The 53,124-nt window shown below is 65.7% G+C and carries 44 protein-coding genes and 1 pseudogene (1 of these 45 only partly in view); 20 read left to right on the top strand and 25 right to left on the bottom strand.

Going from position 1 to position 53,124, the window contains the following annotated elements; genetic code table 11:
• The 3 genes and pseudogenes from adh to QM672_RS12900 all read right to left on the bottom strand — a co-directional run.
• Positions 1 to 924, bottom strand: a pseudogene (gene adh / locus QM672_RS12910) (aldehyde dehydrogenase); the annotation flags it as partial.
• A 214-nt stretch (positions 925 to 1,138) separates the two neighbouring features.
• On the bottom strand, positions 1,139 to 2,113 hold the full coding sequence (locus tag QM672_RS12905; protein WP_415083020.1) for a GAF domain-containing protein: 975 nt from the start codon (positions 2,111 to 2,113) through the stop codon (positions 1,139 to 1,141).
• 300 nt (positions 2,114 to 2,413) lie between these two features.
• Positions 2,414 to 4,402: a hydantoinase/oxoprolinase N-terminal domain-containing protein gene (locus QM672_RS12900; protein WP_415083018.1), complete on the bottom strand. Its 1,989-nt coding sequence runs from the start codon at positions 4,400 to 4,402 to the stop codon at positions 2,414 to 2,416.
• 365 nt (positions 4,403 to 4,767) lie between these two features.
• Here QM672_RS12900 and QM672_RS12895 point away from each other — a divergent pair, with 365 nt between their 5' ends.
• Together QM672_RS12895 and QM672_RS12890 are read left to right on the top strand one after the other, a co-directional pair.
• A complete protein-coding gene (locus QM672_RS12895) occupies positions 4,768 to 5,040 on the top strand; it encodes a helix-turn-helix domain-containing protein (protein WP_149253249.1) in 273 nt (90 codons plus the stop codon).
• 156 nt (positions 5,041 to 5,196) lie between these two features.
• Entirely contained in the window at positions 5,197 to 5,481 is a 285-nt protein-coding gene (locus QM672_RS12890; RefSeq protein ID WP_394312678.1) for a hypothetical protein, read from the top strand.
• A 188-nt stretch (positions 5,482 to 5,669) separates the two neighbouring features.
• On the opposite strand, the gene QM672_RS12885 is transcribed toward QM672_RS12890, so the two are convergent.
• Genes QM672_RS12885 through QM672_RS12875 form a run of 3 tightly spaced genes read right to left on the bottom strand, consistent with a single transcriptional unit; the run spans position 5,670 to position 10,265 of the window.
• Positions 5,670 to 6,842, bottom strand: a complete 1,173-nt coding sequence (locus QM672_RS12885; protein WP_311939072.1) for an efflux RND transporter periplasmic adaptor subunit — start codon at positions 6,840 to 6,842, stop codon at positions 5,670 to 5,672.
• A 10-nt stretch (positions 6,843 to 6,852) separates the two neighbouring features.
• Positions 6,853 to 10,038, bottom strand: a complete 3,186-nt coding sequence (locus QM672_RS12880) for an efflux RND transporter permease subunit (RefSeq protein WP_415083015.1) — start codon at positions 10,036 to 10,038, stop codon at positions 6,853 to 6,855.
• Between the two features lie 14 nt (positions 10,039 to 10,052).
• Entirely contained in the window at positions 10,053 to 10,265 is a 213-nt protein-coding gene (locus QM672_RS12875; protein WP_311939070.1) for a hypothetical protein, read from the bottom strand.
• A 294-nt stretch (positions 10,266 to 10,559) separates the two neighbouring features.
• Between QM672_RS12875 and QM672_RS12870 the strand changes: the two genes are divergently transcribed.
• Together QM672_RS12870 and QM672_RS12865 are read left to right on the top strand one after the other, a co-directional pair.
• On the top strand, positions 10,560 to 11,171 hold the full coding sequence (locus QM672_RS12870) for a TetR/AcrR family transcriptional regulator (RefSeq protein ID WP_311939069.1): 612 nt from the start codon (positions 10,560 to 10,562) through the stop codon (positions 11,169 to 11,171).
• A gap of 156 nt (positions 11,172 to 11,327) precedes the next feature.
• Positions 11,328 to 12,182, top strand: coding sequence for an SDR family NAD(P)-dependent oxidoreductase (locus QM672_RS12865; protein WP_415083012.1), 855 nt, complete (start codon positions 11,328 to 11,330; stop codon positions 12,180 to 12,182).
• Positions 12,183 to 12,302: 120 nt separating this feature from the next.
• Here QM672_RS12865 and QM672_RS12860 read toward each other — a convergent pair whose 3' ends face one another.
• The 4 genes from QM672_RS12860 to QM672_RS12845 form a co-directional block, all read right to left on the bottom strand.
• On the bottom strand, positions 12,303 to 14,102 hold the full coding sequence (locus QM672_RS12860; RefSeq protein WP_415083010.1) for a cation:proton antiporter: 1,800 nt from the start codon (positions 14,100 to 14,102) through the stop codon (positions 12,303 to 12,305).
• Positions 14,103 to 14,231: 129 nt separating this feature from the next.
• Positions 14,232 to 14,987 carry a bifunctional demethylmenaquinone methyltransferase/2-methoxy-6-polyprenyl-1,4-benzoquinol methylase UbiE gene (ubiE, locus tag QM672_RS12855; RefSeq protein WP_415083008.1) on the bottom strand — a complete coding sequence of 252 codons (756 nt, stop codon included), beginning with the start codon at positions 14,985 to 14,987 and terminating at the stop codon, positions 14,232 to 14,234.
• A gap of 98 nt (positions 14,988 to 15,085) precedes the next feature.
• Positions 15,086 to 15,469: a type II toxin-antitoxin system VapC family toxin gene (locus QM672_RS12850; protein WP_415083006.1), complete on the bottom strand. Its 384-nt coding sequence runs from the start codon at positions 15,467 to 15,469 to the stop codon at positions 15,086 to 15,088.
• Entirely contained in the window at positions 15,466 to 15,723 is a 258-nt protein-coding gene (locus tag QM672_RS12845; RefSeq protein ID WP_311939178.1) for a type II toxin-antitoxin system prevent-host-death family antitoxin, read from the bottom strand. The genes QM672_RS12850 and QM672_RS12845 overlap by 4 nt, the downstream gene beginning before the upstream one ends.
• Before the next feature lie 150 nt (positions 15,724 to 15,873).
• Between QM672_RS12845 and mutM the strand changes: the two genes are divergently transcribed.
• On the top strand, positions 15,874 to 16,740 hold the full coding sequence (mutM, locus tag QM672_RS12840; RefSeq protein WP_394312686.1) for a bifunctional DNA-formamidopyrimidine glycosylase/DNA-(apurinic or apyrimidinic site) lyase: 867 nt from the start codon (positions 15,874 to 15,876) through the stop codon (positions 16,738 to 16,740).
• A gap of 132 nt (positions 16,741 to 16,872) precedes the next feature.
• Here the strand turns inward: mutM and QM672_RS12835 are convergent, their stop codons facing one another.
• The 5 genes from QM672_RS12835 to QM672_RS12815 all read right to left on the bottom strand — a co-directional run bounded on the left by QM672_RS12835 (position 16,873) and on the right by QM672_RS12815 (position 21,632).
• A complete protein-coding gene (locus QM672_RS12835) occupies positions 16,873 to 17,394 on the bottom strand; it encodes a 2'-5' RNA ligase family protein (RefSeq protein WP_415083004.1) in 522 nt (173 codons plus the stop codon).
• Position 17,395: 1 nt separating this feature from the next.
• Entirely contained in the window at positions 17,396 to 18,238 is an 843-nt protein-coding gene (locus tag QM672_RS12830; RefSeq protein WP_311939053.1) for an ABC transporter permease, read from the bottom strand.
• Entirely contained in the window at positions 18,235 to 19,080 is an 846-nt protein-coding gene (locus tag QM672_RS12825; RefSeq protein WP_415083001.1) for an ABC transporter permease, read from the bottom strand. Before QM672_RS12825 ends, QM672_RS12830 begins: the two co-directional genes overlap by 4 nt.
• A gap of 239 nt (positions 19,081 to 19,319) precedes the next feature.
• Positions 19,320 to 20,471, bottom strand: coding sequence for an extracellular solute-binding protein (locus tag QM672_RS12820; RefSeq protein WP_415082999.1), 1,152 nt, complete (start codon positions 20,469 to 20,471; stop codon positions 19,320 to 19,322).
• A gap of 27 nt (positions 20,472 to 20,498) precedes the next feature.
• Positions 20,499 to 21,632, bottom strand: coding sequence for an ABC transporter ATP-binding protein (locus tag QM672_RS12815; RefSeq protein ID WP_415082997.1), 1,134 nt, complete (start codon positions 21,630 to 21,632; stop codon positions 20,499 to 20,501).
• 429 nt (positions 21,633 to 22,061) lie between these two features.
• Here QM672_RS12815 and QM672_RS12810 point away from each other — a divergent pair, with 429 nt between their 5' ends.
• Complete coding sequence (locus tag QM672_RS12810) at positions 22,062 to 22,607, top strand: GNAT family N-acetyltransferase (protein ID WP_415082995.1); 546 nt, start codon at positions 22,062 to 22,064, stop codon at positions 22,605 to 22,607.
• A 17-nt stretch (positions 22,608 to 22,624) separates the two neighbouring features.
• On the opposite strand, the gene QM672_RS12805 is transcribed toward QM672_RS12810, so the two are convergent.
• From QM672_RS12805 to QM672_RS12795, 3 genes are all read right to left on the bottom strand, one after another.
• Positions 22,625 to 24,049 (bottom strand): sensor histidine kinase, encoded by a 1,425-nt coding sequence (locus QM672_RS12805; RefSeq protein ID WP_415082993.1) that lies wholly within the window; start codon positions 24,047 to 24,049, stop codon positions 22,625 to 22,627.
• Positions 24,046 to 24,711 (bottom strand): response regulator transcription factor, encoded by a 666-nt coding sequence (locus tag QM672_RS12800; protein WP_068292966.1) that lies wholly within the window; start codon positions 24,709 to 24,711, stop codon positions 24,046 to 24,048. Before QM672_RS12800 ends, QM672_RS12805 begins: the two co-directional genes overlap by 4 nt.
• A gap of 75 nt (positions 24,712 to 24,786) precedes the next feature.
• Positions 24,787 to 25,122, bottom strand: coding sequence for a hypothetical protein (locus QM672_RS12795; RefSeq protein ID WP_311939041.1), 336 nt, complete (start codon positions 25,120 to 25,122; stop codon positions 24,787 to 24,789).
• Between the two features lie 217 nt (positions 25,123 to 25,339).
• On the opposite strand from QM672_RS12795, the gene QM672_RS12790 reads away from it, so the two are divergent.
• From QM672_RS12790 to xylB, 7 genes are all read left to right on the top strand, one after another.
• Positions 25,340 to 29,401, top strand: coding sequence for a Pls/PosA family non-ribosomal peptide synthetase (locus QM672_RS12790; protein WP_415082991.1), 4,062 nt, complete (start codon positions 25,340 to 25,342; stop codon positions 29,399 to 29,401).
• Between the two features lie 482 nt (positions 29,402 to 29,883).
• Complete coding sequence (locus QM672_RS12785; protein WP_311939177.1) at positions 29,884 to 30,660, top strand: TSUP family transporter; 777 nt, start codon at positions 29,884 to 29,886, stop codon at positions 30,658 to 30,660.
• Between the two features lie 157 nt (positions 30,661 to 30,817).
• Positions 30,818 to 31,084, top strand: coding sequence for a 30S ribosomal protein S20 (gene rpsT, locus QM672_RS12780; protein ID WP_149253229.1), 267 nt, complete (start codon positions 30,818 to 30,820; stop codon positions 31,082 to 31,084).
• 935 nt (positions 31,085 to 32,019) lie between these two features.
• The gene (locus QM672_RS12775) at positions 32,020 to 32,466 is read left to right on the top strand and encodes a rhodanese-like domain-containing protein (protein ID WP_068292959.1); all 447 of its coding nucleotides are present in this window, start codon (positions 32,020 to 32,022) and stop codon (positions 32,464 to 32,466) included.
• Between the two features lie 90 nt (positions 32,467 to 32,556).
• Positions 32,557 to 34,062, top strand: coding sequence for a chromosomal replication initiator protein DnaA (gene dnaA / locus QM672_RS12770; protein WP_415082988.1), 1,506 nt, complete (start codon positions 32,557 to 32,559; stop codon positions 34,060 to 34,062).
• A 111-nt stretch (positions 34,063 to 34,173) separates the two neighbouring features.
• The gene (locus QM672_RS12765) at positions 34,174 to 34,872 is read left to right on the top strand and encodes a hypothetical protein (RefSeq protein ID WP_367623769.1); all 699 of its coding nucleotides are present in this window, start codon (positions 34,174 to 34,176) and stop codon (positions 34,870 to 34,872) included.
• A gap of 111 nt (positions 34,873 to 34,983) precedes the next feature.
• Positions 34,984 to 36,447, top strand: a complete 1,464-nt coding sequence (xylB, locus tag QM672_RS12760; protein ID WP_367623768.1) for a xylulokinase — start codon at positions 34,984 to 34,986, stop codon at positions 36,445 to 36,447.
• Between the two features lie 18 nt (positions 36,448 to 36,465).
• On the opposite strand, the gene QM672_RS12755 is transcribed toward xylB, so the two are convergent.
• Positions 36,466 to 37,977 carry a PLP-dependent aminotransferase family protein gene (locus tag QM672_RS12755; RefSeq protein ID WP_415082985.1) on the bottom strand — a complete coding sequence of 504 codons (1,512 nt, stop codon included), beginning with the start codon at positions 37,975 to 37,977 and terminating at the stop codon, positions 36,466 to 36,468.
• A 73-nt stretch (positions 37,978 to 38,050) separates the two neighbouring features.
• Between QM672_RS12755 and QM672_RS12750 the strand changes: the two genes are divergently transcribed.
• Positions 38,051 to 39,247, top strand: a complete 1,197-nt coding sequence (locus QM672_RS12750) for an MFS transporter (protein WP_367623766.1) — start codon at positions 38,051 to 38,053, stop codon at positions 39,245 to 39,247.
• A 149-nt stretch (positions 39,248 to 39,396) separates the two neighbouring features.
• Here QM672_RS12750 and QM672_RS12745 read toward each other — a convergent pair whose 3' ends face one another.
• Positions 39,397 to 40,422 (bottom strand): LacI family DNA-binding transcriptional regulator, encoded by a 1,026-nt coding sequence (locus QM672_RS12745; protein ID WP_415082983.1) that lies wholly within the window; start codon positions 40,420 to 40,422, stop codon positions 39,397 to 39,399.
• A 182-nt stretch (positions 40,423 to 40,604) separates the two neighbouring features.
• On the opposite strand from QM672_RS12745, the gene QM672_RS12740 reads away from it, so the two are divergent.
• The 4 genes from QM672_RS12740 to QM672_RS12725 all read left to right on the top strand — a co-directional run bounded on the left by QM672_RS12740 (position 40,605) and on the right by QM672_RS12725 (position 45,262).
• A complete protein-coding gene (locus QM672_RS12740; RefSeq protein WP_415082981.1) occupies positions 40,605 to 41,537 on the top strand; it encodes a carbohydrate ABC transporter permease in 933 nt (310 codons plus the stop codon).
• 5 nt (positions 41,538 to 41,542) lie between these two features.
• Entirely contained in the window at positions 41,543 to 42,418 is an 876-nt protein-coding gene (locus QM672_RS12735; protein ID WP_311939022.1) for a carbohydrate ABC transporter permease, read from the top strand.
• 27 nt (positions 42,419 to 42,445) lie between these two features.
• Positions 42,446 to 43,846, top strand: coding sequence for an ABC transporter substrate-binding protein (locus QM672_RS12730; RefSeq protein ID WP_415082979.1), 1,401 nt, complete (start codon positions 42,446 to 42,448; stop codon positions 43,844 to 43,846).
• A gap of 69 nt (positions 43,847 to 43,915) precedes the next feature.
• The gene (locus QM672_RS12725; RefSeq protein WP_415082977.1) at positions 43,916 to 45,262 is read left to right on the top strand and encodes an alpha-glucosidase/alpha-galactosidase; all 1,347 of its coding nucleotides are present in this window, start codon (positions 43,916 to 43,918) and stop codon (positions 45,260 to 45,262) included.
• Positions 45,263 to 45,394: 132 nt separating this feature from the next.
• On the opposite strand, the gene QM672_RS12720 is transcribed toward QM672_RS12725, so the two are convergent.
• Positions 45,395 to 46,966, bottom strand: a complete 1,572-nt coding sequence (locus tag QM672_RS12720) for a Na+/H+ antiporter (RefSeq protein WP_311939017.1) — start codon at positions 46,964 to 46,966, stop codon at positions 45,395 to 45,397.
• Between the two features lie 272 nt (positions 46,967 to 47,238).
• Between QM672_RS12720 and QM672_RS12715 the strand changes: the two genes are divergently transcribed.
• Positions 47,239 to 47,844, top strand: a complete 606-nt coding sequence (locus QM672_RS12715; RefSeq protein ID WP_415082975.1) for a hypothetical protein — start codon at positions 47,239 to 47,241, stop codon at positions 47,842 to 47,844.
• Here the strand turns inward: QM672_RS12715 and QM672_RS12710 are convergent.
• From QM672_RS12710 to QM672_RS12695, 4 genes are all read right to left on the bottom strand, one after another.
• Entirely contained in the window at positions 47,829 to 48,275 is a 447-nt protein-coding gene (locus QM672_RS12710; protein WP_311939013.1) for a DsrE family protein, read from the bottom strand. The genes QM672_RS12715 and QM672_RS12710 overlap by 16 nt on opposite strands.
• 112 nt (positions 48,276 to 48,387) lie before the next feature.
• Complete coding sequence (locus QM672_RS12705) at positions 48,388 to 49,017, bottom strand: hypothetical protein (RefSeq protein ID WP_415082973.1); 630 nt, start codon at positions 49,015 to 49,017, stop codon at positions 48,388 to 48,390.
• A 115-nt stretch (positions 49,018 to 49,132) separates the two neighbouring features.
• On the bottom strand, positions 49,133 to 50,797 hold the full coding sequence (locus QM672_RS12700; RefSeq protein WP_415082971.1) for a heme biosynthesis protein HemY: 1,665 nt from the start codon (positions 50,795 to 50,797) through the stop codon (positions 49,133 to 49,135).
• Between the two features lie 7 nt (positions 50,798 to 50,804).
• Positions 50,805 to 52,136 carry a COG4223 family protein gene (locus tag QM672_RS12695; protein ID WP_415082969.1) on the bottom strand — a complete coding sequence of 444 codons (1,332 nt, stop codon included), beginning with the start codon at positions 52,134 to 52,136 and terminating at the stop codon, positions 50,805 to 50,807.
• 328 nt (positions 52,137 to 52,464) lie between these two features.
• Here QM672_RS12695 and QM672_RS12690 point away from each other — a divergent pair, with 328 nt between their 5' ends.
• A protein-coding gene (locus QM672_RS12690; protein WP_415082967.1) for an amidohydrolase crosses the window boundary here: on the top strand, positions 52,465 to 53,124 show its beginning. The gene runs 783 nt beyond the window's last position; the window shows 660 of its 1,443 coding nt (coding positions 1-660); its start codon is at positions 52,465 to 52,467; its stop codon lies off the right edge, out of view.

Raw genomic sequence — 53,124 nt, 5'->3', positions numbered from 1 at the left:
CACGAGCGCGCGGCTCGGGCAGGTGCAGACCTCGCCCTGGTTGAGGGCGAACATCACGAAGCCCTCGATCGCCTTGTCGAGGAAATCGTCGTCTTCGGCAGCGACGTCCTTGAAGAAGATGTTGGGCGACTTGCCGCCCAGCTCCAGCGTCACCGGGATCAGGTTCTGGCTGGCATATTGCATGATGAGGCGGCCGGTGGTGGTCTCACCGGTAAAGGCGATCTTGGCGATCCGATTGGAAGAGGCCAAAGGTTTGCCGGCTTCCAATCCGAAACCATTGACGATGTTGAGTACGCCGGGCGGCAGGATGTCGCCGATCAGTTCGGCCAGGACCAGGATAGAGGCGGGGGTCTGCTCGGCGGGCTTGATCACCACGCAATTGCCGGCGGCGAGTGCGGGGGCGAGCTTCCATATCGCCATCAGCAGCGGGAAGTTCCAGGGGATGATCTGGCCGACGACGCCGAGCGGTTCATGGAAATGATAGGCGACGGTGTCATGGTCGATCTCGGAGATGCCGCCTTCCTGGGCACGCAGCACGCCGGCGAAATAACGGAAATGGTCGACGCCGAGCGGCAAATCGGCGGCGGTGCTCTCGCGGATCGGCTTGCCATTGTCCCAGGTCTCGGCCAGAGCGAGCGTTTCCAGATTGTCTTCGACCACCTGGGCGATGCGCAGCAGCAGCAGCGATCGTTCCGTCGCACTGGTGCGGCCCCAGGCGTCCTTGGCGGCATGGGCCGCGTCGAGGGCGGCTTCGACGTCAGCGGCATCGGAACGAGCGATCTCGCAGAGGACCCTGCCGTTTACGGGCGAGGTGTTCTCGAAATATTTGCCGCTGCGCGGCTCCTGCCATTGGCCGCCGATGAAATTGCCGTAGCGGGGCTTGAACAGCGTTCCGGGCGAGCGGACGATCTCGGGCTTGTTCATCAATTTCCTCCTTCAGCGCGCCAATTGAGGTTCTGGGACTGGCGTCGTCTGGCTGGGAGGATGGGCGTGACGGGATGGCTTGTCAGGATGGGGATGCACGATGGCGGGGACGATGTGTCTCATCGGTGAGACAGATTTGGGGAGCTGGTCTTCAGACCCGCCGGGGCCTTCCTGCAAACGCTGCTTTTCCAGGCTGGTCCGAAGACCAGCCCCCTCAGCTCTCCCGCCCGAGACCCAGTCGTGCGATCTTGCGATGCATGGTGGCGCGGCTGACGCCGAGCAGACGGGCCGCGGCCGAGACATTGCCCTTGGCGCGCGACAGCGCCTGGCGCACGGCGGAGCGCTCGCCGGCAAGCAACCCCTCGCCGGGCAACGCCGTTTCACCGTCGACGAGATCGCTGGCGGGAAACGGGTTGCGCAGATGGTCGTCCGTCAGCCCGTAGACGAGGCGGGCCGCGCGGCTGGCCCCGATGACGAGGTCTTCCCGATCGACGGCCAGCAGGCCGGCAGGACCATTGCCGGCGTCGGGACCGACCAGGATGCGCGCATGGCGGAAGGCCTCGCGGAAATGCTGGGTCTCGATACGGGTGGCCGCGTCCCGTGTCGCCGCCGCCACCAGCTTGAGCAGGGCCGGCGTCAGATCGGAACGGCAGGTCGAGACATCGAGCGTGCCCATCAGCCGGCCATTCGCGTCCCAGATCGGCGCCACCGTGCAGCTCAGCCCGATATTGCGGGTGAGGAAATGCTGGTCGCGATGGATGGTCAGTGCCCGCCCTTCGGCGATGCAGGTGCCGACACCGTTGGTGCCCTCGCTCTGCTCGCTCCAGACCATGCCGGTCCACAGGCCGAGGGCCTCGAAATCGGCATCGTCTCCCGCGACGCCACGCCGATCCAGCGGCACGCCGTCATCATCGGTAAGCAATACGCAGCAACCGGCCTCGCCGACCGCCTGGAACAGGCGGTCGAGGGTTGCCTGCGACAGCCGCACCAGCAGTTCCATGCGCGACAAGGCCGCCTTGAATTCGCTGTCGCCGAGGCGCAGGGGCGGAGGGGCGTGGTCGGGGTCGAGACCATAATGGCTGAGGGAGCGCGACCAGGAGGCCGCGACCGCGGACTGGGCACCCGAGGTGCCGTCATTCAAGGTTGCATAGACCAGATCCGCATGATGCACGCGGTCCGACTTACCCATTCCTGGCATTCGCTCCGCCCTCCGCATGCATTCCGACAAGGGGAGCCCGAAAGGCCGCTCCCCGGCATCGACGCGGTTAACGGCATCTTCCGCTGGAATTTCCTGCCCTGTCAATCGCAGTTGCGATTTTCATCGCCATCCAAAACGTTTTGGAAAACGAATTTACCATTCGATGCGTCAACATCGCGCAGAGATGTGGCGCGCCACCTCTCCGATGGGACCGCCAGCATCCTGCTGGCTCCTGGAACCGCTGTGCCTGCAGGAAGGAAGAGCCAGCAGGATGCTGGCGGTCCCGGGCTTCTAGGCGCTGATCCTCGGCCGGCCCGAGGCCCGGGCCGTCACCAGCGCCTCGACGAACAATTCGCGGCCCTCGGCCAGGATCTTCTTCTCGTCCACGCTCACCGAGGTCTCGACGGTGGCGGCACCTGCGGTCAGCGCATCGCTCTCCGCCTGGATCCGCGCCGCTTCCTCAGCATGGACCAGCGCTTCACCGAGATCGAGGATGTCGCGCGTGCCCGACCGCGTGAACACCCGGAAGATGCCCTCTACCGGTTGCAGTACCTTCACCTCTGCCGAGACATGCACGCCGCCGACCACGGCACCGACGGCATTGGCGACCTCGGCATGTTCAGGCACCAGCGAAGGCGCGCCGACCAGGCCGGCGATATCGCCGTAATAGGTCGCGGCCGAGGCGCCGAGCCCGACCACCGGCGCCGTCAGCGACAGGCCGATCTTGACGAGGCCGCTATGGCCGTCGAGCGCCGCCACCGCCAAGGCATGGCGCGACAGGCCCGCCTCGCGGAAGCCGTCCTCGGCCAAAGCGCATTCCAGCAGGAACTCGGCGGAGCGGCGGGTGAGGGTCTCGATGATGCGCCGTGCCAGGTCCTCGGCGCCATCAGCATAGGGCAGCCCCATGGCGTTGCGCCGCCTGGCGAACAGGGTCAGCCCCTTCTCGGCCGCCGGCTTGTCCCAGGCGTGATGCAGGCCGAGCTGATGGGCCGCGTCGGACGGTGTCAGCGCGGACATGATGGCCAGGCGCCGGTTGACCAGGCGCTGCAGGGCATTGAGTTCACGCCGGTTGTTGATCAGCTTGTCGGCGGCCATCGGCCCAGCCTCCAGCCGCGCCAGCACCTCGGCCTCCAGCGCCGGCAGTTCCGCCAAAGGCGGGTGCAGGCGCAGGGCGAAGCGGCCGAAGAGGTCGTTGGGCAGATCGGCCCGGAGCTGCCGGTCGAGCGTCGAATGCACGAGGTCGGCATGGCTGTCGGCAAGCAGGGACAGCGGCACGGCACGGCGCGGACCGAGCTTGAGCGACGTATCCAGGCCGTGTTGCTCGATCGCCACCTCGCTATCGCCGCCGAGGCCGCAGGTGCGGATTGCGATCGCCTCCACCATGGTGCGGAAGCCGCCGATTAGGGCCCCCGCCGGATCGATGCGAGGCCTGGCACCGCGCAGCACGACGACATCGGTGGTGGTGCCGCCGATATCGGAAATCAGGGCGTCCGGGGCGCCGGCCAGGAAGGCGCCGCCCACCGCGCTAGCGGCCGGGCCGGAGAAGATCGTCTCGATCGGCTTGGCCTTGGCGACCTCGGCCGCCACCAGCGAGCCGTCGCCGCGCACCACCATCAAGGGCGCGGCGATGCCGAGCGCGGCGAGCCGCCCCTCGGTCGCGGCGATCAGCGCCTCGAGGAGATGGATCAGGCGCGCATTGAGCACGCAGGTGAGCGCGCGCTTCGGCCCGTCCAGCTTGGCTGAAAGCTCGTGGCCGCAGGTCACCGGCAGGCCGGTTTCGCGCCGCAGGATCTCGCGCGCCGCGATCTCATGGCTGGGGTCGAGCACGGCAAAGCGGCCGGTCACCGCAAAGCCGGTCAGCCCCGGCGCCAAAGCGCGGGCCTGCTCGACCAGGCCTGCCTCGTCGAGCGGCGCACGGACCTGGCCCATGGCGTCATGGCCGCCGGCAATCAGCAGGACCGGATCGCCGTTCAAGGCCGCCTTGAGATCCGGCCGCTCGGCATCGGCGGCATCGAAGCCGATATAGACGAGGCCGACGCGCCCACCCTGACCCTCCACCATGGCGTTGGTGGCGAGCGTGGTGGAGAGCGAGACCAGGGCGATGCGCGCAGGCGCAATGTCGGACTGAGACAGCACCGCGCCGACGGCGCCGCCGACACCGATGGCCAGATCATGATGGGTGGTGAGCGACTTGGCCTTAGCGAGAACGCCCTTCCCCTCGTCATAGAGGACGGCGTCGGTGAAGGTTCCGCCCGTATCGATACCCAACAAAACAGCCATGATGTCAGCCACTAGCAATCAGATCTTTTTTGCTGATACGCGAATTCGGGCTGCGCCGCTCGCTCATACCCGCATTTTTTTGGCACTGGCGGCCTTTCCCAGGGGGTAAGGCACGCTCGGAGCAAAGCGTATTTAGGCGAAAACGCCGCTTTGCTCTAACTCTTCGCTTCGATGCGTCTTTGCGATTCGAGGTGAGACGGTGAAATCGCAAACTGCTTCGACTATAGGGCGTTGCGGTGGCCGTGAGCGGGGAGATCCGCCCTCTCCTGCGCCCGGGCACTGCAGATATCGATGGCTTAAACATCCTAATTGATGCTTTAAACATCAATATTAAAATTTGGTATTTGACAAATGCGAGGCTGCCTATGATCACCGCTGCCCAGATGCGCGCTGCCCGTGCCCTGCTCGGCATCGACCAGCGCCAGCTCGCCGACCTATCGGGGGTTTCCCTGCCGACGGTTCAGCGCATGGAGGCGAGCGAAGGCAATGTTCGCGGTGTGGTCGATACGTTGACGAAAGTGATCGAGGCGCTCGATCGCGCCGGCGTCGAGCTGATCGGCGACAATGCCGTCAGCCGCGAGGGCGGACGAGGCGTGCGCCTCAAGCTTCCCAAGCTGCCGGAAATTCCCTCGGCCTGACCCGGAGTGCAGTTCGCGGCGACGGGCACCATGCAGGCCATCGCGCCCAGCCGGCGGCACCGAAGGATACGAATCCGAGCGGAGGTTTCCAATGAAACAGCTTGTTTTTCGACCTTCCCCCATCTCTGATGGCTGACGGTATCGGAGGTTGCACGGATGAGAATTGCTGCGCCCGCCTTCCTGCTCATGGGCCTCATTCTTGCGCCACAGCTGGCCTTGGCAGCGCAGGCCAAGGCTTCGATCGCTCAATGGAAAGCCCTGAACAGCCAATGCCGAGGCGGCAGCGGCGACGATCCCGTCACCCGGCATGCCTGCGATCAGCGCGACGCCCTCACCAGGCAACTCGCCGAGACCGGCTGGTGCTTCGGCCGCAAGGACGATCCCGACGCGGCCGCCTATCAATGGCACCGCTGCACGGCGAAATCCCTGCGCCCCGAATAAAAAAGGCCGGCCTGGAACGATGTCCGGGGCCGGCCAAGCCGCGCTGCGACGGACCGAGGCGGAGGCCCGCCATGCGCAAAAGCGTTTTGCGATTTGGTGAAATCACCGAGAATCGCAAAGACGCGTCGGAACAAGGAGCTAGAGCAAACAAGCGTTCACACTCGAACGCGCTTTGCTCTAGGGATGTCCTAGGCTCCCGCCTTCTGCGGCAGGGGCTGCACCGGCACGCCGGGGAAGATCTTCTGGACATTGCCGACGATGATCTGGTCGGTTTCCTTGACCCCCTTGGTCACCGCGATGAGCGGTCCCTGCGCGGGACCAAGCTCGACCAGACGCATCTCGACCTTGCTGCCCTCGCCGACCACATAGACATATTTGCCGAGCTGGCTCGAACCGAGGGCTGCCTGCGGCACCAGCAGCGTATCGGGCCGCTCGCCGACGCTCAGGCGCAGATTGACATATTGCCCCGGCAACAGGCTGCGATCGGCATTGGCCGTGGTGGCCCGGGCGGTGATGGTACCGGTGGCACGGTCGACGACATTGTCCAGGAAGGTGAGCTCGCCCTGATGGCTCGCCTCGTTCTGGCCGGGCACGATGATATCGGCCAGCACCTTGCCGGCTGCCTTGGCCTTGAGGATCTGGGTGAGTTCGGCTTCCGTCGGCGTAAAGGTCACATAGATCGGGCTGAGCTGCACCAGCGTGTTGAGCACCGTGCCGCCAGGGCTGACGAGCGTGCCGGCCGCGGCCTGGTTGCGGCCTATGCGTCCGTCGAAGGGAGCCTTGATCTCGGTATAATCGAGATTGAGTTCCGCCGCCTGGATCGCCGCCTTGTCGGCAAGGAGGGTCGCCTCGCCCTGCTTGACCGCGCTGGTGCGCTGGTCGAACAGATCCTTCGACAGGAAGCCCGTCTTGGTGAGGTCGTTGCCGCGGGTGAGGCTGGTCTTGGCATAGTCGAGCGCGGCGGTATCGCGCTCGGCCTGGGCCTTCACCTGCGCCAGCGCGGCCTGATAGTCGCGCGCGTCGATGCGATAGAGGACGTCACCCTGCTTCACATCGGTGCCGTCAGGTACGGCCTGGTCGAGCATATAGCCCGAGACCTTGGCCTGCAGGGCGATGCTGCGGATCGATTCCGTGCGAGCCGGGTAGTTGAGGAAGAGCGGAATCGACTTCTTGACCACGGAGGCCACCGGCACCGGCATGGCCTGCATGGCCGGTGCAGGATTGGCCGAGGCCGGCTTGCTCAGCACCCCGGCCAGGAGTTCCTGACCGGCAGCGAGAAGATGCGGCTTGTCCTTGAGGTAGTAGCCCCCGCCGGCGGCGGCGACCACGACGATGGCGGTGGCGATTTTCCAGATACGCATCGGTATCCCCTTATTCGGCGGCCTGGATCCGGGGCGGCACGGCCTCCTCGGACTCCTCAGGCGTACTGTCGGTATGGTGTGAATCTTTCCTGGCGGAGAGCCGGCGCTCGCGCCAGCGCTCGATGATGGCGTAGAACACCGGCACGAAGACCAGCGTCAGCACGGTGGCCACCAGCATGCCGCCAAACACCGCGGTACCAAGCGACTGGCGGCTGGCCGCACCGGCCCCGGTCGCCTTCACCAGCGGCACCACGCCCAGGATGAAGGCGAAGGCCGTCATCAGGATCGGGCGCAGGCGCAGCCGGCCGGCTTCCATCGCCGCCTCGACGATGCCATGGCCCTGCTCGCGCAGATGCTTGGCGAACTCCACGATCAGGATGGCGTTCTTGGCGGCGAGGCCGATCAGCATGACGAAGCCGATCTGCGAATAGACATCGAGCTGCATGCTGCGCAGCCAGATGGCGAGCAGCGCACCGAACAGGCCGAGCGGCACCGCGAGCAGGACCATGAACGGCATGGACCAGCTCTCATATTGCGCGGCCAGGATCAGGAAGACGAACACGATGGCCAGGGCGAACACCGCCGCTGCGATCGAGCCGGCCTTGAGCTCCTGGAAGGTGATGCCGGTCCATTCATAGTTGAAGCCGTTCGGCAGGGTTTGGGCTGCGACCCTCTGCATCGCCTCGATGGCCTGTCCCGAGGAATAGCCCGGCGCGGCGGCGCCATTGATCAGGGCGGCGCCGTAATTGTTGTAATGGGTGACCGTCTCCGGCCCGACGATCGGCTTCAGCGATCCCAGGGTCGACAGGGGCACCATGTTGCCGGTGGCGTTGCGGACATAGAGGCGGCTGATGTCGCCGGGATCGGCCCGCGAATCCTTGTCGGCCTGCAGCGTGACGCGGAAGGTTCGCCCGAACTGGTTGAAGTCGTTCACATAGAGCGAGCCGAGATAGATCTGCAGGGTGTTGAAGATATCAGGCAGGTTCAAGCCCAGGAGCTTGGCCTTGTTGCGGTCGAGGTCGTAGTTGAACTGCGGCGTCGAGGTCGAGAAGGTGGTGAACAGGGTCTGCGGATTGAGCTCAGGCTGCTTGCGCGCCTCGGCAAGCAGGGCCTGCGCCGCCTCGTTGACCGCGAAGGGGCCGCGTCCGTTCAGATCCTCGATCTGGAATTCGAAGCCGCCGGTGGTGCCGAGGCCCTGGATGGAGGGCGGCTCGAAGGCCAGCACGAAACCATCGGCAATGCCGAACAGCTTCGGGCGCACCTTGTTGACGATATCGGTGGCGCTGAGGCCGGGGCCGCGCTCATCCCAAGGCTTGAGGATGGCGAATTCGACCGCGGCGCTCGACTGCTGGGCATTGGTGAGGAAGTTCAGGCCGGAGATCGACATGATGTCCTCGACCCCGGGCTCGGCCATCAGGATCTGGCGCACCTGCTTGGCGGCGGCATCGGTGCGTTCGAGCGAGGCACCGTCCGGCAATTGCAGGACGACGAAGAAATAGCCCTGGTCTTCCGAAGGCAGGAAGGTGGAGGGCACCCGTGTCGAGATCCAGTAGGTGGCGGCCAGCACGATGGCAAAGGCCCCCATCATCAGCCAGCGCAGCTTGATGAAGCCGCGCACGGAGGCGGCATAGCCGTGCGACAGCCTGTCGAAGCCGGCATTGAACCAGCGGAACAGGAAGAAGCGCGAGGCCGGCTTGTGGCTGAGGAAGGCCGCCGACAAGGCGGGGCTCAAGGTCAGCGAATTGAAGGCCGAGATGCCGACCGAGATCGCCACGGTCAGGGCGAACTGGTTGTAGAGCTGGCCGGCGACACCGGGAATGAAGGCGACGGGGACGAACACCGCCATCAGCACCGCCGTGGTGGCGACGATCGGGCCGGTGACTTCCTTCATGGCGATCTTGGCCGCCTGCAGCGGGGGATGTCCCGCCTCGAGCTGTCGTTCGACGTTCTCCACCACCACGATGGCGTCGTCGACGACGAGGCCGATGGCGAGCACCATGCCGAGCAGCGAGAGCATGTTGAGCGAGAAGCCCATGGCCAGCATCACCACCATGGTCGCGATCAGCGATACCGGGATGGCGATGACCGGGATGAGCACGGTGCGCCAGTTCTGTAAGAAGATGTAGACGACGAGGACCACGAGGATGAGCGCCTCGACCAGCGTCTTGACGACGTCCTCCATCGCGGCCGACACGAAGCGGGTCGTGTCGTATTTCATCGAATATTCGATGCCCTTGGGGAATCGCGCCGAGAGCTCCTTCATCTTGGCTTCGACGGCTTCCTTCAGCTTGAGCGAGTTGGAGCCGGGTGCCTGGAAGACGCCGAGCACCACCATCGGCTTTTCGCCGTGATAGGCCGAGGACGAATATTGCAGCGAGCCGAGCTCGATGCGGGCGACGTCACGCAGGCGCACCACCGAACCGCCGGCCGGATTGGCGCGGACGACGATGTTGCCGAACTCCTCCGGATCGCTGAGGCGGCCGGTGGCGTTGACCTGCATTTCGAAGGCGGTGCCCGCCGGAGCCGGGTTCTGGCCGATCTTGCCGGCCGCAACCTGCACGTTCTGCTCGGCGACGGCGTTCTGTACGTCGACGGCGGTGATGCCGAGATTGGCAAGCTTGTCGGGATCGAGCCAGATGCGCATGGAATAGCGCCGCTCGCCGAAGATCCTGACGTCGCCGACGCCCGGCAGGCGCTTCAGGGGATCGACGATCTGCAGATAGGCGTAGTTGCTGAGCGCGACCGAATCGACCGAATTGTCGGGCGAGGTCAGGTCGACGATCAGCACGAAGTTGGGATTGGCCTTGGTGACCGAGACACCGGACTGGTTGACGATCGCCGGCAACGAGGAGGCCGCCTGAGCCACGCGGTTCTGCACGTCCATCGCCGCGATGTTCAGCGGATAGCCGACATCGAAGGTGACAGTGATGTTGGAGGAACCGTCATTGGAGCTGGCCGAGGACATGTAGATCATGCCCGGCACGCCGTTGATCTGCTGCTCGAGCGGCGTGGTCACCGTATCGGCGACGACCTGCGAGCTGGCGCCGGGATAGGAGGCGCTGACCTGGATCTGGGGCGGCGTGATGTTGGGAAACTGGGCGACCGGCAGCAGGAAATAGGCAATCGCCCCCGCCAGCACCATGATGATGGCGATGGCCGAGGCGAAGATCGGACGTTGAATGAAATAATTGACCATGGTGAAGCTCTGCGTCAGCCGCCTTGGATGCCACCATGTGGCATGACGGTGTCAGAAAATGTCAGGAGGATCGGCGGCATGTCCTGCGCTTCGGCGAGACGGCGGGCCTGACCGGTGAGCATCGTCCTCAATGAAACCGGATCGACCCTGTCGGCCCGCATGAGGGCAAGCGTCAGCGGATCGTTCAGCAACTGATCGATGGTCATATTGCAGCCTTGCTGAGCCATGACTCCTCCAGCGCGGAAACATGGGTCCATGCTCCGCCGAATCCGTTTGACGATGTGTCGTTTGCCAGAGCAAAGCGCGTTCAGGCGTGACCGTGCTTTGCTCTAGCTCTCTGGTTCGACGCGCCTTTGCGATTTGAAGAGATTCAATCAAATCACAAGACGCTCGGGTGAATTGTCTCTCTAACAAGGCTGGATCGCAGTGCGATGACGAAACGGCCTTGACGACGCCTTACCAAGCTGTTACCGATCAGTAACAGCGACACTGTTACAGGTCGGTAACAGTTTGGTCAAGCCATGAGCCAGAAAATTTTGGAACAAAGCGAAGAGTCACTCTGCTGCCCCGGACAGCGTCCGCGAGACCGCATCGTCGTCACTGCGCGCGACCTCTTCCACCGACATGGCATCAACACCATCGGCGTCGACACCATCGCCAAGGTCGCCGGCACCAACAAGATGACGCTCTACCGTCATTTCGGCTCGAAGGACGATCTCATCGTCGAATGCCTGCGGGCGGCGGAGATCGACAACCAGGCGCGCTGGGCCCAGCTCGAGGCCGAGCATCCGGGCGATGCCCACGCCCAGTTGCTGTCCTGGGTCGGCAAATGCGCCGACTATATCGAGGCCGACAACCGGGGCTGCGAATTCGCCAATGCGGCCGTCGAGCTCTCGGGCGAGGACCATCCGGCCCGGCGCCTGGTCGAAGAGTTCAAGAAGAGGCATCGCGACCGCCTGGCCCTGCTCTGCCGGGAGGCGGGCCTCGACCAGCCTGATCTGGTCGCCGATACGCTGCATCTCCTGCTGGAAGGCGCCCGCGTCAGCCGCCAGAGCGCCGGCCCGGAAGGCCCGAGCGCCCGCTTCGTGCGCATGGCAGAGGGGGTGATCGCCTCCTTCGGCAAGACTGCCTGACCCAAGGCCTCCGACTCGCCGAGACCTTCTGACGAGCTGCGGGCTTTCGTCCGGCGCGATGGCGTTCGCGCCGAATTTTCGCTATCAGCGCATGATCTTTCCGCTGTGGGCGATGCCCGGTCGCCCTCCCCGTCGGCATTGCAAGGAAGCACCGCCATGTCTCATCCAGCACTCGTTCCCGGCTCGGTCGCCGTCGTGACGGGCGGCGCCAGCGGCATCGGTCTCGCCGCGGCCGTCAAGTTTGCCTCCTTCGGCCTCAAGGTCGCCATCGCCGATCTCGGCGAAGAGAAGCTTGCGGCAGCCGCCGAGAAGATCGCGGCAGCTGCGCCGGACGGGCGGCAGGCCGTGCTCGCCTCCGCCGCCGATGTCAGCGACGTCGAGGCCCTGCTCGACCTGCAGCGGCAGGTGAATGAGCGCTTCGGCGGCACGGATGTGCTGATGAACAATGCCGGCATCCAGCCAGGCTCGAAACTGTTCGATGCCCGGGAGGACCAGACCTGGGAGCGCATCTTCTCCGTCAACCTCAAGGGCGTGATCCAGGGCACCCAGATCTTCGCGCCCGGCATGATCGCGCGCGGACGCCCTGGCCTCATCATCAACACCGGCTCCAAGCAGGGCATCACCACGCCGCCCGGCGATCCCGCCTACAATGTCTCGAAGGCGGCGGTGAAGGCCTTCACCGAAGCCCTGCAGCACGAATTGCGCAACACCGAGGGCTGCCGGATATCCGCCCATCTACTGATCCCCGGCTTCGTCTTCACCCCGCTCGCCGCCAAGGGCCGCACCGACAAGCCGGCCGGGGCCTGGACGCCGGAGCAGACCGTGGATTTCATGCTGGGACGCCTGGAAGCCGGCGATTTCTATATCCTCTGCCCCGACAACGAGGTGCCGCGCTCGCTCGACGAACGCCGCATCGCCTGGGCCGTCGGCGACATCATCGAGAACCGTCCGCCTCTGTCGCGCTGGCACCCCGATTATGCCGGGAAATTCGCCGAATTCCTGAAGGGGTGAGGATGTTTGGGGGGCTGGTCTTCAGACCAGCCCGTGACCGCCACCGACGGGACTTGCGGGTCTGCAGACTTGGCGGGTCTGAAGACCCGTCCCCCGATCGGCGGGGCGCTGTGGCCGGATCTATGACGGTGTGGCCGCCGAACGCCGGCCGCGCTTGGGCTTGACGGCGTGAGTCTCGCGGCCGGCCGCCGTCTGCAGTTCGCGGCGGAAGACATCGCGCCGCTCATGGATGGAGGCGATCACCGGGCCGGCCGGCACGCCGAGACCGGCGAGGGCTGCTTCGGACAGTTGCAGGCTCGCCTCGATGGTCTCGGGCACGGCATCGGTGACGCCCAGCGCATAGAGCTTGCTGGCGTGATCGGCATCGCGCGAGCGCGCCACGATGACGAGATCCGGCCGCAGCGCCCGCGCGGTGGTGACCACGGCCTCGATCTGGCGCGGCTGGTCGATGGTCACGACCAGGGCCGAGGCCTCGGCAAGGCCGCAGCGTTCCAGGAAGGCGGCGTTGGTGGCATCGCCCCAATAGACCGGCTTCTTGTCCTCGCGCCAGCGCGCCACGGCCTTGGCATTCGCATCCACGGCGAGATAGGCGATCTTGTGCTCGGCGAGCATTTCGGCCACCAGGCGGCCGACGCGGCCATAGCCGACCACGATGGCACGGCGCTGCTTGTCCTCCGGCGGGCCTTCCAGCGCGGCCGCTTCCACCGGCACGGCCAGTTCGTAGCGCTTGGCGATGCGCCGGCCAAGCACGCCCAGCAGGGGGATCGAGGCCATCGAAAGAGACGCGATGGCCACCACCAGCGCCGACTGCTCCGGCGTGAGGATGGAAAGCTGGGTGGCGAGCGTGAACACCACGAAGGCGAACTCGCCGGCCGAGGCGAGCAGGAAGGCGGTTTCGATCGAGACGGCCTTGGGCACTCGGTAAAGACGGCAGAGGCCGAAGATCAACAGGCCCTTGACCAGCACCAGTGCCAGCACGGCACTCACGATCAGCAGTGGGTAGCGGACCACCACGCCGAGATCGACGCTCATGCCGACGGTGAAGAAGAACACGCCGAGCAGCAGGCTCTTGAAGGGCTCGATCGTCGCCTCGATGGCGCGGCGATATTCGGTCTCGGCCAGCAGCAACCCGGCGATGAAGGCGCCGAGGGCCATGGACAGTCCCTCGCTCGCCGCTGCGACGCCGGCCCCGATCGCCACGAACAGGGTGGCGGCGATGAAGAGTTCCGGATTTTCCGGATTGGCGACTAGGCGGAACAAAGGCCGCAGCAGGAAATGCCCGGCGACCACGATGGCGGCAATGGTCAGCACCGCCAGGCCGAGGGCATAGCCGAGGCCGACCAGCACGGAGCGGTCGGAATGCCCGCCCATAGTCCCGACCAGGAACAGCACGGGCACCACGGCCAGATCCTGCAGGAGCAGCACGGCGAAATTGACGCGCCCCGTCGCCGAGGCCATGCGTTTCTGCCCGGCCAGCACCTCCACCACGATCGCCGTGGACGACAGCGCCAGACCTGCAGCGACCACCAGCGCCGCCTCGGATGGCAGCACGAGCCGGGCGAGCAGGGCGACAACGATGGTTGATACCACCACCTGCAGGCCCCCGAGGCCGAAAACCAGGCGGCGCATGGTCATCAGGCGGGCGAGCGAGAGCTCCAGCCCGATGACGAAGAGCAGGAACACCACGCCGAATTCCGCGATGCGCGCGATGGTCTCGCGCTCGCTGATGGCGATCCAGTCGATATAGGGCACATAGGAAGAAAGGGCGCCGACGCCGGTCGGGCCCATCACGGCCCCGGCGGCCAGAAAGCCGATGACCGGGCTGACATGCAGGCGGCGCACGAGCGGCACCACGACGCCGGCGGTACCGAGCACCACCAAAGCATCCTTCAAAGCCGAGAGATCGACCGCTCCAGCCAAACCCGCCCCCACATTGTTCGATTGTGCCTATCGAACAACGAAGGACCCTGCTTCGCCAACCGAAAATCGCAGCGGACAAGCATTAATTTCGGGCAAATGACGTGCTCCCAAGATCGCAGGTGCTTCCGGCTACAGCTTCCAGCCCGAATGGATAGCGACGATGTTGCCGGTGAGCGAACGGTGGCTGACTTGCGAGAAGCCGGCTTCCCGGATCATGGCCGAGAAGGCTGCGGGCTTGGGGAAGTTGCGGATCGACTCGACCAAATAGCGATAGGGCTCGGCATCGCCGGTGACCATGCGGCCGATCGGCGGAATCAGGTTGAAGGAATAGAGATCGTAGATCTTGTCGAGACCGGGAAGATCGACGGTGGAGAATTCCAGGCACAGGAAGCGCCCGCCGCGCTTGAGCACGCGATAGGCTTCGGCCAGCGCCTTGTCGATGCGCGGCACGTTGCGGATGCCGAAGGCGATGGTGTAGCCATCGAAGCTGCCCGTCTCGAAAGGCAGTTCCTCGGCATTGGCCTCGACGAAATCGAGCTGGCCGGCCAGGCCGCGCTCCTCGCCGCGCTGGCGGCCGACTTCCAGCATCGAACCGTTGATGTCGAGCACGGTGACATGCGTATCGGCACCGCCGGCCTTCACGATGCGGAAGGCAACGTCGCCGGTGCCGCCGGCCACGTCGAGATGGCGGAAGGGCCGCTGGCGCGGCGGGTTGAGTTTGTTGACCAGGTCGTCCTTCCAAAGCCGATGCAGCCCGCCCGACATCAGGTCGTTCATCAGGTCGTAGCGCGCGGCCACCTTGTGGAAGACATCGTCGACCAGCCCCTGCTTTTCCTCCAGCCGCACGGTGGAAAAGCCGAAATGAGTGTCGGTGCTGGCGGTCATCGGGTGAACTCCGGATAAGGTCGCTGCCTCTATAGAGCACAAAACCGAGACGGGGGAAGGAGAATGCGGCACGACATCGCCACTTCTCCAGCTCATGCTCACAAGACGCCCTGAATGTCCGTTCGGGCGAAATCGTCCCCGACATAGAGCAACCGGCAGCCATACTCCTTCGCGACATCATAGGCGAAGCAATCGCCATAGTTCAGCCCCGCCGGATGTATCCCCTTTCCCCACTTGTCGTAGGCCAATGCAATGCGCCGCGCCGACGCCGAGGTTACGCTGACGATCTCGAAGCCGAGTCCCTCGATCAGGCGATCGACCTCGTCCCGGACATTCCTGCATCCGGCCACGATCAGGATCTCTGCCACCGTGCCGGCCGAGATCAGTAGGCGATCTTCGGTTTCGAGCGTGACCGCGCAGTCATCGGCCTGCGGTTCATTCAGCACGATCGCCATCAAGGCCGAGGTGTCGACGGCCATCATCGGGGCAAGCCATTCTCGTCATAGAGGAAATCCTGGCTACGGGCAGCATCCGCACCGGCCGTCGCCTTCGCCGCCGCGCTGAGGCGGACCGCGGCGATCACCGCCTTGCGGGATTTGGCGTCTACAAGGGGCTTGACCGGCACCAGCTGGACCGCCGCATGACCATGTCGCGTCAGAATGACCTCATCCCCCGCCTGTGCGCGGCGAACAAGGTCCGTGAGCTGTCCCTTCGCCTCGGTCACCGAGATCCGCATGACGCTGTCCTCGCAGGAATGTTTGGTCGACATCCTATTTAGTCCATTCAATGGTCCGTTTCAACGACGCCGGGCGCCCTGCTGAATGCTTGGCTGGAAAACGCCTCCCCTTCGTCCTATCTCTGGCCGGCAGTCCGCGCCGGAGGAATCATGCCCGAACTACCCGAAGTCGAAACCGTCCGCCGCGGCCTTGAGCCGGCCATGACCGGTGCCCGTTTCGTCGAGATCGAGGCGCGGCGGCCGGATCTGCGCTTTCCCCTGCCCGCCGGTTTCGCCCGCCGCCTTACCGGCCAGACCATCCTCTCCATGGGGCGCCGCGCCAAATATCTCCTGGCGGACCTGTCCTCCGGCGACGTACTGGTGATGCATCTGGGCATGACCGGCCGCTTCCTGATCACGGCGCCGGATGGCGGCGTGGCGGAACCGGGCGAGTTCGCCAACGAGGTCAAGGAGGACGCCAAGCACGACCATGTCGTCTTCCGCCTCTCCAACCGCTTCACCATCACCTATAACGATGTGCGCCGCTTCGGCTTCATGGATCTGGTGCCGCGGACCGGACTGGAAACCTCGCGCCATTTCAAGGCCATGGGCATCGAGCCGCTCGGCAACGAATTGAGCGGGGAGACGATCGCCCGCCTGTTCGCCGGCAAGCTGGCGCCGCTCAAGGCCGCCTTGCTCGACCAGGGCCTGATCGCCGGGCTCGGCAACATCTATGTCTGCGAAGCGCTGCATCGTGCGGGCCTCGCGCCCGAGCGGGCCGCTGGCACGCTGGCCGACGGGCAGGCCGAACGCCTCTCCGACGTGATCCGCGAGGTGCTGGCCGAAGCGGTCGAGGCCGGCGGCTCGACCCTCAAGGATTACAGGCACACCGACGGTTCGCTCGGCTATTTCCAGCACCGTTTCCGCGTCTATGACCGCGAGGGCGAGGCCTGCCCGACACCGGACTGCCGCGGCACCATCGAGCGCCTGGTGCAATCGGGACGCTCGACCTATTGGTGCCGACACTGTCAGAAATAAGGAAATTCATTATAGTTATCAGATGCCTCAACACCGAGGGATCGAAACCAAACCTTGCTGTTGCAACGATTTGGCAGGGGCCAGGAGGAAAGCTCGTGTTGACGAGCCGCGCCAGCCCTGTCCATGAGCTCGTCAACCAAGCGGAATAACGGCCCCGACGGTCCAATCCTCGACCGGAATGCTTTGTGCCGACCGAACCACGGCGATGCGGTCGAAACGGACGGCCCGCCCGGTAAGATGTGCCTCGACCTCCCTGGCTGCGGCCTGTTTGAGCGGCCCGTCTTCCACGCCGTAGGCCAGCGAGACATGCGGCATGAAACTCTCGATCGCCGAAGCCGCGATCGAAGCGATGGCCCGCCGCTTCAGTTCGAGCACTGGCCCCACCCGCTCGAAGCGGGCATAGAAGGCTCGGAAGAACAGGTCGCTGGTACCGACCGCCTGGATATCGGCGGCGAAGGGCGCAATGCCGGCAGCGACGGTGGTGAGTTGGCGCGCAAGGTCGTCCTCCTCGCAGAGCCTGTCCTCGACGAGGGTCAGATGCGGCTGGAAGCGCGGCGTGCCGAAGGTCTGCGCCAGTTCGGCCACGATGCCGGCGAGCATGAGTTCGTCCTCGGCCACCGGCATCAGCCAGGCGGAATACATGTTCTCGGCCATCTCAGCGCCCGACCTTGGCCAGCACGTCGGCGCTGAGGAAGCGCTCGACCACGAACATGAAGGCGATGGAGGGCACCAGCAGCACCAGAGCCGTGATCGAGGCGATCTGGTAGTTGCCGCCGGCGCTGGCGGTATAGAGCAGCAGCGGCATGGTCTTGATGTCGGGCGCGCCGACGAAATAGGTGCCGGTGAATTCGTCCAATGATTCCAGGAAAACGAAGATGGCACTTGCCATCAGCCCGGGCGCGGCCAGCGGCAGCACGACGTCGCGAAAGGCGCGCGGCCCGCTGGCGCCGATCGAGCGGGCGGCCTCCTCCAGATCCACCGGCACGGCGGAGAAGGAAGCCGTGGCGATCCACACCGCATAGACCAGACCATGGGTGGTGTGGACGAGCACGACGCCGAGCACCGTGCCATTCAGGCCGATCTCGTAGAACAGGCGGGCGATGTTGACGTAGACGGGCAGGTTCGGAAAGGCCTGAGGCAGGAGCAGCAGCAGCAGGATGCCGGCGCGGAAAGGCAGTTTCAGCCGCGCGAGCGCATAGCCGGCGGGAACCGCCAGGGCGAGGGACAGCGCCACGGTGAGCAGCGCGATGGAAACGCTGGTGCCGAGCGAGGCCAGGGCATCGCCGCGCGGCGCGAATACGCGCGGCCAGAAGGAAAAGCCATATTGCAGCGGCAGGCTATGCGGGAAATACCAGCGCTCCGCCACCGTCCACAGCAGGAGATTGGCGAGCGGGCCGAAGATGGCGAAGGCGAGCAGGCCGAGCCCGATGCCGCGCGGGATCCACAGCCAGTCGATTCGCCAGCTGCGGGCGGCAAGCGCGTGACCGGCATCGCTCATCGCGCATTCTCCTTCATGGTCTGTCTGAGATAGATCCAGGCCACCGCCCCGGTGAAGGCGAGCGAGAGCAGGCCGAGAGCATTGGCGACGCCGTAGTCGCCATAGGAATTGATGCGGAAGGCCATGTCGGCGGTGATCATGGTGGGCGATTGCGCGTTGATCATCAGTGGCACGGAAAGCACCGACATCATCGTCACCAGGCTGAGCACGGCCCCGACCAGCAGCGTGGAGGCCACCTGCGGCACCACGATCTCCAGGAGGATGCGCAGACGCGAGGCGCCGAGATTGCGGGCGGCCTCGATGGTGGAGCGGTCGAGCGAGGCCATGGCACCGGCGGTGAGCAGGGTGACGAAGGGCATCTGCTTCCAGACGAAGGCGATGACGATGCCCCGCCAGTCGAGGAAGCTGACAGCCTGCAGCGGCGACAGCAGGTCCGCATTCACCAGGAGGCTGTTCATCAGCCCGTTCTTGGCGAGGAAGGTCCGCAGGATCTGGCCAACCACGATGAAGGGCACGAAGAGCGGCCAGCGATAGAGCCAGCGCAAGGCCGCAACCGCCAGAGGGTTGTTGCCGAGCGTGAGATAGCCGGCGATGGCGACGGCGATCAGCACGATCAGCGCGGTGGAGATCAGGATGATCACCGCCGAAAAGACCATGTCGGTCCAGTAAAGCTCGAAGGCCTTGCGGAAATTGCCGAACCCCGGCCCCTCCGGCGTGGCGAAGGATCCGGTGACCGAGCTTGCCAGCGGCACGACGAACAGCAAGATCACCACCGCAAGCGCCGGCGCCACCAGCATCAGGCCGGCGAGGGAGGTACGGGGAGAGGTGTTTGTGCTCGGCATGGTTGATGATCGGTTGGGTTGAAGAAAGGCTGGTTCCGCAGGATCTGTGCGGCCCCTCACCCTTACCCTCTCCCCGTAAGGACGGGGCGAGGGGGACCTTGATGTGGAGCTTTATTCCGCTGGCGCGACCTCTCGCAGCGAGGCGCAACGCTCGGCGCCCCTCGCCCCGTCCTTACGGGGAGAGGGTAAGGGTGAGGGGCAACACCGCCCTCCCCAGCTTCGCTGAAGAAAAAAGCCTCCTACTCCGCCACCTTCTTCTCATAGGCTTCGAGCAGGTCGGCATAGTAAGGCCCGATCGGGAAGGACTTGCCATATTTGGCGAGGTCGTCGGGCGAGATGTCGGTGAACAGCTTCTGCCAGATCGCCGGGTCGAGCTTGTCCTGGACATATTTGGCGTCGATGCCCGGATACCAGTTGAACTGCTTGACGATACCGTTGGCCTGGACCTCGGGACTGGTGGCGAGCGCGACGAACTTCTCCGCCAGGGCCTTGTGGGCGGTCTTGCCGGGGATGACGTAATGCATCGGTTGGCCGGGCATGCCGGGCGCCGGCAGCACCAGCTTCATGGTCGGCGGCAGCTGGCCATTGGCCTTCCAGGAATAGAACATGTCGACCCATACCGCGCCCATGGCGATCTCGCCGCGGCTGAGCATGTCGAGCGTGCCGGCATTGCCGGGGGTCAGCGCGACATTCTTGTTGAAGGCCTTGAGCTTGGCGAAGGCGTCGTCCCATTTGGTCTTTTCATTGGCGTCATAGGGACCTTCCTGCAGGACCTTGGCGTCGCCGGCATAATTGTAGATCCAGCTGATCACGAAGGAGACGCCGGAGGCGCCGCCCTTGATGCCGTTATAGCCGAACTGCTTGGGGTTCTTCTCGGTCCAGGCCACCAGTTCGTCGAAGGTCTTCGGCGGATTGGATACCAGGTCCGGATTGTAGGCGATGGCGGTCTGGCTGTTGAACATCGGCATGACATAGCCGTCGACATCGGCCCCAAGTGCCAGCCTAGCGTTGCCCCGCGTGACCAGCTTGCCGGTATCGATATTGCCGCGATATTTGTCGAGCAGCCCGTCCTGGACCAGCTTGCCCGCCACCTTCTCGTGGATGACGGCGACATCGACGTCATAGACCTCCTTGCCGGCCTTCTTCTGGGCATCGAGGCGCTCGACGATCTTCTGCGACCCGGCATCGCCGGGGCCGGTGCCGACCACGCGCACCGTGGTGCCGGGATTCTGCTTTTCGAAGGCCGGGGCCAGGAAATTATTGACGTAGTCGACCATGTTCTGGTCACCCGCCGTGATCACCGTCAGCTCCTCGGCCGATGCCGTGGTGCTTGCCAGGGGCAGGGCGGCGGCAAGAAGCCCCGCGACCGCGGATAACGCTGTCAGTCTCATCCGAACTCTCCTGTCTTGTCTTGCTGCTCAGCCTTGCGCGTCCGGAAAGACGAACAGGCCTGTCTCGGGGATATGAACATTGACCTTCGAACCGGCGGGCCACGCCTTGGGCGCGTCCACGACGACGGAACCGGCCGGGGTGGCCACGACGTGACGCCAGAACCCGCCCGGGAAACTGACCTGGCCGACCTCGCCGGGCAGGACGAGGAAGCCGGCGGTCGGCTCCGCCGCGGCAGAGGCCTCGTGCAGTTCGGCCGCCTCGGAGCGGAAATGGGCGATGCAGGGCCCCGGCACGGCCGGCCGTACGGTCGCGACCAGAGCGGGCGAGCCGCCCTGGGCTTGAAGCCGCAGCCGGCCATCGCCCTTCGTCGCCGGGCCGGCGTTGAGGCGCAGCCTGTTCTCGGCCCCCATGAAGGCGGCGACGAAGGCGGAAGCCGGCTGGTTGTAGACCTCTTCCGGCGTGCCGATCTGCGCGATCCTGCCAGCATCGAGAATGACGATGCGATCGGCCATCACCATGGCCTCCTCGCGGTCATGCGTGACATGAATGGCGGTGATGCCGAGCCGGCGCTGCAGGGCGCTGATCTCCTGGCGCACCGTGAGGCGGATGCGCGCGTCGAGATTGGACAGGGGTTCGTCGAGCAGCAGGATATCGGGGCTGACGGCAAGCGCTCGCCCGAGCGCCACGCGTTGGCGCTGGCCGCCGGAGAGAGCCGCCGGCTTGCGCTCCTCCAGCCCGGATAGACCCAGCAGAGCGGCGATCTCAGCGACCTTGGCGGCGATCTCCGCGCGCGGCAGCCGGCGCAGCTTGAGGCCGTAGCCGATATTCTGCGCCACCGTCATATGCGGCCAAAGCGCATAGGTCTGGAACACCAGCGCCATGCCGCGCCGGTCGGGCGGCTCGCTGGTGATGTCGCGTCCCCGCACGCGGACGGTGCCAGCGCGCGGCTGGATGAAACCGGCAATGGTGCGCAGGAGCGAGGTCTTGCCGCAACCGGACGAGCCGAGCAGCGCGACGAATTCGCCTTCGCCGACCGTGAGGCTGAGATTGTCGAAGACCTGGGTGTTGCCGAGCCGCACCGAGGCCCTGTCGACCTCGAGCAAGGGTTGCCGCACCGGCGTCGTTGGGGCCGCCACCAGGGGCTGATCACTCGGCTTCACGGCGCAACCTCCCGCGGGCAGGTCCCGGCGTCCTCGGCTCAGGCAAGAAGCCTGCAGCGGACACCGTTCCCTCTCGTTTCCTCATCGCCATGTCTGATTGCACAGCTGTGCAATGCTCGCTCTGCGCGAAACTCCTGTCAATAGCGCAGAGCCACTCCATTGAAACCATCCGCCCGGTCCTGAGAGGTTGAAATCCGCTCCCATGGCGTGGAAACGCATTTAGCGACGGGCCTATTCCTTCTTGCACAGCTGTGCAGGAGCAAAGCCACGTTTTATCCCTGCCGCTTCGAGGTGACAGCCATATGACGGTTCACCTGGCAGGGATCCAAAATCACGGCTGGCAGCGCCGCCCCAAATGCCGGAGATTGGACCGCAGGGAGCCGAGCATGGGTGAAGCCGGCGCAGCAGACAGTCAGGGGGACAGCCGGCATGATCGCTCCGACATTCGCCGCCCGACCCGTCATCGCGGCCACCTGGCCTGATTTCGAAGCGCTGTTCGAAGGCAAGGGCGCGCCGAAATATTGCTGGTGCATGGCCTGGCGCCCCATGGCCGAACGGGGTTCGGCCGATAATGCCGCCCGCAAGCAGGCGCTCCACCACCGGGTCCAAACCGATGTGCCGATCGGCCTGCTCGGCTATCTCGACGACGAGCCCGTTGGCTGGTGCTCCGTGGCGCCGCGCGAGAGCTTCCTCAGGCTCTCGTCCGACCAGGACGATGGGGAGACGGGCATCTGGTCGATCACCTGCTTCTTTGTCCGCCGCGACCACCGCAAGGCCGGCCTGTCGCACGCCTTGCTCGATGCCGCCATCGCCTATGCCCGCGGCCAGGGCGCCCAGGTGGTCGAAGCCTATCCGGTCGATCCCAGCTCGCCCAGCTATCGTTTCATGGGGTTTGTCGAGCTGTTTACAGGGCGCGGCTTTGTTCCCGGCGGCAAGGCCGGCTCGCGTCGGCAGGTGATGCGGCTCGCATTGTGAGCTGCAACAACAGCGCCTCAGGCCGAGGACCGCCCTTCGCCGGCAGGATCGTCATCACCTGTGTCGGTGACGACAAGCCGCTTAGGCAGGTGCACCTCGACGCCGAGGCCGCCGAGGCTCGATTTGGCGATATGAAGCTCGCCGCCATAGGCCTCGACGATGTCCTTGGCGATGGCGAGGCCGAAGCCGGTGCCGCGCACGGTCTCATCGAGGCGCTTGCCCCGCTCGATGAAGGACTTTTCAGCATCGGGCGGCAGGCCGGGGCCGTCATCCTCGATCGACAGGACAATGACGGGCGAAGCCGTCTGCGCCATCAGGCGCACCCTTGCCTGGGAATTTCCCCATTTGCGGGCATTGTCCAGCAAATTGCCGGCGATGTTGGTGAAATCGCTCTCATCCATGGCGATCACGATGCCCTGCGGGGCTTCGAGGCCGAACATCATGTCCTTGTCGCGCGAGAGCTTGTGCATGGTCGAGACCAGCTTGGACAGCACGGCATGGGTGTCGACGCGTCCCGACAATTGCGCCGCTGCGAGACTCGCCCGCGCCTCCGCCAGAGTGCGCTTGACCTGGGCATCCATCCGCCAGACTTCGTCACGGATGGCATTGGCCGCGGTGGCCTGCCCGCTATCGGCCAGGGAGCGTGCGGTGGCTTCCAGCACGGCAAGCGGCGTCTTCAGGCCGTGGGCGAGATCGCCGGCCCGGCTGCGCGCCTCGATGAGCTGCGCCTCGCGGGAGGCGATCAGCGCATTGAGATTGTCGATCAGCGGCTGGATCTCGTCGGGATAGCGCCCGCTGATCTTGCGGGCCGGGCGGCTGCGCAGGGACAGCAACTCGACGCTGAGCTTGTCGAGCGGGCGGAAGCCGTAACGCAGGAAGGCGATCACCGCCCCGAGCAGGGCGGCCATCAGCACGGCGAGCGAGGGCGCCATCGCATAGAAGAAGCGCCATTTCACCGGCGAGAGCTGGGCATTGTCGAGGGCGATCAGGGCATTGACGGTCTGGTCGCCGCTCGCGGTCGAGATGACGATCGAGCGTTCGACCGCCAGGAGCTGGCTGCCATTCGGCCCGACGAGATCATTGACCTTGCCGCCGCCCTTGGCTGCCGTCGCCTGCAACCAGGGCAACCCCTGGTCCCACAGCGACTGCGAGCGCAACTCGACATTGCCGCCCCGGCCGACCTGCCAATAGAGCCCGCCATTGGGCAATTCGAAGCGCGGATCCTGCGGCCCCTCGTCGATGGTGAGCTGGTTGGAGGCATTGACCTCGATGCTGCCGAGCAAGAGGCGCATCTCGTCCTCGATCTCGGACAGTTCGAGAGCCCGGATCGCCAGGCCCGAGATGGCATCGATGCCGATGCCGGCCAGGATGGTGGCAACCACGATCGCCACCACCGAGCCGAGCAGCATGCGCCGCCTGAGGGAGAAGGAGGTCACGGTCACTGAGGCTCGGCCGGGATGACGTAGCCCTGGCCGCGGCGCGTCTCGATCACGCTGTTGTCGAGCTTGCGCCTCAGGCGGGCGACCACGACTTCGAGGGCATTGGAATCATGTTCCACATCCTGGTCGTAGATTGAATCTGTGATCTGCGACTGCGACATCACGGTGCCCGCATTGTGCAGGAGATAGGCCAGCAGGCGATATTCCAGCGGCGTCACCTGCACCGGGCTGCCATAGAAGGAGACGGCGCGCTGGCGGGTGTCGAGCTCCAGCACGCCATTCGACAGAACGGGGGAGGATTGGCCGGAGGCACGCCGGACCAGGGCCCGGACGCGCGCGAGCAATTCCTCCATGCGGAAGGGCTTGGTCAAATAATCGTCGGCGCCCGAATCCATGCCGTCGACCTTGTCACGCCAATCGTCGCGCGCGGTGAGGATGAGCACGGGCATGCCGCGCCGCGCCAAGCGCCAGCGCCTGAGCACCGTCAGCCCGTCGAGTTTGGGCAGGCCGAGGTCGAGGATCACCAGGTCGAAATGCTCGTTCTCGCCGGCGAAGAGCGCCTCCTCGCCATCGAACACCGTCACCACGATATATTGCTGGGCTTCGAGACTGCGACGGATATCGTCGACGATGGCTCGTTCGTCTTCGGCGACCAGAATACGCATGGTTCGGGGCTGGGATCTCGTGGGCGGAACTGGCCGGGCGCTCAATGCGTTGCCGAGCCGGGCCGGACATTAGGCCTATTTATCGACCAAGGCCAGTGTCACCGCATCGACGAGCACGTCGCGCCTCTTGCCGTCCGGCCTGAGAACGCGGACCATGTAGAGCAGGCGCCCACCGCGGCGCAGCTCGCGCACGCGCAGAATGCGGCCCGGCACCTCGCGGGCCACCGCCGCGGAAATATCCTTGAACGAATGTGCCCCGGGGCGGCGGATCAACACGCCGCTGGGCTGGCCGTGATGAGCAGGGCCGGCCATCGCCGCTTCGAGCGGCGGCATGAAGCAAGCGATTGTCAGCAGCAGTCCGGCACAGGCGCCGGACCTAATGCTAAAAGCCTTGGCGCTAAAAGCCGTCATGAATCTCCTAAGCAGAGTAGCTGGCAAGGCTCCCGACGGGCCTCGCCGGGCATTCCGCAACTGTTGAGTCACTCACAGTTTCCCGATCGACAGTCTACCGAAACCAAGCTTGCAATTGGCTTGCAGGCGCTGTCAGACGCTCGCAACGCGCACCTCGCTAGAATAGCTGGAAACGATTTTGGCCACCATCCGAATCGCCGGCCGAAGGATTACGCGTGTGTTGTCTTTTCCTGTACCAGTAAATGCCGCCGGGCCCCTCGCCGTGGTTCGCGGCGAGCAGCGTCCCGACCTTCTCCGCGACGAAACCCTGGCGACGATCTTCAAGGCGTCCGCCGCGGCCTTTCCCGACAAGCAGGCCCTCGGTGCGATCGGCACCGGCGAGCGCCTGACCTATCGCGAGCTCGACGAGCGCTCCGATCGGGTCGCCGCCGCCCTGGCCCGCCGCGGCGTCGGCGCCGGCATGTTCGTCGGCCTCTGGTTCCAGCGCTCGATCGACCTGCATGTCGCGCTGCTTGGCCTGATCAAGACCGGTGCCAGCTTCATTCCCTTCGATGCCGACATCCCGCCCGAGCGGGTGACGGCGAGCCTTGCCGATGCCGGCGCGGGCCTTCTGATCTCGCATGCGCCGCAGGCCGAGAAATATGCCGCCGTCGAGGCCGGGACGGTAACGCTCGAAGCCCTGCTCGAGGACACACGCCGCGAGGTTCCCGCCGGTCCTGCCCCCGCCCTGACCGATGCGGCCTATGCCATCTATACCTCCGGCACCAGCGGCAAGCCCAAGGGCATCAAGGTCTCTCATCGCAACATCTGCCACTATCTGCGCGCCGGCAACGAACGCCTGCGCATCGCGGCCGATGACGTGGTGCTCCAGCAGGCCTCGATCGCCTTCGACCTCTCGCTGGAAGAGATCTTCATTCCCTATATGGTCGGCGCCACGCTGAAGATCGCCGGTGCTGCCGTGCTGCAGGACATCGACGCCCTGCCCCAGATGCTGGAAGCCGAGGGCATCACCGTGATCGATACGGTGCCGACCCTGCTGTCCATGCTCAGTCGCGACGTCGCCGGGCTGAACACCATCATCCTGGGCGGCGAAGCCTGCCCGCCCGCTTTGGTCGCCCGCTTTGCCCGGCCCGGCCGGCGCCTGCTCAACACCTATGGCCCCACCGAGACCACGGTGGTGGCGACCTCGACCGAGCTGGAAGCCGGCGACGACATCACGATCGGGCGCCCGATCCCCAATTACACCGCCTATGTCGTCGACGATCAGCTCAACCTGCTGGCGCCCGGCGAGACCGGCGAATTGCTGGTGGGCGGCCCAGGCGTGGCCATGGGCTATCTCAACCTGCCGGAGATGACCGCGGCCAAGTTCATTGCCAATCCCTTTGCCTTGGACGGCTCCGACCCGGTGCTCTACCGCACCGGCGATGCGGTAAGCCTCAAGCCGGACGGACGGATCGTCTTCCAGGGCCGCATCGACAGCCAGGTCAAGATCCGCGGCTATCGCATCGAGCTCGGCGAGATCGAAAGCCTGCTGGCCGCCGATCCCGCCATCCGCACCGCGGTGGTGACGGCCAACCAGAGCGAGGCCGGCGATACGCTGGTCGCCCATCTGGTGCCGCGGGGCGAGATCGATCTCGACCGCATCAAGCGTGACCTTGCCGCCAAGATCCCGCGCTACATGCTGCCCTCGGCCTTCCAGCTCCATGACGCGCTGCCCGTGCTGCCGTCGGGCAAGGTCGACCGCAAGGCGCTCTCCTCCCTGCCGGTGCCGGAACGCCAGGCCACGGCCGGCGAGCAGGAACCTCCACGCTCCTGGACCGAAGCCCAGTTGCTCAAGGCTGCGCAGGAACTGCTGCGCGCCCCGGCGGTCGACTTCGAGGCCGATTTCTTCACCGACCTCGGCGGCCATTCGCTGCTGGCGGCGCGCTTCGTCTCCGAGGTCCGCCGCGTGCCGGCCTTGTCCGGCATCGCCATCCGCGACCTCTATACCCATCGCACCCTGCGCAATCTCGCCAAGGCCCTGGACGAGAGCGCGGCTGCTGCAGCGGCGGCGCCACCGCCGGACCGCAGTTTCGAGCCGGTGCCGCTCGCCCGGCGCTTCCTGTGCGGCCTGGCCCAGGCCGTCACGCTGCCCTTCATCGTCGCTCTGGTCTCGGTGCAATGGATCGGCCTCCTGCTCGCCAGCATGCTGCTGGTGGGCGACAACGCTTCCATCCTGACCGAGCTCGCCGTGCTGTGCGGGGTCTATATCTGCCTCAACCTCGCCACCAAGCTCGCCGTCATCGGCCTGAAATGGCTGGTGATCGGCCGCACCAGGCCGGGCGTCTATCCGCTCTGGGGCGCCTATTATTTCCGCATCTGGCTGATGCAGCGCATCGTGCAGCTCACCACGCCGAAATTCCTCAAGGGCTCGCCGCTCATCCGCGTCTATCTGCGCGCCCTCGGTGCCCGCATCGGTCATGACGCCATGATCGACGACTTCGAGGAAGGCGCGATCGACCTCGTCACCATCGGCGACCGGGCGAGCCTCGGCACCAAGCTCAAGCTCGCCAATGTCGAGGTGATCGGCAACGAGGTGCATGTCGGGCGCATCGAGATCGGCACCGGTGCACGCATCGGCAATGGCAGCGTGATCGGCGGCGACGTCGTCATCGGGGACGGCGCCGAGATCGGCGACCTCACGGCCCTGCCGCAGGGCACGATGGTGGCACCGGGCACCCATTGGGAAGGCGCGCCTGCCGCCGAAATCGGCCCCGCCGAGCAGGACGATCCGGCCGACCATCCCCATCTCGGCCGTTTCGGCCGTTTCGTGCAGGCCATCGGCTATTTCATCGCCTATAATCTGTGCCTGGTCATCGGCCTCCTGCCGATCTTCCCGGCCTTCTCGCTGTTCTCGGAAGTCGAAGCCCTGTTCGGCGCCGATCCCGACCAGCCCCTGTCCTGGAGCCTGGTGGCGGTCGCGGCCTGGCCGGCGGCGCTCGCCTTGATCGTGGTCTCGATGGCGGTGATGGTAGCCCTGCGCTGGCTGCTGCTGCCCAAGGTGCGCGAGGGCTCCTATTCGATCTTCGGTTCGCTCTATTTCCGCAAATGGGTGATCGGCCTTTCCACCGAATCCCTCCTGGAAACCCTCAACTCGCTCTATGCCACCGTGTTCATGCGCAACTGGTATCGCATGATGGGCGCCAAGATCGGCAAGGGCACCGAGATTTCGGCCAGCTTTGCCGGGCGCTACGACCTGATCGAGATGGGCCGCGACAATTTCATCGGCGACGAGACCATTTTCGGCGACGAGGAAATCCGCAATGGCCGCATGATCCTCAAGCGCCTGAAGACGGGCGACCGCTGCTTCTTCGGCAATTCCTCGGTGGTGTCGCAGGGTTCGGTGGTCGAAGACGATGCCCTGATCGGCATCAAGTCGCGCCTGCCCGATTCCCTCAAGGTCGGCACCGGCGAGACCTGGCTCGGCAGCCCCCCCATCGCCATGCCGACCCGCCAGAAGGTGGCGGCCGCCGCCGGCACCACCTATGCACCTCCCTTCCGCATGAAGCTCCTGCGCGTGGTGTTCGAGACGCTGCACACCTCGCTGCCGACGGCGGTGCTGATCGCCGCCGCCTACATCACCGCCGACATCCTGGCCTCGGTGATCTCTGAGGGTGCCTGGCTTGCCGCCATCGGCATCTTCCTGGTCGCAGGCCTCGCCATCTCCGCCCTGATGTACCTGGCCGCCGTCGCGGTAAAATGGCTCCTGATCGGCACCTACAAGCCGATGATGCGGCCGATGTGGTCCTGGTGGGCCATGCGCACGGAAGGCGTTGCGGTGATCTATGGCGGCCTCGCCAGCAAGATGCTGCTCGACTACCTCCGGGGCACGCCCTTCCTGCCCTGGCTGCTGCGCCCCTTCGGCGCCAAGATCGGCAAGGGCACCTGGATCAACACCACCGACATCTGCGAGTTCGATTGCACCGAGATCGGCGACCATGCCGTGCTCAACATGGGCGCCTGCCCGCAGACCCACCTCTATGAGGACCGGGTGATGAAGGTGGGTCGCATCCGCATCGGCCGCGGCGCCACGATCGGCACCGGCGCGACCGTGCTCTACGACACCGAGATCGGCCCCTTCGCCCAGGTCGAGCTGCTGACCTTGATCATGAAGGGCGAGGCGCTCCCCACCTCGACGGTGTGGACCGGTATTCCGGCCCAGGCCCAGGTCCTGGCTCCGGCAAATGCCGAGGCGCATGAACCGGCCCGGATTCCCGTCCTGGCCGAAGCGGCGGAGTAGGCTCCACTCCTGGGAGCGCGGACGTCCCCGTCCATAGGCGCTAAGATAAGGGGTTGGGCGAGATGAGGCAGTTGGAGATCGAGCTCGACATATGAGCCCCCTCGCCCCGTTTACGGGGAGAGGATGGAGGTGAGGGGCTACGGAAGGCGTCAGTTTGTGAGGTCGCGCCGCCCCTCATCCTTACCTTCTCCCCGTAAACGGGGCGAAGGGGGCCGGCCTCGCGCCTCTCGCCTTATCTTAGCGCCTATGGATGTCCCCGTCCGCTCTCCTTATCTGCAGGCGTAGCGTTTCCAAGAGCGGATCGTCCGACAACTCCCTTGAGTCCTTGCCGTCGCCGCTTCCAACGGCGCGAATGGCTTGCCAAGCGCCCTGCAATGGCCTAGCCGGAGGCTCTCCCGCCTTCCGGACCTCCAAGCGTGCCGGCTGCAGGCCTCTTGGAAGGAAGACCTTCGCTCGTGGAATTGACCTGGACCCTCATCGCCATGCTGGGCGCCGTCGGCCTGGTGGCCGGCTTCGTCGATGCCCTCGCCGGCGGCGGCGGCCTCCTGACCATTCCAGCCCTGCTGCTTTCCGGGCTCGACCCGGTAGCGGCCCTCGCCACCAACAAGCTGCAGTCGAGCTTCGGCTCGGGCTCGGCGGTGATCGCCTTCGCCCGGCGCGGCCATATCGCCTTTCATCAGACACGCTGGATGGTGGTGACGACTTTGCTCGGCGCCTGCCTGGGCGTGGCTGCCGTCAGCGTCGCACCGCTGTCACTGCTCTCCGCGGCTCTACCGGTGCTGCTGATCGCCATGGCGCTCTATTTCGCCTTCTCCTCCCGCTTCTCGCCCAAGGCCGGCATCGAGGACGGCAGGGCCCGCATGAGCCCAGGCCTGTTCACCCTTACCATGGCGCCTCTCATCGGCTTCTATGACGGCCTGTTCGGCCCGGGAACCGGCTCCTTCTTCATGCTCGCCTTCGTGGCGCTGTGCGGCTATGGCGTCATCCATGCCACCGCCAACACCAAGCTCCTCAACTTCACCTCCAATTTCGCCTCGCTGATCCTGTTCATCCTGGCGGGCAAGATCGTCTGGGTGGTCGGCCTGGTCATGGGCGTGGGCCAGTTCCTCGGGGCCCAGGCCGGCTCCTATATGGCGGTGCGCCAGGGCGCGCGGGTGATCAGGCCCCTTCTGGTGCTGGTGTGCTGCTCGGTGGCCGTCAAATTGCTGCTCGACCCGGCCAATCCCTTGCATCAGGCCGTTATTTCGCTGTTTCAGTGAAGTCCGTCGTTGACGCCGAAGCCATTGGGATGTAAAGAGCCGCCTTCCAATAGCGAGCGCCCGCAGCGCTCGCGGCTTATCATTTTCAGGCAACGCACGGCCTTTCGGCGATCTTTCGGGATCGTTATGGATGCGGCCGGCTTAACAGGCAGGGATCATGGCCAATACGAAGTCGGCCAAGAAGGCTACGCGCAAGATCGAAGTGCGCACCGCAGTAAACAAGGCGCGCCGCTCGCGTATGCGCACCTTCATCCGTAATGTCGAGGAAGCCGTCGCTGCCGGCGACCAGACCAAGGCTGCTGCTGCGCTGAAGAGCGCCGAGCCGGAAATCATGCGCGCTGCCCAGAAGGGCGTGCTGCCGGCCAACACGGCGTCGCGCAAGGTGTCGCGCCTGGCCCATGCCGTGAAGAAGCTCAGCGCCTGAGCCGAACGGCGGGACGTCGAATAGAGACAGGCGACCGAGCCACTTTATTTAATTTCCCTTAGGTGAAGAAACCCGGCCTCCAAAGCCGGGTTTTTGTTGTTCGGCCCTTCCCGGCCGGAGGCCCGTGCCACGCTCGGGCCCACGGCCTTTCGGGGGCCGCTCGCCATCGTTCCGGCTCCGTCCCCCCTCGGTCCGCGTTCCGGACACGGCCCCTCGACGGCGTCCTGGAAACATTTGTTCCGGGGCGAGCGCAGCCTGAAACCGCGACCCATGATTGTCATTGTCTCGTAACAATATTTGACGATGGAGGTATAATAATACTAACAACAATGAACTGGGCAATCTTTCCGCTTGACTCAAGGTTTGGCTGCCATGCCCATCCCCCCTCGGTAGCCGGTCAAAATTTTCCTATATATTTCATAGTCTTATGGGATAAGAGAAAAGTGACCCGGCAGCCATCCCGGCACGCGCCGGGCAAATTACGAAGCCTCGCAATCTTTACGCATCCGAAACGAATATTTTTGAGTCATTTTGCCGCCTCCATGATTCCGTCGACTCCTCAACACCTTGCGGCTGCGGCAGTCAAAGCGCCTGCTGTCCGAATCGAGAACATTGAGGGGCCATTAACGAATCATTGAGATTTGCCTGTTGCACCCGACTGGGCCGGTTCGGTATGTTTTTTCTCGGAACGGGTCATGTGTAGGTTCCTTCCCGATATTGCGAGCGGACGTCCGTCCATTCCGGGGCATCGGTGAGGTATGCTTTGATGGCTACGTATAGTTTTGAAAACAGTAAGGTAATAGCGTCGGCATTCGATTGCTGCTTTCGAGACCAATAATGAGATGGACCTTCTGGTGAAGCGTCCCGTGCCGGCGTTACACGGCATGTTGTGTATAATTACGAACGAAGTCTGAAGAAGACGGAATTGGGGTGTCATGTCGTCGGGGTGGTTGAATGACTATGCGGGAGACGTTTCGGCGCAGGAAGCCTATGAGCTCCTCAGCCAGCAGCCTAAGGCACAGCTTGTCGATGTCCGTACCCGGGCCGAATGGTCGTTCGTTGGCGTTCCCGACCTCTCCGCGCTCGGCAAGGAACCCGTCCTCGCCGAGTGGCAGCGCTACCCCAGCATGGAAGTCGCTACCGATTTCGTCTCCCAGCTCGAGCGCGAACTCGAGCGCCGCGGCGTCGGACAGGACCAGCCCGTCCTGTTTCTCTGCCGTTCGGGCGCTCGTTCGCTGGCGGCCGCCCAGGCTATGCTGGCTGCCGGTTGGAAGGGTGCTCGCAACATAGCCGCGGGCTTCGAGGGCCCGATGGATGCCTCGCGGCATCGTGGCATTGTCGAAGGCTGGAAAGCCTCCGGTTTGCCCTGGATCCAGTCCTAAAAAAAACCAATTCGCGCTCTGCAGCCGCCGGTCCAGGACCGGAAAAGGCCGGAGCTGTTTCTTGAACTCATTTTGCCAGACGATAGCCCTATGACCTCGAGCGAACGCCTGTCAGTTATTGCCAGCCAAACCGCAAAAACCGTTTCCGGCCTGGATTCCGATTCCTCCGTCGCCGATGGCGCCATCCAGCCGGCAGCGGCCTGGGATCGCGTCAAGCGCCGCCTGCGTGCCGAATATGGCGAGGACGTGTTTTCCAGCTGGTTCGCCCGCCTGGAACTCGACGCCGTCATCGACGACACCGTGAATCTGTCGGTCCCGACCCGGTTCCTGCGCAGCTGGATCCAGGCTCACTACATCGACAAGATCCTTGGCCTCCTGTCGGCCGAACTGCCGGGCACGGCCCATATCGCGCTCAATGTCCGCACTGCGGTGGCCCGCCCACCGGCAGCGCGCGATGCCGCCTCATGCGCCAAGCCCATCGGCGAAGCGGCGGCCGCCAAGCCGGCTGTCCCCTTCCTGCGGGCGGTGGAAACGCCGGCACGCGAGGACGACCTTTCCGGCTCCCCGCTCGACCGTCGCATGTCGTTCGAAGCCTATTTCATCGGCCGCTCGAATTCACTCGCGCATGCCGCGGCCCTGCAGGTCGCCAAGGCCGGCGCCGCCGATCCGCTGCCCTATAATCCGCTGTTCATCCATGCCTTGGTGGGCCTCGGCAAGTCGCATCTGATCCAGGCCATCGCCCATCAGTCGGAAGCCCAAGGCAAGCGCGCCCTCTACCTCACCGCCGAGCGCTTCATGTATGGCTTCGTCGCCGCGCTGAAGGCGCAGACCGCCATCGCCTTCAAGGAGAAGCTGCGCGCGATCGACCTGCTCGTCATCGACGACCTGCAGTTCCTGGCCGGCAAGTCGATCCAGCAGGAGTTCTGCCATACCCTCAATGCCCTGATCGACGGCGGCAAGCAGGTCGTGGTCGCGGCGGATCGGCCGCCGGCGGATCTGGAGACCCTGGACGAGCGCGTGCGTTCGCGCCTGTCGGGCGGCCTAGTGGTGGAGATCGGTGCGCTCGACGAGGAACTGCGCATCAAGATCCTGAAGGCTCGCATCGAGGCGGCCCGCGCCCATCACGCCAATTTCGACGTGCCCGACAATGTCGTGGCCTATGTCGCCCATCAGGTCACGACCAATGGCCGCGATCTCGATGGCGCCGTCAACCGCCTGCTCGCCCATTCCGCTCTGTCCGGCTCGGGCATGTCGCTGGAGACGGCCGAGGCCGCCATCCGCGACCTCGTCAAGAACCGGGAGCCGCGCCGGGTCAAGATCGAGGACATCCAGCGCATCGTCGCCAAGCATTACAATGTCAGCCGCGCCGACATCCTGTCGCTCCGCCGCACCGCCACGGTGGTGAAGCCGCGCCAGGTTGCGATGTATCTGGCCAAATCGCTGACGCCGCGTTCCCTGCCCGAGATCGGCCGCCGCTTCGGCGGGCGCGACCACACCACGGTGCTGCATGCCGTGCGCAAGATCGAGGGCCTGGTCGGCAAGGACACCGGTCTGGCCGAGGAAGTGGATCTGCTGCGCCGGCTGCTTTCGGAATAGAATGCCGATGCGTGTCCGGCGGCGGGATGTCGGTGATCGCCGACATCTTGCCATCGGCCATGCATGGGCTTAACCCAGTTCTTGCGTGATGCAGGAACTGGAGGTGGATCCATGGCTCGACCGGTACGGACGAATCCGATCTCATCTCCGGCCGTGCATATCCGCTGGCTCGCCTGTCTTGCGGCACTGGTCGTGCCGGGGCTCGGCCACGCTCAGGGCAATGTTCAGGACGATGATCAGGGCATGGGCGTCCTGAAAGTCTTCATGGCGAGCCAGAGCTACCGGGACATCACCGGCAAAGCCCTTTCAGGCATCCCGCCGGCCATCTTCACACGCTGTCCGACGCTGGTGGCGCGGGATTCCTCCGTCACCATCCTTCAGCCGGTATCCGCCGGTCCGCAGGGCAGCCCGGCTAGTGGGCGATGGAAACAATCCTTTCCGGTCAGCGGCTGCGGCAACGACACCGTGCTCAATCTCTATTTCTCGGTGGCGGCGGACGGCAAACCCCAGGCCGGCGCCACCTTGCCCGGCACCACGCTCGCCGATCCGCTCCTCCAGCGAGACGCTCTGCTCTATGCCAATCTCGGCGCCACGCGCGCCGTGGCCGACTGCAAGAATTTTCTGGTCATCGATACCAAGGCTCCCGCATCGAGCCAACCGCCAGGAACGGGCGGCGGCCTCAAGGCTCCCTGGTCCGAAACCTGGACGCTGAGCGGCTGCAGCCGCAAGGTCGACGTCCGCATGGATTTCACCCCCGATTCCACCGGCACGACGATCGCGCCGCGCGACGCAGTGATCCGGCCCGACTGATGTCGGCTGGGCAAGCGCCCCAATCTTCCCCCTTGCATCGCCGGCGCGATCCGGGCAAAGGCGCAAACGACCCTTTGTTTCGGCGCCGCTTGCGGCACCCAGCAGATTGAGATGATCGCCATGCTCTATCTCGGCCTCGATATCGGAACTTCGGCCGTCAAGGCCGTCATCGTCGACGAACGCGAGACCGTGCTGGCCGAGAGCGAACAGCCTCTCTCGCTGTCGCGTCCGGGCCCCGGGCTCAGCGAGCAGAATGCCGATGACTGGATCGCAGCGATCGAAGCCATCCTGACGCGCTGGCGGGCCGAACAGCCGGCTCTGCTGGCCGGCGTGGAGGGCATCGGCCTGTCGGGCCAGATGCATGGCTCTGTCTGCCTCGATGCCGAGGACCGGCCGCTCGGGCCGGTGATGTTGTGGAACGACGGCCGTGCCGCAGCCGAGGCAGCCGAACTCAACCGCGAGCACCCCGAACTCGCCTGGCAGCTCGGCGTGCCGGCCGCTCCCGGCTTTACCGCTCCCAAATTGCTGTGGCTCGCCCGCCACCAACCGGCACTGCGCGCCCGTCTGAAGCGGGTGCTGCTGCCCAAGGATTTCGTGCGCCTGTGGCTGACCGGCGAGCATGTCAGCGAAATGTCGGACGCGGCGGGAAGCTGGTGGCTCGACCAGGCCAGGCGCGATTGGTCCGATGCGGCCCTGGCGGCAACCGGTGTCGAGCGCAGCCAGGTGCCGCGCCTGATCGAGGGCACCGAAATCTCCGGCCGGCTGCGCCCGGCGCTCGCCAGCCGGCTCGGCTTCAAGCCAGGCATCCCGGTGGCCGGCGGCGCGGGCGACGCCATGGCAGGCGCCATCGGCATCGGCACCATTGCCGACGGCGCTTTCCTTTCCATCGGCACGTCCGGCCAGTTCTTCGTGCCCGGAACCGACTATCGTCCGCTGCCCGACAAGTTCCTGCATACGTTCTGCCATGCCGTGCCCGGTCATTGGGTGCAGATGGCCGCCCTGCTCAACGGCGCCTCCTGCCTCGCCTGGGCCGCAGGGCTGGTGGGCGAGCCGATCGAAAAGCTGCTGGCCGACGTTGCCGCCCAGCCGTCCGGCCCGGGCCGCGTGATGTTCCTGCCCTATCTCGCCGGCGAGCGCACCCCGCACAACGATCCGGAGGCAACCGGCCTGTTCACCGGCATGACCGGCGGCACCGGCAAGGCCGACCTCATTCGCGCCGTGCTGGAGGGCGTTGCCTATTCCTTCGCCGATGCGGCGGCCTGCCTCGCCGAAGCCGGCACTGAGCTCAGCGAAGCTGCCGTGATCGGTGGTGGCGCCCGCAGCGCCTTGTGGGTGCAGATCCTCGCCGATGTGCTCGGCCTCAGGCTGAAGCGCTATCGCGGCGGCGAAAAGGGGCCGGCCTTCGGCGCCGCCCGGCTCGCACGCGCCGCGGCCAGCGGCGAACCGATCACAGCCATCGCCACCAAGCCGCCCATCCTGGATGTTGCCGAGCCGCGCCCCGAGCTGACGCAGGCCTATGTCGAAAAGGTGGCGGCCTTCCGCCGGCTCTACCAGGCAACCAGGGCGGCTCGCTAGGTCAAGCCGCGCCATACGCTATCGCGTCAATCGGGCAAACACCCGCGACAGCCTCCTGGTCCCGACATCGGCCTCCTCATCCGTCAATCCGGAAAATCCCAGCAGGAGCCCGGACTCGGCCGCAGTTGATATATGCATCGGCGATACCGGCAGAACGGCCACGCCTTCCTGGAGCGCGGCCTGTGCTACCGCGCGATCATCCGTCCAGGTTCCCGTGCTCCGCACTGTGAAGTGAATGCCCTGCTCGGGCACGGGCGCAATCAAATGCTCCGATAGCCGCTCGTTCAGCAAGCGGGCCAGAAAGTCGCGCGAGGCACGGTAGCGCTCGCGCAGGCGCCGTAAATGGGCCGGGAAATATCCTTCGTTGAGGAAATCGGCCACGACGCGCTGATGCAGCGGCGCCGGGAAGCGATCCACAATGGGCCGCGCGGCCCTGAAGGTGGCGACGAGATCGTGGGGAACGATGAGATAGCCCACCCGGATCCCGGGCAGCAGCGCCTTGCTGAAAGTGCCGAGATAGAGGACGCGGTCGGTGGCATCCAAGCCCTGGAGCGAGGTGATCGGCCGGCCCTCATAGCGGAACTCGCTGTCGTAATCGTCCTCGATGATCCAGCAGCCCCGCTCCTGCGCAAAGGACAGAAGCTCCAGCCGGCGCGCCAGCGGCAGGGCAGAGCCGGAGGGATATTGATGCGACGGCGTCACATAGACGGCCGCCGGCCTGGGACCGTCATAGGCCTTGAGCTGCTGCGTGCTCAACCCGTCCCGATCGACTTGTATGCCGGCGAGCCGGGCGCCATTGAAAACGAAGGCCTGTCGCGCCGGCGGGTAGCAGGGATCTTCCACCAGCACCGTCTGCCCCGGCGAGGCCAGGAGACGAACGGCAAGGTCGAGGGCCTGCTGCGTGCCCGAGGTGATGAAGACCTGTCCCGGTTCGCATCGAACGCCACGCGAGGCGATGAGATGAGCGGCTATCGCCTCCCGCAGCGCTGCCTCGCCTTGCGCCTCGCGATAGCCGTCATGCGTGTAGTCGAGATGGCGGAGCGTGAGCCGCTTCAACAGGCTCGCTGTCCTGGCATCATGGATCACGCGGCCGGTGGTGAAGGGAGCCTGCAGGGGTAGGGCCGTCCCGATGCGCATGGCCATTTTCGCTGCCGTCGAAATGGCTCGGCTATCGCTCCCCCCGACCGCCTGATGCCCCTCGCTTGTTCCGGTCGGGATCGACGGCAAGCCGCTGGCGACATAGGTTCCGGAACCATGCCGGCCAAGGGCGTATCCCTCTGCAATCAGCATGTCATAGGCCTCCGCGACCAGGCCGCGCGACAAGGACCATTCGCGCGAGGCCGTCCGGGTCGAGGGCAGCCGATGCCCCGGCTGCAGCCGGCCTGCCACGATGCCGTCGCGCAGTTGCACGAAGAGCTGGCGCACGGCCGGCATCGGCGACGGCGTTTCGATCGCGGGAAGAAAGCCGGCCGCCGCGCTCTCCCGGCGCAGCGACCGGGCCTGGCTGTCCGACACGGAAGTGGCTCGCATCTTCATCCTAAAGTGGCCCTGGATTAGGGTCCAAGTTTGGCGTTTTGTCGATCCACTTTCAAGGATGACCGCAATGCGCCCCTCTTCAGCCCCCTTCCTCTTCGCCGGCACCATGCTGGCCGCCGCCGGTTATGGCGCCACTTTTCTGCTTGCCTCCTACTACCGCGCGCATGGCGGCGGCGACATCGAGACCGGCCTCACCCTCGGGGCGGCGATGGTCGGCACCTTCACCGGCGTTCCGCTCGTCGGCTGGCTGTCCGGCCGCTTCGATGCCGCCCGCATGTGCGTGGCCGCCTGCTGCGCCGTCGCTGCCGGCTTCCTGCTGCTGGCGGCATCGGCCGCGCAAAGCGGTTTCACACCCGGCCTGGCCTCGGGCTTCCTCATCGGGCTGGGTTGGGGCATGTTCTATATCGCCGCGCCCATGGCCCTTTCCGAACGCATCACCGATGCCGACCGAGCCTTCTGGTTCATGCGCTTCGCCGCCTTCCAGATGGCGGGCATCGGCGGCGGGCCGGTCCTTCTCAATCTGTCCATCCATCAGGCCGGCCTGTCGATCGAGGCGGCGTTCCTGCTGGTCGGCCTCGCTTGTCTGGCCGCATCGGCACTCCTCTGGATTTTCGGGACCCTCGCGCCCGGCGAGCCACGCATCGTCGCCCTGCGCCCCTGGCTGCGCGACATCGCCGTCATCGGCCGGGGCGCATCGATACGCCCTATTATCATGGTGGCGCTCGGGGCCTGCGTCTTCTCCGGCCTCATGACCTTCCAGTCCACGCTGGTGCGGGATACGGCCGCGAACGAGGCGACTTTCTTCGCCGTCTACGCCGTCACGGTCGTCGCCGCGCGTCTGCTGCTCGCCCGTACCCTGGCCGGGCTGCCGCAAGTCGCACTTGCAACCGGCCTGCTGGCCGCCATGGTGCTCGGGGTCCTGGCGATGCTGGGGGTCACCCTCCATCCGGCATTCCAGATTCTCGCCGCCATCCTGACGGGTATCGGCTATGGCCTGGTCTATCCGGTCATCCAGACCTGGGCGGTCAACGACACCCCGCGGGAGTTGCGCCATGCGGCACTCACCTGGTTCGTCCTTTCCTATTTCATCGGTGTCTTCGGCTTTCCCGTCATCGGCGGCTGGATGCTGGTCAATTTCGGCAAGAGCACCTTTCTGGTCGTCCTGCTCGGCCTCGCGCTGGCGGAGTTGCTGATCGCGGTCAATATCGGCCTCGCCCGCAAGCGCTCGATCGCCCTCGGGACGGGCCGAACTTCCGCGTCATGACGGCCTGTCGCCACCGTGGGCAGGCCTACCGCATGCGCCGTCTTCTCGCCGCATCTCCCCGGCGGCAGAACGCTCCGGAAGCGTGATTTCCGCACCTTCGCCCGCTTCATCCGAAGCGGGCTCTTTCTGTCCGGCGCAGGCGAAGATGCCTATCCGACCCTGCCGCCGCTCGAGGCTCGGATGACGAGTTCCGTACCGAAGACGACCCTGGGGCGCTCGATCACCTCGCGATTAAGCAGCCGGATCAGCATGCGGGCCGCCGCCTCTCCCTGTTCGATCGCCGGGTTGTGGATGGTGGTGAGGGCCGGCCTGGTATAGGCCGCGATCGGCAAATCGTCGAAACCGATGACGGCGATGTCTTCGGGCACCCGCAGGCCGGCCGCCTCGATCGCCGCCATTATGCCGAGCGCGATCGTATCGTTGCCGGCAAGAATGGCGGTCGGTGGCCGCTGCGCCCGTGCCAGCAATTCCCTCATCGCCGCAAAACCGCTCTCCGCACTGTGATGGGCAAAGCCGACCAGGTCGGGTTCGGGCTCCAAGCCATGGCTGGCCAGGCTGTCGCGATAGGCGGCCAGGCGCCGATCGGTGGCGATGTTGCCCATGGCGGAGAAGCCGATATGGCCGATGCGCCGGTGCCCGAGCCCGACGAGATGATCGACGGCGCTCTGGATCGCCCTGCGGTTGGAGAAATTGACCGAATGCTCGTTGGGATGGCCGACGGAGCCGAGCAGCACCAGGGGATAGCCATCCTCGATCAGCCCGCGCAAGGCCTGGTCGTTGCTGGCGGGGTTGAGCACGATCATGCCGTCGATGCGGCGGCTGCGCACCAGATCGGTATAGATATTGGGGGCCCCACCCTTGTCGACGACCTCCAGCAGCACACCATAGCCATGCTCGCGATTGACCCGGCTGATGCCATAGAGGAGTTGGGGCACGAAGCCGTCGACATTCAGGAGCGCCGGGTCGGTCGCGACCAGGCCGATCGTTTCGGTGTCGCCCCGCACCAGCATGCGGGCTGCCGAATTCGGCCGATAACCAAGTTCCGCCGCGGCCCGCAGAACGCGTTCGCGCGTCTGGGTGCTGATCGAAACGGCCGTCGAACCATTCAGGACCATGGAGACGGTGGCGCGGGATACGCCGGCGCGCTCCGCCACGTCATGGCTCGTCACCTTCATGCGCTCCATCCGTCCTCCGAGACCGTCAACAAGCCGTGCCGATCCCAGCCTGTCAAGCCTGCGGGCACCCGTCTTGACAGCGCGCCCTTCCTCTGCATTAATCATACTAACACGTGTTAGTAAACAAGTAACACGTGTCATCAACGAATGAAAAATGAGACCAGCCTGGGGAGGCAACGCCTTTGGTATCGATCGGCGAGTCCGAATCACTGGCCAGACGGCGCCCGGCCCGCAGCGCGAGGAGCCTGCGCTGGCGCGAGAACCTGACGGGTTGGCTTTTCATCGCCCCCGCCCTCCTCGGCTTCACGGTGTTCTACCTGCTGCCGACCTTGCGGGCCGTCGAGATCAGCCTGACCGACTGGAACCTGATGCGGGCGCCGAAATTCGTCGGGCTCGACAATTACGCCAGGCTGATCGCCGATCCCCGCTTCTGGCAATCGGTCAAGATCACCTGCCTGTACGTCCTCTACAACATCCCGGTCCAGACGGTGCTCGGCCTCGCCCTCGCCGTGCTGATGGACAGGCTGTCGAAATCCGTGGCGCTGCGCGCGGTGGTGGTGGCGCCCTATCTTCTCTCCAACGTAGTCGCCGCCCTGATCTTCCTGTGGCTGCTCGATCCGATCCTGGGCATCACCAACGCCTTCCTCGGCCTGATCGGCATATCCCGTCAGCCCTTCCTGACCTCGCCCGGACTGTCCCTGGTCTCGGTGGCGGCGATCAATGTCTGGCGCCACACCGGCATGACCGCGATCCTGTTCTATGCCGGGCTGCAGGCGATTCCGCGCTCGCTCTACGAGGCAGCCAGGATCGACGGTGCCAGCGAATGGCATATGTTCCGGCATATCACCTTGCCGCTGCTGCGCCCCGTGCTGGTCTTCATCGTCGTCACCAGCGTGATCGGCTCGTTCCAGGTCTTCGACACCATCGCCGTGGCCACCAGGGGCGGGCCGGTCAATTCGACCAGCACCATCATCTGGTACATCTATGAGAGCGCCTTCCGCTTCTCCAAGATGGGCTATGCCTCGGCCATGTCCGTGCTGCTCTTCCTGGTGCTCGTTGGCGTCACCCTCATCCAGATGCGGGTGATGCGGGCCGGCAGCTCGGACCTGGAGTAGGCGCCATGGCCATCGTCGCCCCACGCCGGAACCTCGGGCGCGCCTTTGCCTGGCTGGTGCTCTGGCTCTTCGTCATCGGCTCGCTCTTCCCGCTCTGGATCGCCCTCAAGACGGCTTTCACGCCATTGCCGAACCTTTACGAAAGCGCCGGTTCTCCCCTGCCGGACGGCGTGACGACCACGAATTTCACCCGCATCTTCGGCCTGAGCCCGGAAGAGGGAGGTTTCGTCGCCCGCATCAATTTCGGGCCGGCCCTCGTGAACAGCCTCGTCTTCACGGCGATCTGCGTCACCGGCCAGATCTTGTTTTCCTCGCTGGCCGCCTATGCCTTCGCCAGGCTGCGCTTCTTCGGCCGGGACGTGATCTTCTATCTCTTCATCTCCGCCACCATGGTGCCGGCGATCGTGCTGTTCATCCCGAATTTCGTGCTGATCAAGGAGCTCGGCTGGCTGAACACCATGACCGGCATGGTGGCGCCCTTCGTGCTGATGACGCCCTTCGCCGTGTTCTTCCTGCGCCAGTTCTTCCTGTCGACGCCTTCGGAGCTGGAGGATGCCGCCCGCCTCGACGGCGCCTCGCCGCTGCGCATCTTCTGGAGCGTGGTGCTGCCGGTCCATCGCGGCGCCATCGCTACGCTCGCCATCCTGCTCGCCATCAACAGCTGGAACGAATTCCTCTGGCCCTATCTGATCGGGCGCGATGAAAGCTCGCGCGTCCTGTCGGTCGCCCTCACCAATTTCCTGCAGCAGCAGCCGAACGGCAATCCCGACTGGACCGGCCTGATGGCCGCGACCTTCCTGTCGATCCTGCCGGTCATCGCCCTGCTCCTCATCCTCGGCCGGCGCGTGGTCGAGTCCCTGCAATTCAGCGGCCTGAAATAACGGGCCGAGCACATCCGGGAGGAAGCCTTGACGATCACCTCGAAAGCTCTCGCGTCACGACTGCGTTCATGGTGCTGCGGGCGGCGTGGCCGGCCCGCCGGCAATCCGAGGGGTCCCGGGCGCGGGTCCCGCCGCCTGCAGCTCGGCCTCGGCGCGATGCTGCTGGCGGGAACGAGCCTGCCGGCACGAGCCGCGACCGAGATCAGCTACTGGCTGTGGGACAACAACCAGCTCGCACCCTACCAGGCCTGCGCGGACGCCTTCCAGAAGGAGCACCCCGACATCAAGGTGAAGCTCACCCAGCTCGCCTGGAACGACTATTGGACGACGCTCTCCACCGGCTTCGTCTCCGGCACGGCGCCGGATGTCTTCACCAACCACCTCAGCCGCTATCCCGAATTCGTCGCCAACAACCAGGTGATGGAGATCACCGATTTCATCAAGCGCGACAAGGTCCCGACCGACATCTACTACAAGGGCCTGCTCGACCTGTGGTCGAAGGATGGCCGCGTCTATGGCCTACCCAAGGATTGGGACACGGTCGCCATCGTCTACAACAAGGACATGCTCGACAAGGCCGGCGTCAGTGTCGAGGAGCTCAACGAGGCCACCTGGAACCCGAAGGACGGCGGCAGTTTCGAAAAGATCCTGGCCAGGCTCTCCATCGACGCCAATGGCAATGACGGCCTCTCGGCCAAATTCGATCCGAAATCCGTCAAGCAATATGGCATCGTCTTTCCCGAGATCGACGGTTACGGCCAGTCGGCCTGGGCCCATTTCGCCGCCTCCAACGGCTTCAAATTCGTCGATGGCCTGTGGGCGACCTCCTACCATTACGATGCACCGGAGCTGGCCGCCTCCATCGGCTGGCAGCGCGATCTCGGCCTGAAGAAGGGCTTCGCCATCCCGCAAAAGGATGTCGGCAACAATTCCTCGGCCCTGTTCGTCGCCGGCAAGGCCGCGCTCACGCCGCAGGGCTCCTGGCTGATCAGCTTCTTCGGCAACAACGCCAAGTTCAAGCTCGGCTACGCCCTGCTGCCCAAGGGCCCGATGGGTCGCAAGACCATGTTCAACGGCCTCGCCGACGGCATCTGGACCGGCACCAAGCATCCGGAGGAAAGCTGGCAATGGGTGAAGTTCCTGGCTTCGCCCAGTTGCGCCCGCATCGTCGGCGCCTCCGGCGTGGTCTTCCCGGCCATAGAGGAAGCGGCCAAGCTCTCCCAGCAAGCCTCGACCACCAAGGGCTGGGACGTCTCCGCCTTCCTCAAGGAGGCTACCCCCGACCAGACCTTCTATTTCCCGATCACGGACCATTCCTCCGAAATCAATTCGCTGATGAAAGCCGCTTTCGAGCAGATCTTCCTCAACGACGTCGACGCGGCGAAGGTCCTCAAGGAAGCCAACGATGCCGTGAACGCCCTGTTCTGACCCGCCTCCTCCCCCCCTGTCGGCGGCGGCCACCGTCGCCGACCTTTTCTTCTCGATCAGGAGCCCCTGATGCCTTCCCCCAAGATCACCTTCATCGGTGCCGGCAGCACCGTTTTCGCCAAGAACCTGATGGGTGACATTCTCTCCTTTCCCGAACTCGCGGGGGCGCATATCTGCCTCTATGACATCGACGCCGAGCGCCTGGCCGTCTCCGAGCGCGTCGGCCGGCGCATCGTCGAGACTCTCGAGGTCCCTGCCCGCATCGAGGCCACCACGGACCGCTCGCGCGCCCTCGACGGGGCCGACTATGCCATCACCATGATCCAGGTCGCCGGCTACAAGCCGGGTACGGTGACGGACTTCGCGGTGCCCAAGAAATACGGCCTGCGCCAGACCATCGCCGACACGCTCGGCGTCGGCGGCATCATGCGGGCTTTGCGTACCATTCCTGTGCTGCTCGACTATGCGCGCGACATGGAGAGGCTGTGCCCGGACGTCTTCCATCTGCAATATGCCAATCCGATGGCGATGAACGTCATGGCGCTGAACCGGGCGAGCAAGATCCGCAGCGTCGGGCTCTGCCACAGCGTGCAGGGCACGGCGGCCGAGATCGCCGAGGATATCGGCGTGCCGCTCGAGGAGATCAACTACACCTGCGCAGGCATCAACCACATGGCGTTCTATCTGAAGTTCGAGCGCAATGGCGAGGATCTCTATCCGCTGATCCGCAAGGTGGTCGAGGAAGGGCGCGTGCCCGAGTGGAACCGGGTGCGCTACGACATGTTCCTCAGGCTCGGCTATTTCGTCACCGAATCCAGCGAGCATTTCTGCGAATATGTGCCCTGGTACATCAAGACGGGTCAGGAAAAGCTGGTCGAGCGCTACAACATTCCGCTCGACGAATACATCACCCGCTCGGAGAACCAGATCCGGAAATGGGGCGAGCTCTCCAGCCAGCTGCAGGACGCCTCCGTCCCGCTCGAGGTCAAGCGCAGCGTCGAATATGGCTCGACCATCATCCATGCCATGGAGACGGGCAAGCCCGCCGTGGTCTATGGCAATGTCGAAAATCGCGGCTTGATCGCCAACCTGCCGGCCGATTGCGCGGTGGAGGTCCCCTGTCTGGTCGACAGGAACGGGCTGCAGCCGGTCAGCATCGGCAAGCTGCCTCCCCAGCTCGCCGCCCTGATGCAGACCAACATCAACGTCCAGAACCTCACGGTGGAGGCATTGCTGACCGGCAATCGCGACCATGTCTATCATGCCGCGATGCTCGATCCGCACACCGCCGCCGAGCTCAATCTCGACGAGATCTGGGCCCTGGTCGACGAGCTCATGGCAGCCCATGGCGACTGGATCCCGCAGAATCTGCGCGAGACGGTGGCCCACGCCGCCTCGCAGCTGCGGGTAGCGTGACCGGGCGGGAAATGACGACATAGAGCGAATGTGGCTTGCTTGAATGGCCGTTATTCGGTGAGCCCTGCGCTGCCCCTCACCCTTGATGCAGTCTTCAGCAATCAGCCATGCCATCAAGGCCGCAACCGCCCTTCACGCGCTCCGCGCGGCGCCGGCGCTGAGATCGGCCCAGTCGAACTCTTCCTCCAGCACGTAATAGGCATCGTCGCCGATCGCCCCCTCGCGGCGCAGTTCGTTCGCCTTGAGGCGCGCGGCGGCGATCGCCTGCCGTCTGAGCGGATTGCCGGGCAGATCCCCGATCTCGCCCTGCAGCGGGCTCGCCTCGCTCAGCTCCACCACCGCCCCATATTCCTTGCACAGCAGCTTGGCATGCTTGGACTCGTCGTCCTTGATCGCCTCGATGGCGGCGCGATAGGCCTCGGTACGGGCCCATTTCACCTCCTGGCCGACAGGATCGCCATCGCGCAGATTCATCCAGCGGATCAGCGGCTTGAGCGTGAGGCCCTGCAGGACGAGCGTGCCGAACACCACGCAGAAGGCAGTGAACACGATGAGGTCGCGATAGGGAAACGGCGTGCCGTCAGCCAGATGCTCCGGCAAAGCGAAGGCAGCGGCCAGGGTGACGATACCGCGCATGCCGGCCCAGGAAATGACGATACCGCCCCGTGCCGTCGGCCGCGCCATCGGCCGAGGCGGGTGGAAGCCATAGCGGGAAATCTTGAAGCGGACCGCCGTGTTGTAGGTCATCACCCAGAGGAAACGCACCACGATGACCGTGACCAGCACGGCCAGGGCGACGGCGCAATATTGCAGGCGCAGTCCCATGTCGAGCCGCTCCCAGATCGGACGCAATTGCAGGCCGATCAGCACGAAGGCGAAGGCGTTCAGCATGAACACCACCGTCTCCCATACCGCATAGACGGGAACGCGCAGCCGCGCCGGCATGGGGGCGTCGCGCCGCCGGGCGATGGTCATGGCGTAGCAGACGATGGTGAGGATGCCGGACAGCCCCACCGCTTCCGCCAGCATCCAGACCCCGAACGTGGTGGCGAACTGCACGATCAGGGCGGTCGGCGCATCGTCGAAGCGCCCGATCACATAGGGAAAGGCCAGCCCCATGGCGATACCCGCGGCGACCGAGCCGAACACCGTGATGAAGAAGGCCGGGCCGAGGCTGCCGAGGGTGATGCCTCCGGAAACCATGGCGATCACGGCGAGGCGATAGATCAGGAGGGCGCTGGCATCGTTGAGCAGGCTCTCGCCCTCGAGGATCTTGGTCAGGCGATGCGGCAGCTTGACCTGCCGGACGATCGCCGTGGCGGCGGCCGCATCCGGCGGCGCCACGATGGCCCCCAGCGCAATCGCCGCGGCCCAGGGCATGCCGGGCACCAGCCAGCGCGCGAGCAGGGCGACGGCGACCGTGGTGACACCGACGGCGACGATCACCAGGTTGGCGACCGGCACCCAATTGTCACGCAGGTCCCGCAGCGAGGTGTCGTAGGCAGCGTCCAGCAGCACGGGCGCCACGAACAGGGTCAGCGCCAGATGCGGATCCAGCGTCCATTCCGGGCTGTTGGGCACGAAGGCGAGGCAGGCGCCGCCAAGGGCGAGGAAGGTCGGATAGGGCGCCCCCAGGCGCCGGGCCAGGGTCGACAGCAGGGCGGCACCCAGCAACAGCAGAATGATCCACTCGAAGGTTTCCATCGCGACCTCGACATCGTCTCCTGGTTGCATCCGGCAGTTTGCCGATAGCGTCAAGAGGACGGGGCTCACCGACCTGTGGCCGGCTGGAACTTCCGCATCGGGCGGACCGGTCCATCGCCATTCTTGTCAGGGGCAGGGACTTGCCCCTAGGGTGGCGCCATTCTTGCGAACCGGCCCGAAAGGACAGGATGACGACGATACGGAAACGCTCGTTTCCAAATAGGGAAGGCCTCCGGTCTTCCATCCGCCGTGCCTTCCACGCGATCATAGTCGTGGCAGCGTTGGCGGCATTGCCGGCCGGCCTGGCCGCGCAGGAGGCCGTCGATCGCCTCGGCCTGCCCGGCCCGCTGGCCTTCGACGGCACAGAGTACAGGCTTGCCTGGAGCGCCCAGCCCAATCCAACCTATTACAAGCAGGAATATCTGCCGGCCGACGAGACCGTGACCGACTACACCAGGATGGTGCTGGTGGAACTGATCGCGGGCGGCCTGGACGTCGCCGGTGCCGCCAAGGCGCAGGTCGATACGCTCAACCAGCGCAAGGGCAAGGATCCGCTGGTGCAGATGGCCCTGATCCGCAACGCGCCGACCGGCGAGATCCTGCTCGACTTCCTGATCAGCCAGAAGAACCCCTGGGGCGAGTTCACGGTGGAGTGGAACGCCTATCGCTACGTGCCGCGTGGCGATGGCGTCATGCTGTTCGCGATCAGCCGCCGCGCCTATGGCAATGCGGCCGCCAAGGCCTTCCTGGCCCGGCTGAAGACCGAGCGCCCCGCCGATATCGCCAAGCTGGCCCGCTATGAAATACCGCGGCTGCGGCTGCAGGGCGACTCACAGCAGGCCGGCTCCCCCTCGCCGCCGAGCTATGGCCGCAAATAGAGCCAGCCCTCGCTTTGGAGCTCGGCCAGCAGCACCACGCCGCCCTTCTCCGCCACCGCAAAACCGGGCAGCAGGTCGGAAAGGCCGAGCTTCATGCCGTCCATCGTGTGCCGGCAGGCATGAAAGGCAACGCCCTCCTGCACGAGTCGGCCGAAGCGCGCCTTGAAATCCTCGTTGCCACTATCCGCCCGGAAGGCCCGCAAGGCCGGGCCATGCACCACCACGGCCAGTTTCACGCCCTCGGGACCGCCCATGCCGTCGACATGGTTGCGCAGATTGCCGAGCACGAAGCCGGCCTTCTCCAGATCGGCGAGGTGATAGGCAATGCGCGGCACGGGCCTGGCCTCGGCCGCAAGCGAACCGCCGGCGCCGGCAACCAGAATGGCCGGGCCGCTCGCCAGCATGGCCCTCACGGCTGTTCTGCGATCCATCCGGACCTCCTGCGGAGCGCGGACTTCCTCCGTTCTCCCTTTCCTCAACAACAACTGTGTTTGGGGCAAGGATTGGCGGACAGGATGTCCGCGCTGTTTTCGTCGAAGCGGCTCATTGGCCCCGGCGCAACATCGCCTTCTCGTCTTCGTCACCGACCAGGGACAGGCAATCGGTCAGCGCGGTGCGGTCGAGCCGGAACAGCTTGTCGTCCGCTCCGAAGCGCTTGCGTTCATCGCTGTCCTCGCTGTCGCTGCCGGCCTTCCAGATGCGCGCGCCGTCGGGAATGGCGACCAGGACGGATTTGTCGTTCTTGAGCCGCACGTCAATGGCGCCGCCGTCGCAATCGACACTGCAATGGGCCACATTCGCCTTGGCCGTCGGCAAGGTGGCGGAGCCGATCGCGCCACAGCCCCCGAACGTCTCGAAATGCGTGCCGGCCTTGCGGAAGGTGACGCCCAGTCCGAGCGTATAACCGGGATCGCCCCCCTCTTCCGCCGAACCCGTGACCAGCAGCGTCATGGTGCGCACATTCTGCTGTGGGTGGCTGCCCAGATGCGCCGCGTCATAGGCCCGCCTGTAGCAGGCATGGATCCTGTCCCTGCCGATGACGCGGCCGAAGACCTGGCGCTGGAAGGCCTCGTCGGGGGCCGAGCCTGCCGCCAGGGCAGGAGATGCCGCACCTGCCATCAAGGCGAGGGCAACCGGTGCCAACAGAACACGCATCGGGAAATGACGTCTCATGCGGCCCTCCGGACGACGATGCGCAGCAGGGAAAACTCTACGACATTGCGGGCGCGCTGTCCGTGCGCCCGCGCATTGCGATGCCCGATTCCGACGGTGCCGATAGTCCCCGCTATCAGCCGTTGATCGGGAAACGCACCACCCGGCTCGGCTCTTCCTCCCCCGTGCCGGGATCATCCGGCACCGGATGGGACGGCACCACCGGCATGGGCGGCGGCGGACGGCGCGGCGGCGGCTTCAGCGGCTCGGGCTTGGCGGGCTCGGGCGCCAGTACCTCGATCTTAGAATGCTCGATCTTGGCAGGCTCGACCTTCGCCGGTTCGACCTTGGCGGGCTCGACGGGTGCCGGCGGCACAGCGGCGACCGGTTCCACCAGCTTCTCCACCACTGGTGGCGGCGGCTCGACCGGCTTGGCGCGTGCTTCGACCAGCTTGGGCTGCTCGGGTTCGTCGACATCGGCCAGGACGTCGTCGGCATAGGAGACCACTGGCGCGCCGAGGCGCTCGACCGGCGTCTTCCACTCGAAGGCATCGATCCGGCCGGTGACGGGCGAGACCGGCAGCCAGACATCGGAGACCATCCCGTCGGCGGTCCAGGCCGGATCGCGCGGCGCGCGTACGGCACGCGACAGCCATTCGCGCACCTTGCCGGTGGCGCCGTGCTCGGCCTCCTCGATGTCGGCCATCAACAGGCAGACGCGCTCGGTGGCGCCCGATGCCAGGAGCGGCGACAGCGCCGAGCGGGCAACCGCAAAATCGCGGGCGGACAGGGCGGCCCGGGCCAACGCGATCGCGGCCTCCGGATTGCCGGCCATCTGGGCGGCGAGGGTCTGGACGCGGGCATAGCGATCACGGGCGGAATCGCCGAGCCGGACATTGGTGTAGGCTTCGGCGATGTCCGGATGGGGCTGCAGGCGCCAGGCCGTCTCCAGTACCTTGGAAGCCTTGCGGATATCGTTGCCCTCCGAAAGCAGCTTGGCTGCCAGCACGGCGGCGGGCACCAGGCCCGGGGCAAGCTTGAGGGCCTCGAGCACGCTGGCCTTGGCGCCGGCGCGGTCGCGCTCGGCCTGCTCGATCGCCTGGGCGGTGAGCAGCACGGCGCGGTGGCGCTTGGCCGTCTCCTTGTCGACCAGGCGATGATTGGCATTGCGGGCCAGGGTCGAGAGCGCGCCGCTCCAGTCCTTCTCGATCGACTGGAATTCGAGCAGGGCCGTGCCGGCCCAGGGCAGGGTCGGCGAGGTCTTCACCGCTTCGGCGGCGAGCTGGCGGGCGGCACGGGCATCGCCGCGGCGCCGGGCCTCGACGAACAGGCCGCGCAAGCCGAGCGGCTTGGTCTCGGCTTCCGAGAGCATGGCCCGGAAGGCGGCCTCGGCGCCGGCGCGATCGCCCGAAAGCTGCGAGGCCTGCGCCCGCAGGAGCAGGGCCAGCGGCTCGGAGCCGAGGATACGCTCGGCATCGGAGGCCTGGCGCTGGGCGCGGCGGACATCGCCGGAACCAACGGCGATCATGCCCTGCGTCACGGCATTGAAGCCCTTGGAGCGGCGGCGGGTGCGGAAAAAGCCGGCGACATTGGCAGGCGAACGCAGAAGCCAGCGCAGGAAACCGATAACGGCCATCAGGACGCCGACCAGCACCAGCACGGCGACGGCGGCCCAGACCAGCTTCACCTTATAGGTTGTCAGCCCGACGGTCAGGGCGACATCGCCCGGCCGGCCGGCCAGCAGATAGAGCCCGTAGGCCGCGAGAGCGAGAACGAGAACGGTAACGAGAGCCCGGATCATCGACGCCTCACGGTTGAGAGAATTTCTGCAGGGCGGCGCCGGTCTGCGCCTTGATCAAGGCCAGGGCTTCGGCGGCTCCCGTGGCCTGGGTGAGCCAGGCGGCGCCGGCCTGCTGGCCTGCCTCCGGCATCGCCTTGAAGGCGGTGATGGCCGCCGGCAGGTCACCCTTGTGCAGGGCCTTCGAGACCTTTTCGGCCGAGGCGACCGGATCGCCATCGCCGCCTTCGCCTTCGCGCGTGACCGTGACGATGTTGCCGAGGCTGGCGGTGATGCGGTCCATCACGCCGGCATCGGGCGACAGCGGTTCGGGCTTGGGCGTGAGCGCGGCCTCGATCTGCGGCTTCAGCGCGTCATAGCTGGTAGCCAAGGCATCGACCGACGGCACGCCCGCCGCGGCGAGGCTTGCCAGCGGCGCCAGGGCTCCGGCATCGCCGCCGAGACCGCTGGCCGTCTGCAATTCATTGGCGAAGGGCTTGCCGCTGCGGATGGCCTCGCTGAGCTGGCCGAGCGCGACGGCATAGGCGGCCGCCTTGTCCGGCGTCGCGCTCACCGTCTGCTTGACCTGCGCGACTTCCTGCGAGAGGCCGTTGGCCGCCGTGCCGACCTGGCGCAGGCCGTCGCCGAGCGTGGCAATCTCGCCTTCGGCCTTGGCGAGGCGCTCGGTCAGGCCGGAAATGTCGGGACCGGGCGAGGGAGCTGCCGGTGTCGACGAGCCGGCGGCGCTCGCAGCCTTCTGAGCCTCACCTGCGAGAGAGAGGGCATTGTTCGCCGCTTCCTGAGTCGTCTTGACGCCGGTTTCGAGGGCAGCGAGACGGTCGAGGACCCCATCCGCGGTCTTCTTGGCGCCGGCGGCTTCCTGCTCGGCTATCGCGAGCCGGGAAGCCAGCCCGTCATCGCCGCCGCCCTTGCCGAGCGGGACGAGGCCAAGGGCGCCAGCCAGCAGCACCAGCACGCCACCGGCGATGCCGCCGGCCAGCGCCGCAGCGAGGGTCGACAAGCCCGACCGGGGCGGCGGGGAAGGAGGCGGAGGCGTGAATTCGGGATCGGAGCGGGGCGGAGGAGCGGCCGCCTCCGGTTCGGCGACCGTCTCGGTGCGCGGCGTATCGCCGCTGGCCTGTTCGCCATCGCCCGACGGCCGCGTCCAGATGGTCGAACCCGCCGCCTCCCCGGCCTCTGCCGCGGCGCCAGGACCGGTGTCCTCGGTCTTCGCAGCCTCGCCGGCGGCAGACTGTGTCTCGGCGGCGGATTCGGGACTGGAGGCGGATGTTTCCTCGCCAGCGGCCTCAGTCGGCGGCGCTGTCGACGCTGCGGGCGATTCGACGACTTCCGTGGCGTTCAAATCCAACGTCGCGGGACCGAGACCTGCGCTTTTCTGCTTTTTTGGCCTGCCTTGCGTGCTGTCTTCCCGTGCCATGCGACCCCCATGGAGACCCCCAACAGGCCCAGCCTATAGCATGAAAACCCGACAAGCCAATTTGCCCGAACCGAAGTGCGCTGGACAGCGACCGGCGTAGGGAGCGGACGCGAAACGCCTTCTCCTCGACCAAAATCGCTCATGTCAAAACCCTATCCACGGCCCATGACAGCCTCTAGCCTGTGGCCGCCGGAATCGCGGCCATCGAAGACAATTGGCGGCTCAACCGCCACGACAGGGAAGAAGCGCAGAGATGACGCAGAATGACCGTCTGACGCTCCAGCACATCATCGAGCGTGTCGACGCCAAGGCGCAATCCTTCTGCGCCTTGAGCGACCGCATCTGGCATATGCCCGAGCTTGCTTTCGAGGAGCATCGATCCTGCGAGGAGCATGTCGCGGCCCTGGCGGCAGAGGGCTTCCGCATCACACGCAAGGCAGGCGGCATCGAGACCGCCTTCATGGCCGAATATGGCGAGGGCGGCCCGGTGCTGGCCTTTCTGGGCGAGTATGACGCCCTGCCAGATCTGTCCCAGGCCAGCGGCGTCGAGAAAGCCGAACCGCTGCAGCGCGGCGGTCCCGGCCATGGCTGCGGCCACAACCTCCTTGGTGCCGGCGCCGCTTTGGCCGCGGTGGCCTTGAAGGATGCGCTGGCCGCGGCAGGCATCGAGGGCCGCGTGCGCTATTATGGCTGCCCTGCCGAGGAGAGCGGCTCGGGCAAGAGCTTCATGGCGCGAGCCGGCGTGTTCGACGATGTCGACGTCGCCTTCTGCTGGCACCCGAACGTCGTCAACGAGGTGGTAGCCGCTTCCAGCCTCGCCTTCGTCCAATGCTATTTCCGCTTCGCCGGCCGCGCCTCGCATGCGGCGGCCAGCCCGCATCTCGGCCGCTCGGCGCTGGACGCAGTGGAGCTG

Source organism: Labrys sp. (in: a-proteobacteria) (assembly GCF_047605565.1).
Taxonomy (GTDB): Bacteria; Pseudomonadota; Alphaproteobacteria; order Rhizobiales; family Labraceae; genus Labrys; species Labrys neptuniae.
This window is presented reverse-complemented; position numbering and strand designations above follow the sequence as displayed.

Coding starts and splice junctions, on each gene's coding strand:
- QM672_RS12905 (WP_415083020.1), bottom strand. CDS start 2,113: ATGGGTAAGTCGGACCGCGTGCATCATGCGGATCTGGTCTATGCAACC.
- QM672_RS12900 (WP_415083018.1), bottom strand. CDS start 4,402: ATGGCTGTTTTGTTGGGTATCGATACGGGCGGAACCTTCACCGACGCC.
- QM672_RS12895 (WP_149253249.1), top strand. CDS start 4,768: ATGATCACCGCTGCCCAGATGCGCGCTGCCCGTGCCCTGCTCGGCATC.
- QM672_RS12890 (WP_394312678.1), top strand. CDS start 5,197: ATGAGAATTGCTGCGCCCGCCTTCCTGCTCATGGGCCTCATTCTTGCG.
- QM672_RS12885 (WP_311939072.1), bottom strand. CDS start 6,842: ATGCGTATCTGGAAAATCGCCACCGCCATCGTCGTGGTCGCCGCCGCC.
- QM672_RS12880 (WP_415083015.1), bottom strand. CDS start 10,038: ATGGTCAATTATTTCATTCAACGTCCGATCTTCGCCTCGGCCATCGCC.
- QM672_RS12875 (WP_311939070.1), bottom strand. CDS start 10,265: ATGGCTCAGCAAGGCTGCAATATGACCATCGATCAGTTGCTGAACGAT.
- QM672_RS12870 (WP_311939069.1), top strand. CDS start 10,560: ATGAGCCAGAAAATTTTGGAACAAAGCGAAGAGTCACTCTGCTGCCCC.
- QM672_RS12865 (WP_415083012.1), top strand. CDS start 11,328: ATGTCTCATCCAGCACTCGTTCCCGGCTCGGTCGCCGTCGTGACGGGC.
- ubiE (WP_415083008.1), bottom strand. CDS start 14,987: ATGACCGCCAGCACCGACACTCATTTCGGCTTTTCCACCGTGCGGCTG.
- QM672_RS12850 (WP_415083006.1), bottom strand. CDS start 15,469: ATGATGGCCGTCGACACCTCGGCCTTGATGGCGATCGTGCTGAATGAA.
- QM672_RS12845 (WP_311939178.1), bottom strand. CDS start 15,723: ATGCGGATCTCGGTGACCGAGGCGAAGGGACAGCTCACGGACCTTGTT.
- mutM (WP_394312686.1), top strand. CDS start 15,874: ATGCCCGAACTACCCGAAGTCGAAACCGTCCGCCGCGGCCTTGAGCCG.
- QM672_RS12835 (WP_415083004.1), bottom strand. CDS start 17,394: ATGGCCGAGAACATGTATTCCGCCTGGCTGATGCCGGTGGCCGAGGAC.
- QM672_RS12830 (WP_311939053.1), bottom strand. CDS start 18,238: ATGAGCGATGCCGGTCACGCGCTTGCCGCCCGCAGCTGGCGAATCGAC.
- QM672_RS12825 (WP_415083001.1), bottom strand. CDS start 19,080: ATGCCGAGCACAAACACCTCTCCCCGTACCTCCCTCGCCGGCCTGATG.
- QM672_RS12820 (WP_415082999.1), bottom strand. CDS start 20,471: ATGAGACTGACAGCGTTATCCGCGGTCGCGGGGCTTCTTGCCGCCGCC.
- QM672_RS12810 (WP_415082995.1), top strand. CDS start 22,062: ATGATCGCTCCGACATTCGCCGCCCGACCCGTCATCGCGGCCACCTGG.
- QM672_RS12800 (WP_068292966.1), bottom strand. CDS start 24,711: ATGCGTATTCTGGTCGCCGAAGACGAACGAGCCATCGTCGACGATATC.
- QM672_RS12795 (WP_311939041.1), bottom strand. CDS start 25,122: ATGACGGCTTTTAGCGCCAAGGCTTTTAGCATTAGGTCCGGCGCCTGT.
- QM672_RS12785 (WP_311939177.1), top strand. CDS start 29,884: ATGCTGGGCGCCGTCGGCCTGGTGGCCGGCTTCGTCGATGCCCTCGCC.
- rpsT (WP_149253229.1), top strand. CDS start 30,818: ATGGCCAATACGAAGTCGGCCAAGAAGGCTACGCGCAAGATCGAAGTG.
- QM672_RS12775 (WP_068292959.1), top strand. CDS start 32,020: ATGTCGTCGGGGTGGTTGAATGACTATGCGGGAGACGTTTCGGCGCAG.
- dnaA (WP_415082988.1), top strand. CDS start 32,557: ATGACCTCGAGCGAACGCCTGTCAGTTATTGCCAGCCAAACCGCAAAA.
- QM672_RS12765 (WP_367623769.1), top strand. CDS start 34,174: ATGGCTCGACCGGTACGGACGAATCCGATCTCATCTCCGGCCGTGCAT.
- xylB (WP_367623768.1), top strand. CDS start 34,984: ATGATCGCCATGCTCTATCTCGGCCTCGATATCGGAACTTCGGCCGTC.
- QM672_RS12755 (WP_415082985.1), bottom strand. CDS start 37,977: ATGCGAGCCACTTCCGTGTCGGACAGCCAGGCCCGGTCGCTGCGCCGG.
- QM672_RS12750 (WP_367623766.1), top strand. CDS start 38,051: ATGCGCCCCTCTTCAGCCCCCTTCCTCTTCGCCGGCACCATGCTGGCC.
- QM672_RS12745 (WP_415082983.1), bottom strand. CDS start 40,422: ATGAAGGTGACGAGCCATGACGTGGCGGAGCGCGCCGGCGTATCCCGC.
- QM672_RS12735 (WP_311939022.1), top strand. CDS start 41,543: ATGGCCATCGTCGCCCCACGCCGGAACCTCGGGCGCGCCTTTGCCTGG.
- QM672_RS12725 (WP_415082977.1), top strand. CDS start 43,916: ATGCCTTCCCCCAAGATCACCTTCATCGGTGCCGGCAGCACCGTTTTC.
- QM672_RS12720 (WP_311939017.1), bottom strand. CDS start 46,966: ATGGAAACCTTCGAGTGGATCATTCTGCTGTTGCTGGGTGCCGCCCTG.
- QM672_RS12710 (WP_311939013.1), bottom strand. CDS start 48,275: ATGGATCGCAGAACAGCCGTGAGGGCCATGCTGGCGAGCGGCCCGGCC.
- QM672_RS12705 (WP_415082973.1), bottom strand. CDS start 49,017: ATGAGACGTCATTTCCCGATGCGTGTTCTGTTGGCACCGGTTGCCCTC.
- QM672_RS12700 (WP_415082971.1), bottom strand. CDS start 50,797: ATGATCCGGGCTCTCGTTACCGTTCTCGTTCTCGCTCTCGCGGCCTAC.